This window comes from Cytophagales bacterium (genome assembly GCA_033344775.1).
In the GTDB taxonomy this organism is placed as follows: Bacteria; Bacteroidota; Bacteroidia; order Cytophagales; family Cyclobacteriaceae; genus JAWPMT01.
Map to the genome: position 1 here is coordinate 576714 of JAWPMT010000005.1, position 57671 is coordinate 634384.

51 protein-coding genes (1 of these 51 only partly in view) are annotated in these 57671 nt (G+C 43.8%); 19 read left to right on the top strand and 32 right to left on the bottom strand.

Going from position 1 to position 57671, the window contains the following annotated elements:
• Positions 1 to 161: 161 nt before the first annotated feature.
• Positions 162 to 617 (top strand): hypothetical protein, encoded by a 456-nt coding sequence (locus R8G66_20065; protein ID MDW3194685.1) that lies wholly within the window; start codon positions 162 to 164, stop codon positions 615 to 617.
• Between the two features lie 161 nt (positions 618 to 778).
• Positions 779 to 1165, top strand: coding sequence for a hypothetical protein (locus R8G66_20070; protein MDW3194686.1), 387 nt, complete (start codon positions 779 to 781; stop codon positions 1163 to 1165).
• A gap of 40 nt (positions 1166 to 1205) precedes the next feature.
• Here the strand turns inward: R8G66_20070 and R8G66_20075 are convergent, their stop codons facing one another.
• Positions 1206 to 2120, bottom strand: coding sequence for a hypothetical protein (locus tag R8G66_20075; GenBank protein MDW3194687.1), 915 nt, complete (start codon positions 2118 to 2120; stop codon positions 1206 to 1208).
• A gap of 119 nt (positions 2121 to 2239) precedes the next feature.
• Here R8G66_20075 and R8G66_20080 point away from each other — a divergent pair, with 119 nt between their 5' ends.
• A complete protein-coding gene (locus tag R8G66_20080; GenBank protein ID MDW3194688.1) occupies positions 2240 to 2563 on the top strand; it encodes an MmcQ/YjbR family DNA-binding protein in 324 nt (107 codons plus the stop codon).
• Positions 2564 to 2572: 9 nt separating this feature from the next.
• Positions 2573 to 3412 carry a VOC family protein gene (locus tag R8G66_20085; protein ID MDW3194689.1) on the top strand — a complete coding sequence of 280 codons (840 nt, stop codon included), beginning with the start codon at positions 2573 to 2575 and terminating at the stop codon, positions 3410 to 3412.
• An 8-nt stretch (positions 3413 to 3420) separates the two neighbouring features.
• Here the strand turns inward: R8G66_20085 and R8G66_20090 are convergent, their stop codons facing one another.
• Both R8G66_20090 and R8G66_20095 read right to left on the bottom strand, forming a co-directional pair.
• Positions 3421 to 3813, bottom strand: coding sequence for a hypothetical protein (locus R8G66_20090; protein MDW3194690.1), 393 nt, complete (start codon positions 3811 to 3813; stop codon positions 3421 to 3423).
• Positions 3814 to 3882: 69 nt separating this feature from the next.
• Positions 3883 to 7551: a T9SS type A sorting domain-containing protein gene (locus R8G66_20095; GenBank protein ID MDW3194691.1), complete on the bottom strand. Its 3669-nt coding sequence runs from the start codon at positions 7549 to 7551 to the stop codon at positions 3883 to 3885.
• A 1513-nt stretch (positions 7552 to 9064) separates the two neighbouring features.
• On the opposite strand from R8G66_20095, the gene R8G66_20100 reads away from it, so the two are divergent.
• The 4 genes from R8G66_20100 to R8G66_20115 all read left to right on the top strand — a co-directional run bounded on the left by R8G66_20100 (position 9065) and on the right by R8G66_20115 (position 14331).
• Positions 9065 to 10198, top strand: coding sequence for a 50S ribosomal protein L11 methyltransferase (locus R8G66_20100; GenBank protein ID MDW3194692.1), 1134 nt, complete (start codon positions 9065 to 9067; stop codon positions 10196 to 10198).
• A 58-nt stretch (positions 10199 to 10256) separates the two neighbouring features.
• Positions 10257 to 10484 carry a hypothetical protein gene (locus R8G66_20105; protein MDW3194693.1) on the top strand — a complete coding sequence of 76 codons (228 nt, stop codon included), beginning with the start codon at positions 10257 to 10259 and terminating at the stop codon, positions 10482 to 10484.
• Between the two features lie 320 nt (positions 10485 to 10804).
• Entirely contained in the window at positions 10805 to 12010 is a 1206-nt protein-coding gene (locus R8G66_20110; protein ID MDW3194694.1) for a DUF2441 domain-containing protein, read from the top strand.
• 215 nt (positions 12011 to 12225) lie between these two features.
• On the top strand, positions 12226 to 14331 hold the full coding sequence (locus R8G66_20115) for a PrsW family glutamic-type intramembrane protease (protein MDW3194695.1): 2106 nt from the start codon (positions 12226 to 12228) through the stop codon (positions 14329 to 14331).
• Here R8G66_20115 and R8G66_20120 read toward each other — a convergent pair.
• Positions 14300 to 16702: an FtsX-like permease family protein gene (locus R8G66_20120; protein MDW3194696.1), complete on the bottom strand. Its 2403-nt coding sequence runs from the start codon at positions 16700 to 16702 to the stop codon at positions 14300 to 14302. The genes R8G66_20115 and R8G66_20120 overlap by 32 nt on opposite strands.
• A 137-nt stretch (positions 16703 to 16839) precedes the next feature.
• On the opposite strand from R8G66_20120, the gene R8G66_20125 reads away from it, so the two are divergent.
• A complete protein-coding gene (locus R8G66_20125) occupies positions 16840 to 18714 on the top strand; it encodes a histidine kinase (GenBank protein MDW3194697.1) in 1875 nt (624 codons plus the stop codon).
• A gap of 59 nt (positions 18715 to 18773) precedes the next feature.
• Here the strand turns inward: R8G66_20125 and R8G66_20130 are convergent, their stop codons facing one another.
• Together R8G66_20130 and R8G66_20135 are read right to left on the bottom strand one after the other, a co-directional pair.
• Positions 18774 to 20099 (bottom strand): LamG domain-containing protein, encoded by a 1326-nt coding sequence (locus tag R8G66_20130; GenBank protein MDW3194698.1) that lies wholly within the window; start codon positions 20097 to 20099, stop codon positions 18774 to 18776.
• Positions 20100 to 20210: 111 nt separating this feature from the next.
• Positions 20211 to 20936 carry a LytTR family DNA-binding domain-containing protein gene (locus tag R8G66_20135; GenBank protein ID MDW3194699.1) on the bottom strand — a complete coding sequence of 242 codons (726 nt, stop codon included), beginning with the start codon at positions 20934 to 20936 and terminating at the stop codon, positions 20211 to 20213.
• Positions 20937 to 21045: 109 nt separating this feature from the next.
• Here R8G66_20135 and R8G66_20140 point away from each other — a divergent pair, with 109 nt between their 5' ends.
• Complete coding sequence (locus tag R8G66_20140) at positions 21046 to 22743, top strand: serine hydrolase (protein MDW3194700.1); 1698 nt, start codon at positions 21046 to 21048, stop codon at positions 22741 to 22743.
• Between the two features lie 3 nt (positions 22744 to 22746).
• Here the strand turns inward: R8G66_20140 and R8G66_20145 are convergent, their stop codons facing one another.
• From R8G66_20145 to R8G66_20165, 5 genes are all read right to left on the bottom strand, one after another.
• Positions 22747 to 23634, bottom strand: coding sequence for a polysaccharide deacetylase family protein (locus R8G66_20145; protein MDW3194701.1), 888 nt, complete (start codon positions 23632 to 23634; stop codon positions 22747 to 22749).
• A gap of 38 nt (positions 23635 to 23672) precedes the next feature.
• Positions 23673 to 24476 (bottom strand): DnaJ domain-containing protein, encoded by an 804-nt coding sequence (locus R8G66_20150; GenBank protein MDW3194702.1) that lies wholly within the window; start codon positions 24474 to 24476, stop codon positions 23673 to 23675.
• A 43-nt stretch (positions 24477 to 24519) separates the two neighbouring features.
• Positions 24520 to 24693 (bottom strand): hypothetical protein, encoded by a 174-nt coding sequence (locus R8G66_20155; GenBank protein ID MDW3194703.1) that lies wholly within the window; start codon positions 24691 to 24693, stop codon positions 24520 to 24522.
• A gap of 212 nt (positions 24694 to 24905) precedes the next feature.
• Entirely contained in the window at positions 24906 to 27941 is a 3036-nt protein-coding gene (locus R8G66_20160) for a glycoside hydrolase (protein ID MDW3194704.1), read from the bottom strand.
• Between the two features lie 169 nt (positions 27942 to 28110).
• Positions 28111 to 28449, bottom strand: coding sequence for a hypothetical protein (locus tag R8G66_20165; GenBank protein MDW3194705.1), 339 nt, complete (start codon positions 28447 to 28449; stop codon positions 28111 to 28113).
• Positions 28450 to 28648: 199 nt separating this feature from the next.
• Between R8G66_20165 and R8G66_20170 the strand changes: the two genes are divergently transcribed.
• Positions 28649 to 30790: a DUF5916 domain-containing protein gene (locus R8G66_20170; protein ID MDW3194706.1), complete on the top strand. Its 2142-nt coding sequence runs from the start codon at positions 28649 to 28651 to the stop codon at positions 30788 to 30790.
• 65 nt (positions 30791 to 30855) lie between these two features.
• Here R8G66_20170 and R8G66_20175 read toward each other — a convergent pair whose 3' ends face one another.
• The 16 genes from R8G66_20175 to R8G66_20250 form a co-directional block, all read right to left on the bottom strand.
• On the bottom strand, positions 30856 to 31263 hold the full coding sequence (locus tag R8G66_20175; protein ID MDW3194707.1) for a hypothetical protein: 408 nt from the start codon (positions 31261 to 31263) through the stop codon (positions 30856 to 30858).
• Positions 31245 to 31724, bottom strand: a complete 480-nt coding sequence (locus R8G66_20180; protein ID MDW3194708.1) for a hypothetical protein — start codon at positions 31722 to 31724, stop codon at positions 31245 to 31247. Before R8G66_20180 ends, R8G66_20175 begins: the two co-directional genes overlap by 19 nt.
• Positions 31725 to 31735: 11 nt before the next feature.
• Positions 31736 to 32701: a hypothetical protein gene (locus R8G66_20185; protein MDW3194709.1), complete on the bottom strand. Its 966-nt coding sequence runs from the start codon at positions 32699 to 32701 to the stop codon at positions 31736 to 31738.
• Positions 32698 to 33204, bottom strand: a complete 507-nt coding sequence (locus R8G66_20190) for a hypothetical protein (GenBank protein MDW3194710.1) — start codon at positions 33202 to 33204, stop codon at positions 32698 to 32700. Before R8G66_20190 ends, R8G66_20185 begins: the two co-directional genes overlap by 4 nt.
• Positions 33197 to 34360, bottom strand: coding sequence for a hypothetical protein (locus R8G66_20195; GenBank protein ID MDW3194711.1), 1164 nt, complete (start codon positions 34358 to 34360; stop codon positions 33197 to 33199). The genes R8G66_20190 and R8G66_20195 overlap by 8 nt, the downstream gene beginning before the upstream one ends.
• A 63-nt stretch (positions 34361 to 34423) precedes the next feature.
• The gene (locus R8G66_20200; protein ID MDW3194712.1) at positions 34424 to 36346 is read right to left on the bottom strand and encodes a type II and III secretion system protein; all 1923 of its coding nucleotides are present in this window, start codon (positions 36344 to 36346) and stop codon (positions 34424 to 34426) included.
• Positions 36346 to 37740: a GspE/PulE family protein gene (locus R8G66_20205; protein ID MDW3194713.1), complete on the bottom strand. Its 1395-nt coding sequence runs from the start codon at positions 37738 to 37740 to the stop codon at positions 36346 to 36348. Before R8G66_20205 ends, R8G66_20200 begins: the two co-directional genes overlap by 1 nt.
• Positions 37737 to 38186 (bottom strand): hypothetical protein, encoded by a 450-nt coding sequence (locus R8G66_20210; GenBank protein ID MDW3194714.1) that lies wholly within the window; start codon positions 38184 to 38186, stop codon positions 37737 to 37739. Before R8G66_20210 ends, R8G66_20205 begins: the two co-directional genes overlap by 4 nt.
• A gap of 4 nt (positions 38187 to 38190) precedes the next feature.
• Positions 38191 to 38601 carry a prepilin-type N-terminal cleavage/methylation domain-containing protein gene (locus R8G66_20215; protein ID MDW3194715.1) on the bottom strand — a complete coding sequence of 137 codons (411 nt, stop codon included), beginning with the start codon at positions 38599 to 38601 and terminating at the stop codon, positions 38191 to 38193.
• Between the two features lie 186 nt (positions 38602 to 38787).
• The gene (locus tag R8G66_20220; GenBank protein ID MDW3194716.1) at positions 38788 to 39918 is read right to left on the bottom strand and encodes a type II secretion system F family protein; all 1131 of its coding nucleotides are present in this window, start codon (positions 39916 to 39918) and stop codon (positions 38788 to 38790) included.
• On the bottom strand, positions 39915 to 40409 hold the full coding sequence (locus R8G66_20225; GenBank protein MDW3194717.1) for a type II secretion system protein: 495 nt from the start codon (positions 40407 to 40409) through the stop codon (positions 39915 to 39917). Before R8G66_20225 ends, R8G66_20220 begins: the two co-directional genes overlap by 4 nt.
• Entirely contained in the window at positions 40390 to 40764 is a 375-nt protein-coding gene (locus tag R8G66_20230) for a hypothetical protein (GenBank protein MDW3194718.1), read from the bottom strand. Before R8G66_20230 ends, R8G66_20225 begins: the two co-directional genes overlap by 20 nt.
• Complete coding sequence (locus tag R8G66_20235) at positions 40761 to 41987, bottom strand: hypothetical protein (protein MDW3194719.1); 1227 nt, start codon at positions 41985 to 41987, stop codon at positions 40761 to 40763. The genes R8G66_20230 and R8G66_20235 overlap by 4 nt, the downstream gene beginning before the upstream one ends.
• The gene (locus R8G66_20240; GenBank protein ID MDW3194720.1) at positions 41984 to 42538 is read right to left on the bottom strand and encodes a hypothetical protein; all 555 of its coding nucleotides are present in this window, start codon (positions 42536 to 42538) and stop codon (positions 41984 to 41986) included. The genes R8G66_20235 and R8G66_20240 overlap by 4 nt, the downstream gene beginning before the upstream one ends.
• Before the next feature lie 239 nt (positions 42539 to 42777).
• Positions 42778 to 44211 carry a pyruvate kinase gene (gene pyk / locus R8G66_20245; protein MDW3194721.1) on the bottom strand — a complete coding sequence of 478 codons (1434 nt, stop codon included), beginning with the start codon at positions 44209 to 44211 and terminating at the stop codon, positions 42778 to 42780.
• A gap of 2 nt (positions 44212 to 44213) precedes the next feature.
• A complete protein-coding gene (locus R8G66_20250; protein MDW3194722.1) occupies positions 44214 to 44645 on the bottom strand; it encodes an IPExxxVDY family protein in 432 nt (143 codons plus the stop codon).
• Between the two features lie 339 nt (positions 44646 to 44984).
• Here R8G66_20250 and R8G66_20255 point away from each other — a divergent pair, with 339 nt between their 5' ends.
• The 4 genes from R8G66_20255 (at position 44985) to nadE (ending at position 49177) form a co-directional block, all read left to right on the top strand.
• The gene (locus tag R8G66_20255; protein ID MDW3194723.1) at positions 44985 to 45221 is read left to right on the top strand and encodes an acyl carrier protein; all 237 of its coding nucleotides are present in this window, start codon (positions 44985 to 44987) and stop codon (positions 45219 to 45221) included.
• Between the two features lie 42 nt (positions 45222 to 45263).
• On the top strand, positions 45264 to 46517 hold the full coding sequence (gene fabF / locus R8G66_20260) for a beta-ketoacyl-ACP synthase II (protein ID MDW3194724.1): 1254 nt from the start codon (positions 45264 to 45266) through the stop codon (positions 46515 to 46517).
• Between the two features lie 8 nt (positions 46518 to 46525).
• Positions 46526 to 47278: a ribonuclease III gene (gene rnc, locus R8G66_20265; protein MDW3194725.1), complete on the top strand. Its 753-nt coding sequence runs from the start codon at positions 46526 to 46528 to the stop codon at positions 47276 to 47278.
• Between the two features lie 66 nt (positions 47279 to 47344).
• Positions 47345 to 49177: an NAD(+) synthase gene (nadE, locus tag R8G66_20270; protein ID MDW3194726.1), complete on the top strand. Its 1833-nt coding sequence runs from the start codon at positions 47345 to 47347 to the stop codon at positions 49175 to 49177.
• Here nadE and R8G66_20275 read toward each other — a convergent pair.
• The gene (locus tag R8G66_20275; protein MDW3194727.1) at positions 49174 to 49929 is read right to left on the bottom strand and encodes a hypothetical protein; all 756 of its coding nucleotides are present in this window, start codon (positions 49927 to 49929) and stop codon (positions 49174 to 49176) included. The two genes, nadE and R8G66_20275, sit on opposite strands and share 4 nt — an antisense overlap.
• Before the next feature lie 253 nt (positions 49930 to 50182).
• Positions 50183 to 50398: a membrane protein insertion efficiency factor YidD gene (gene yidD, locus R8G66_20280; protein MDW3194728.1), complete on the bottom strand. Its 216-nt coding sequence runs from the start codon at positions 50396 to 50398 to the stop codon at positions 50183 to 50185.
• An 85-nt stretch (positions 50399 to 50483) separates the two neighbouring features.
• Between yidD and R8G66_20285 the strand changes: the two genes are divergently transcribed.
• Positions 50484 to 51902, top strand: coding sequence for a BamA/TamA family outer membrane protein (locus R8G66_20285; GenBank protein ID MDW3194729.1), 1419 nt, complete (start codon positions 50484 to 50486; stop codon positions 51900 to 51902).
• Position 51903: 1 nt separating this feature from the next.
• Here the strand turns inward: R8G66_20285 and R8G66_20290 are convergent, their stop codons facing one another.
• The gene (locus R8G66_20290) at positions 51904 to 53382 is read right to left on the bottom strand and encodes an SDR family oxidoreductase (GenBank protein ID MDW3194730.1); all 1479 of its coding nucleotides are present in this window, start codon (positions 53380 to 53382) and stop codon (positions 51904 to 51906) included.
• Between the two features lie 218 nt (positions 53383 to 53600).
• Between R8G66_20290 and R8G66_20295 the strand changes: the two genes are divergently transcribed.
• From R8G66_20295 to ispE, 3 genes are all read left to right on the top strand, one after another.
• Positions 53601 to 54413: an SDR family oxidoreductase gene (locus tag R8G66_20295; protein ID MDW3194731.1), complete on the top strand. Its 813-nt coding sequence runs from the start codon at positions 53601 to 53603 to the stop codon at positions 54411 to 54413.
• Between the two features lie 84 nt (positions 54414 to 54497).
• The gene (locus tag R8G66_20300) at positions 54498 to 54854 is read left to right on the top strand and encodes a four helix bundle protein (GenBank protein ID MDW3194732.1); all 357 of its coding nucleotides are present in this window, start codon (positions 54498 to 54500) and stop codon (positions 54852 to 54854) included.
• Positions 54855 to 54889: 35 nt separating this feature from the next.
• Positions 54890 to 55690: a 4-(cytidine 5'-diphospho)-2-C-methyl-D-erythritol kinase gene (ispE, locus tag R8G66_20305; GenBank protein MDW3194733.1), complete on the top strand. Its 801-nt coding sequence runs from the start codon at positions 54890 to 54892 to the stop codon at positions 55688 to 55690.
• Here the strand turns inward: ispE and R8G66_20310 are convergent.
• On the bottom strand, positions 55685 to 56392 hold the full coding sequence (locus R8G66_20310) for a Crp/Fnr family transcriptional regulator (protein ID MDW3194734.1): 708 nt from the start codon (positions 56390 to 56392) through the stop codon (positions 55685 to 55687). The genes ispE and R8G66_20310 overlap by 6 nt on opposite strands.
• A 65-nt stretch (positions 56393 to 56457) precedes the next feature.
• Positions 56458 to 57671 carry the 3' portion of a PhnD/SsuA/transferrin family substrate-binding protein gene (locus tag R8G66_20315; protein ID MDW3194735.1) on the bottom strand. The gene runs 622 nt beyond the window's last position, so 1214 of the gene's 1836 nt are visible here — the last part of the coding sequence; its start codon lies off the right edge, out of view; its stop codon occupies positions 56458 to 56460.

Below are 57671 nucleotides of genomic sequence, written 5' to 3' on the forward strand. Positions count from 1 at the left end.
TCAGCCAAAAATAGAGGACCAATCCGGGCATCACGGGAACTACACCGGAATTTTCCTCCCCTGTTTACGGAAAATTCCGCTTTTATCTGCCGTATGTCTTTTCGGCTTTTACAGCAATCAAATTACTATTTAATTTAGCTAAAAACCAAAATAATTAGCATATGACAGAAATGCCCACCATCGGAAGATTGATGGAATACCGTATCCCTATCCGACTGAAAGGCAAATTGCTATACAAGCGCAATCAGAAACACCCAATTGCGATCTACCTGGGACAAACCGGCGATTTTCACTACACAGATCCCCCTAACCTGTTCAAGCCTTACTCTTTGTATATGCATCCCTATTTCCCTAAAGAACCAGTCGTCCGGGTGGAGGTTGTGCAGGCGATCCCATTTGCTAGCAGAGGCGCATTCTATAACCTGAATAATATGGAGTCCTCCCCTATTGCCATCATCGAGCGCAAGCGGTTGGCGGTCTCGATCAACGATATCTACCGTTATCCTCAGTACTTCAAGCCCGTTTATGCCTTTCAATTGGAATCAGACTTCAGGGAGATCATGCCTTTCAAGCTGGATCGGATCGATCATCGCAAAGCATTGAGAAAGACAGATTAGACAGAAATCTACATCAATCGGAAATAATTCAGATGAATAGGTATCAAATGGCATAACCCAGCATATTTCGCCACCGAAGCCTACATATTCCGTTAGGGATGGCTATTTTCAGAAGATTACTGTGATTATCTTCCCGTACCGCCACAAAAACGGACTTGACCATGTACAAGATCGAACGCCAAAATTATGGAGTCAAATTAACCTTTGACGGATTCATCGAACCCGAAGAAATGCAGGCCTATAAAGATGAGTTTAGAGCAATGCTGGATTTGCTGCCATCAAAATTCGGCCTGCTAGGAGATGTAAGAAACATGAAACCCCTACCCCCTGAAAGTCAAGCGATCCTAAGTGCGCATCCTGAGTGGACTGCTGACCGCATTGTTCGTTCAGCCACGGTCATTGATAGTGCGCTCGTAAAAATGCAAACACGAAGGTTGACTAAGGAATGGAAACAAGATGAAGCAAAAAGGTACATTGATGCTTCGAAGCATCTCGACTGGGAAGTGGTAGCCGAAAAATGGCTATTAGAGGGTATTGAACCTCAGTAGTTGCTTGACTACTGAGGCTTTTATTTTTTTATCTCATAAGCTACTGAATACTCAGTAAAAACCCAATAGAAAAGTTACCATCCCAATCAAAAACGTAATCATTACAGTTTTCAAGATTGTCATAAAGCGCTTTGTAGATATTCAATCCAGCCAACACTTTAGGATCTTCGATTCCCTGATAATCGTTTGGATTATCCAAAGGTGTATACCTATCGCTGTAATCATCATTCAATTTTGCAAGGTTATATGCTGCACCACCAATCATGAAACAGTGATAGGTCTTATCAGCTGGAATTTCAAGAATTCGAGCTTTGATGGCTGCATAAACACCTTCATCACTTAAGCCTTTCTGGTAATATTTCGATCCTTCAAAACTGATACTTTTGATCTCTCCACCTTCCATCCAGGATACCTTCGTATTTCCTGAGCCGATATCCACCACAAAAGAATTCTCGATAAAAGGAGCAGGCATGATAGCCTTAAAGGCAAAAATTCCTTCTTTCTCCACATCCACATTATTGATCGCATAACCCAATTCCTTCAAGGCGACATTGATCTGCTGTACTTTCTCACTTGAACTTGCGGTACTACTTTGAATAAAATGGATCTTATCACCTGTTACTCCCTGTTCCAACATACCTGCGATGTAGGCTTCTAACCCTGATCGGACGGCTTCCAGTGTCGCATCTCCTTCATACACATTACTTTCACCGAAGTTAGCCTTTTCCAATTTCCAGTTACCTACGGTATCCAAATTGACAATGAAGGAATTAAAACCTGTTCCCCCCATTTCCACGATTCCAAATAAAGAGCCGTTTTCAGGCAATGGAGGAGCATATTTAAACTCTTCCGTAGTTGTCTCCACCTCGGATGTTTGCTCAGCCTGCTGTGGAGTGGAGCAACTAAAGGCCACCAAGGCAATAAGTAGTGATAAAAATGATTGACTGCTTTTCATTTGGCTAGATTTTGCTCAAAACTATACTAAAAGTCAGGAACATCAAGAACCACAAAATCAATTCTGATTTTACAAACCATTGCATTAATTTTCATGAAGTCACTGATCAGGCAAAAAAAATGCAAATCCCATCAAAACACTTGGTTTTTAAAGAGTTAGCACTGTCCTTTCCGAACACGGAACAAGCACCTCATTTTGACCGAACAGCTTTCAAAGTGATCGGGAAACGGATATTCGCGACACTTCACCACGCAACCGATTCCGCTAACCTTAAATTATCCCCTGAAGATCAAAAAGCTTTTTGTGAGCTCGGAGACCACATCTATGCGGTTCCTAACAAATGGGGCACGCAAGGCTGGACCACTTTTGAATTGGGTAATTGCGCAGAAGAAGTTGTCAAAAGTGCACTAGAAAGTGCCTATCTTCAGGTCGGGAAGAAATAACCTATTTAAATGAAATCGCCCATTACGTCTTGCCTTTGGTTCAATGGAAAAGCAGCCGAAGCAGCAGCTTTCCACTGTAAAACATTCAAGAACAGTGAAATCATTCATAGTGATGAAGTGGTCACACATTACAACCTGAACGGCTATCGATTCACTGCATTAAATGGTGGTCCGCGATATCAAATGACCCCTGCGGTATCGTATTTTGTTTATTGCGGCAATGACGCGGAAATTGAACGCATCTATAAGGCCCTTTCGAAAGGAGGAAAGGTATTGATGCCATTGAACAAGTATCCATGGACCAGTAAATATGCCTGGGTACAGGACAAATTTGGTGTCAGCTGGCAGCTAGATATTGATGACATCAAGGTGCCACAAAAGATTGTCCCAAGCCTGTTGTTCACCGATAAGAAATACGCCCTGATCCAGGAAGCTTTTGATCATTATGAATCAATCTTCGACACCCTATTCTTAACCAGCCTTCCTTACCCGATCAGCGCGGGAGCACCTTTAGGCACGCATCAATTCGCTCAATTCAAGCTGAACAACACCATATTCAATGCGATGAGTAATAATGCCCGACACGATTTCGATTTTACTCCAGGCAACTCTTTTGTGCTCGAGTGCGAAAATCAGGAAGAGATCGATCAATGCTGGGACCAATTAACGAAAGGTGGTGAAGCCAGTAAATGTGGTTGGTTGGTAGACAAGTTTGGCATTTCATGGCAGGTAATTCCTAGTCAATTAGGGGAATTGATGAGCAATCCGGATACTTCAGAAGCGGTCATGAACAGCATGCTTGAAATGAAAAAGATAGTGATTGCGGAGCTGGAAGAGGTAGCTAAGTAATCAGCCCCCTACTCCTTCCTGATCAGATTGAAATAGGTCTGCTCGAAAGTACAGAGTTGTTCTTTCAGCAGCAGGGTGTCTTTGTCTGCGAGGCTGTCTTCAGAAAAAGTCATTCCCTTCAATAGGCGAACGTTAAGCGAATCTCCCTGATTAAGTACGTGGATCAATCCGCTGCCTCTCGCTATCACCTGCAGTACCTTCACGCCTACTTGCCGCATTTCCTGTCGGCAGGATGTATCCTCCCAATTGGTTCGCAAAGGGCTTACCATGATTTTAATGGTTCCAGGCGGTAATTCTTCAACCCCATGAACCTGACTAATCGTTGGTTTTGACGGACTGGCCTGCGCCAAAACCTGTAAGGCTAAAAGGAATAGCGTCAGAAACAGGAAAATCGACTTCATAAGTAAAAAGAAATGCACCGATAAAATTACCAGTGCATTTCTATTAAACGTTGATCTTTAAATAATTATCTATCGCTTCAGTACAGTAAATACTTTTGAAGAACCATTTCCGGCAGCGACTTTGATCAAATAAAGTCCTGTTGGTCGGGAAGAGGCATCCCAAACAAAGTCCTGAGTTCTCTCGTCAAGCACTTGCTGCAACAAAACATTTCCCTGAAGGTCATAGATCGCAATTTGCTTCTCACCTTCCGTTTCATCGCCAAACTGCAAGCTAAACGAAGAAGCAGATGGATTAGGCCAGATCTTCAGCTCCACTGGAAGGTTGGTCTGTCCCAACAAATCAGGGGCAGACTCAGTGTCAACTCCACCAAATGCATCGTTAACAGAACCATACAGCTGGAATACTTGATCTGTTACTCCTCCGAAAATTGAAGCTGGCGTCCAGTCCGTCGCTCCTGCACCGAACAGGTTAGCCTGATCTCTGAAGAAGCCCTGCTCTCCAACCACAGAGGCCTGAGTAGACCAAAACCACTGGGTCGCATTAGGGAAGAAATTCAAGTTTACATAAACACTGATCCAGTAAGTACCTTCACCCAAGGTAGCAGCCGTAGGCAATTCCAGATCCAGATTCGTGCTTGCTGGATTTGAAATTGGTGCGAAAGCGCCACTGTTATACACTTCCGTTCCTGGTACGCCACCGGCATCATCGTAAATCACGACTGTAGCACTGGTCAACAATGGTGCATTATTAGCTCCACCTGCAGCAAAAACGCGCTCTATGGTCCAGTTTTGACCTGCAGGTACCGTCACGTCTGCGGCCGTTTGAGCAATCGCTCCGAAATCAAGGAAATTTTGTGAAGGTCGGCTACCTACAGCCGGCTCAAATTGCTCGTAAATCGGAAATTCCGCAATGTTGATGGTAAACCCTTCCGCTACGGTTTCATTCTCAGTAGATGCAACTAACCCTATAGTTACACTACCGAGGGTATCGGCGGCAAAGCTGATCTGGATTTCATCTTCCACAAGTACAGCTGTTACCAAGTTGGGGTCGCTATTGGTCAATGTGATTGTAATTTCATCATCACCTTCGTTTTGCTCCCACCATTTTCTTCTGCGTCCTTCGTCTTCTTCGAAGGTGAAAAGTCCGGCAATAGAGATGGTCGTGTCCGGAGCATTTACAGGAACGGTGAAATCATTCAACAAGAAGTTGGCCATCAATTCAGGCTGATCTCTTCTTCTCACAAAGTCGAAGGCAGAATACAAGCCATTACCATGAACAGCAGCTGCTACAAATCCATCCTTACGGGTTTTGACCTGAGCAACGACCGTCTCTCCGATTCTGGTGCTCCATCTTCTCCACCATCTCTGGTTATTAGGACGGATGGTTCTGGCATAGTAAAGACCAACGCTTGTACCTACATAATATCCCTCAGAATTTCCTTCAACAGCTAACCACCTTACAGAAGGTCCGCTTCCAGTTCCATCAGGGTTTTCCTCCAGGTTACCACTGATATCTGTCCAAGTATCTCCGGCATCTTCACTGTAGAAAATACTAGGAATACTGTAGTTCGAGAAGACAGCAAACACACGATCAGAATTGGTAGGATCTACCGTCATACAAACCACGTTGCCTGGAGGTAAACCTTTGCCCGTTGACAGGTCTACCAACGTAGAACCGTCAATGTTCGCATTGTCAATGCGATAAATTCCACCAGCATTGGTACCGAAATAAAGTTTGTTGGCTTCTGGGAAAGTAGATACATCCAAAGATGTAATGGTTCCCGGAACGATTGAATTGGTCATTTCTGTCCAATTCACAGAAGTAGTTGCGTTGGAGAACAATGGAATACCATCCAGGTCATTATTCCTCCACATGCGGTTGCCAGCGGGCATGTACATGATGTTGTCATTGCGAGGATCAAGAATGAATGGCGCAATGAAGCCAAATCCTGATGCTCCTGAAGGCTGTACTCTCGCGAAAGACTCAAAGTTTCCTAGCGAGTCGAAGTTAAGTCGAAAAACCACACCTCGCTGAGCAGAAACGTAGCGCGTACGTCCACCGTCAGCAATAGCTGCATACGCACCGTCACCACCGAAATCTTCAATCCAGGTAGCATCAGACTCAGTTGAATCTGTGAACCAGGTTCCATTGTCCTGGAATCCCGAGAGTAAGTCTTCATTCTCCGACTCAGGATCGAATGCCACTACATAAGGTTGTGTGGTGATGTATCCCCGGTTCAGATCCGTCCAGGTTACCGGCTCAACGCCGCCGCTGATTTCTGTGATGTCTTCCGCACGGAAAACTCCTCCGTCATTACCAGAAAGTGCTCTGTTCGGATCAGACGGATAGAATACTAATTCGTGCTGATCAGGGTGCTGATTGGTGTAAAGGCTTACATTATTCAATGGAGAATAACCACCGATCCAGCTGTCCTGTCCTGCAGGAGTTCTGAACCCCGTGAATGAACGATAGATGTTCGTCCCGCCAACAAATACCAGGTTTGGGTTTGTTGGGTGAACCCGTACGATCAGGTTGTAGCTTGTTTGAGAATTGAAGCTACCTACTGAACCACCCAGTGCCGGCAGATTCACACTCAAATCTGTCCATGCCGTGCTGTCAGGCTCGTCCGCGTTGTACTCCCAAAGGAATCCTAATGTACCTGCTTCATTCTCTGCCAAAGCAAATACGATGTTTTCGCTGGAAGGTGCAAAACCAAGCACAGTTCTACCTGTCAATGGTGACCATCCTACAGGTGTGATGTTCGTCCAGGTATCTCCGTCGGTTGAAGTGAATACACCAGCGTTTGGTGTCCCTGTTGCTTCTATCGCGGCATACAAGGTACCACTATTGGTAACGATCACTTCTGTCCAGTTAGGAAATCCTCCCTCCAATACTTGTGTAAAGTTTCTGGCAAAATCTGTAGACTTATGAACCCCATCTCTGGTAGATACATATACATCGCCAGTTACTGGATGCACTGCAATATTGGAAACCAGATCAAAGGGAGAGAATTCTACAGGATCATCGTCCTGCGTATTTCTGGAAACATGGAAAGAACGACCGCCATTGAATGAACGATAGATACCATTTCCCTGATAAAATGCACCGGCAGCACTGGCTGAGTTTCCTACCCCCTCACCAGTTCCATAATACCAGATGTGCCCTTTACCAGGCCTTGGATCCTGCACGATACAAGTGATACTCGGATGCTGAAATTGTTTCGTGATCTTTCTCCATGACTCTCCACCATCTTCGGATCGCCACAAACCACCTGAAACACCACCGGCGAGGATCACATTCTCATTGGTTCGGTCAATTGCCAATGCGCGGGTTCTACCCCCAACATTGAAAGGACCTCTGTTTCTCCATCTTCTATTCTGGAAGAATCGGGCTTCTTCCGGAGATTTCGCTTCTTCTACAAAAGGCTGAATACCTTGTGCAAATTCCACTTCTTTCATCCAGATTTCTACCGGAAATTCACCCGTATATGGGTTGACCAACATTTGTCGCTCAGCTTCCGCACGATCGATGGCATTATCACCAATACGCTTGGGGGTGTTGGAATACTCAGCAATGTTGTTGTCAAAGATCTTGGTCATCTTGTACAATTGATGACCATCATAAGTAGATGCCTCGGTTTTGAGTCGAGGGTCTACCTGAGCATAAGAAATAACGGTAAACGCCAATAGGAATAATAAGGTAGCGCCAACCTTTCTTGCTAGTAATTTGATTTTCATGGTTTTTATGAAATTTTAGGTTTACACAACCCCAATATTTGGCATGAAGGCGGTGAGGCAATAGAATATTCTGCCCCAACAATGGGTAGGTATGCGGTTCATAATGATATTAAGGTTGATTGGGTTTAAAGGTAAAATAGGCTACCTGAAATACAATGCTTCTAATCCAATAAATGCAGCTAAGTGTCGTTTTTTGTCAATCACAATTCAATGCTCCTATTTACCGGCCATGATTAGTATTTGCTCAATTAATTTTTTAACTTGAAAACAACTAAAGTATCTATCTATGAAAAAATTGACAATTCAACAGCAAAAGACCCTCCAAGGCGGTGATCTCAGAATACCCAAAGGCACCGGAAGAAGAAACGGGTGATGAGAAAATTAACGAAGCAGGCGCTACTGATTGTAAAAGGTGGAGCGCAAGACGTAGGTGATATAGACAGAACTCAGCCGAATAAATTACATAAATAATAAGCGTGCTAACATGATTAAGGTACCTAAAAAACGTATGCAAACTATTAAAGCCGGATACTTCAAGGGAGTAGATGGACTTAAGTAACTCTTTCTCAATCACGATCAATTAATCCATACATATCATGAAACCAATTCCTAAAAGTTCTCAAAAATCCATTCAAGGTGGTTGGCCAAAAGCTTGGAAAGTCTGATTCGAGATCAACTTTATTATTCCCCTTTAAACCATTTTAAACAATGAAACGAATTACAATAAAATCACAGCAATCTGTTCGTGGCGGATGCTGGCCAAAAGAGTGGAAATAACGACTCTTCCGTTTAGCAAAAATCTTTTTACTTCCATTCATTAAATCACTGAACCATGAAAAAAATCACCAGAACCCAATTACAAACCATCAAAGGAGGCAGGAAACGTCCCGGGCGTGCTTGAACAGATTTATGAAAAAACTTAGCAATAAACAATTGAAAGCTGTGAAAGCTGGATCGGATCTACAAGATTGGTGGAGATGAGCATGAAGAAACTCACCAACATACAAATGCAAACCATTATTGCAGGCACTGACGCCACCAGTGAAGACCCGGGGGCTGATATTGATTTTGTGGGCCTTTCCAGGAAATAACATCTTCTGCGACTTTACCCATAGAAACTAATGATCACAATTATGAAACGTTCCATTAAACCCTTGAATTTAAGTCAAGTTAAAATCACGAAAGTCCAGATGAAAACAATTTATGGCGGTCCTACCCGTCGCGCAGAATTGGATCATGTAGGGGCTTATAACTTCTATAAATAATCATGAAAAGAACCAATAAATTAAGCGCTGTAAAAATCACTAAAGTGCAATTGCATACCATCTATGGCGGGCCCACTCGTCGTGCTGATTAATCCAGCTCTCTCAATAAGTCATGAAAAAACTTAGCCAAAAAGCACTCAAGTCCATCAAGGGTGGGCAGGATGGAGATGATCTGTTTTAAGCAGCCATCTATTAATTAAACTGACAATCAATGACCGAAAGAGCATTCTCTTTCGGTTTTTTCATGCATGGAAAACAACCAACCCTACAAAAAACTAGCAGATCTAGTGATCACGTTTGAAGGATCACAAATATTCATTCGGTCCAATGCCGGTGGCGTCGGCATCGTTACCGACCCGGTGATCGTTGAAGTACTGGCCTATTTTGATGCACCCAGAACCTCCAGGGACTTTGAAGGAGAATTCGGAAAGGAAACCCTTCACCTCATGGAAAGTCTGGTCGAAGCAAACCTGTTGGTAGCGGCCAACAAAGAGCGTGACTCTCCTGTTTTTTTCGGGTTCTTCAGTGGATTCGATGTGCACAGAAAAATGCTTGCCGATCAGGAGCGATTGTCGAAATACCGTGAAGCCATCTTTGCCACCGTCTCCGAGGGTGATGTGGTCATTGATGCCGGCGCAGGAACAGGAATTTTATCCGTCTATGCGGCCCAGGCCGGAGCGGCCAAAGTTTATGCCATAGACAATAGCGAAATGGCTTTGATGATCCCTAAGCTGGCCAAAGAAAATGGTTTTGACCAGATCATCGAAGTGGTTCAGGCCGACTTTGCCGAGGTACAGCTACCCGAAAAAGCAGATGTGATGGTCAGTGAAACATTTGGATTTTGGGCACTGGATGAAGGCGCTATACCTGATTTGCAGCAATGCGCGAAACGGCACTTAAAAATCGGAGGTCGTATGATCCCTGAAGCTTTTAGTCTTTATCTGGCCCCGATCAAAACTGCTCCCGATAATCTATATTCCGTCTTCGATGATCGATTCGATGAAGTGCGTATGGAATGTCTGGCAAACGAATCCAGCCTTCAATCATCGGTCTCCAAGCTCGACCCTGAAGCAGTTGGGAATTCCATTTTCGTCGGTCGATACTTAACGCTAGAGGTAACGGAAATCATTGAAGAAGCAACTCAAATCCCTGGCCCTTGTGAAGCTTTGTGTGCTTACTTCACATTGCATCTTTCACCCGAAATTGACCTCACCAATGCCCCACATGGCGCCACCACCAGTTGGATCCAGGCAACACTACCTATCCTACTACCTCACTCTGAAAATCAACTCAACCTTCGAATAGAACCCGCCCCTGAAAACAGAAGGGCCATTTCGCTCACCCTAACTGGTGATGTTGAAAAAACGATCAGAATATCCTGATCCATCAAGCATTCTTATTCATTAAAATTTTGACACGAAATACCAAATTCACTAAATCATGAAAATAAAACGAATACAAACTTTTCTGATACTTATTATCGGTTTGGTCCTCTTTTCCTGTGAAGATGACCTGTTGAGCATAGAACTAAACACGGATCAGTTAACAGAAACCACATTATCTGACGCCAGTGCGTCCCAGGATGAAAACAGCCCGCTTAGTAGTGCTTCTGGAGGGGCATTGGACAATGCCGGAGGCCTTGATGGGGATTCAAGTACATTTTATTGAGTACAGTAGCTAGATTGGTCTTAGTGAGCCACTAAGACCAGAGCTACGGTAATTATTGAACAATACGTTTCTCAAAATTCATGCAATAAACTCCTGTAACTAAAGAATTTCTTATCTTCATAGCCATAAAACATTGCCTGGCTGGCAAAACATAAACCCTTAATCATTGAAATCATGTTGAAGCTCGATTCATCTAAATCATCACCAAAATCTGTTAAGATTTCCGAAACATCCTCTCAAAGACTGCTCAATGCAGATGAGCTTCAAAGCATCAAAGGAAGTCTGCATCGGCCGCCTTCTGTTACTGTTGGAGGATAAAAATGTCTGACCGCCAGGTCCTCTATCACGTATCGAATCAGGATTTTGCCATCGATTACTTCAACGAAAATGAAGTCATTGACTGGTCAGGAGATCAATTCAATCAGAATACGATCAATCTTAGAGGCTATCGGCCTCAACTAGCCGTAGCTGATCATTCCATTGACTTGATCCGAGCGCTATCTTCCTTCGGTCCTGAACTATTAGATCTTGGTGAGAGAAAGGAGCTGATCACGCATGTTACTGATGCGTTGACATTTACAAATCGCCGATTGGTAGAAAATGTATTTGAAAGCATACGTGTCAAACATTTCAGCCATTTACCTTCCAGGGCGCATAGTATCTACCTGACTAACCGCCAGCATATAAGGTATTGGTTTCAGGAATTGAACCGTGTCAATCCATCGGTGATCTATGAATTTGAATGTGAAGGCACTTTTCACGCAGCCGATGCTTCATGGATTCCAGAGCAGATCGTTCCTAGCGATGATTACACAGCACAAGCGTTTAATTACTGGAATGGGAAAAGTCATCCTGGTTATCCTAACCCAAGCACTGAAATTTTATTTGTTGGAAAACTCAGAAAACTCAACTCTTACAGCCATCCTAAAGAGCTAATTGCCGATAGGCCAAATTATAGTCAGGTGCTTGAATTTTTCGCGAATTGTCTATCAACTAAGTATTTTCCCAAAGCCAATAGAGGGCATGATATGGACCATACGTCCCGGGTCATGCTCAATTCACTGAAACTATGTTCTACACTTAACCTGGAATATTCCGAGGTGATAAAGGCACTTTGCGCTGCATTCTTACATGACCTTTCTCGCCTTCATGATAGCCCCTGTGAGATCCATGGTCAACTGGCAGTGATTCAGAAACTACCACAATTTTATCCAACATGGCTCAACCTGGGTTTGGATGATGACGCCATAGAGGAAATTAAGGCAGTCGTAACCCTTCATTGTAAAAAAGACAACTTCCATAGCGACATCCCAAACATTCAATTGTTGAAGACGCTAAAAGATGCCGATGCGCTGGATCGGATTCGCTTTGGTGAAGAAAGTTTGGACAAAAATTACCTCAGACTATCTGCTTCACGCAATCAAATTCAATGGGCAAAAGCATTGTTTTTACGATCTATAAAAACCGACAATCCTTCCCAGTTCTTTCTGAAAGAAGCCAATAAAATCATCAAAACATCAGGATAAATCAAGGTAATTCTGATCAGTCATCAAAGGAAAAAGAAGTAATTGCTCAAGCATTGGACAATACGAGAGACCTTGACTGAAGTTTAAGCCCCTGTCTTAATCAGGAACATCATTTGGAATTTGTTAGCAGTTAAGACCAGATAGGAAAGTAAGCAAGCACTGATTTGGTATTTTTCTTATTTTCGTACGGACTTTTACCAAAATAACTTACCCTAATGTTTTTCATCCTCCTATTCCTTGCACCCTATTTGATCATGCACCGCAAAAGGTATCGGGAAGCAAGAGATCGAGAACTCTATCTGAAAACGAATCTCCTATCATCCAATCTATGGATCATCTTTCTCGTGTCTGTTGGCCTGATTTTCGTCAATTCCTCCTTTCAGACGAGCCCTACTCACGAAGCTGAAGAATTAATTGAAATAACCTCTCCTAAAAAAAATGCCTACCTGGATAGCATAAATTTTCATCGGTATTCACACATGAACATCCCCGAATATCAGAGAGATCTTATCCTTACACATCTGTCCGTAAATGACGAACACCAGAGTCTTTTTTCCTATTATGACTCCATCACCTCCCTGGGGCATCAGGACATAGCCTATTGGGGAAAAGCTTACATACTTCTGGAACTAGCGGAATATGATAGTGCTCTTACTTTTCTTGACATGACCAGTCAAGGTTATGAGGGACGTTATTTTTTCTACACGAAAGCCATGGCTTATGCCGGATTGGATCAAGAAGATTTGGCCATCGATCTGCTCTTCCGGGAACTGGAACTGAAAGAAGGCGCTCACGAACATGCCGCAAATTGGCTGATCAATTATCACTTTCAAAGAGACAATTACGAAGCACTTTCCGAATTATTATCAAAAGAGAACGCATTCGATTATTTCCCACTGGACATAAGGAGAGAAGTACAATTGCTTGATTTCAATATTTCCGGTTATTACGGAACGATTTTTACCTTTTTCGTTCAGGACATCAATCCCATTGGCATACTTGCAGCCTTTCTTATCTTAATGGTTTGGTTTCGGTTTGTAACCCAACTTGCTTTTTTCCAGCAATTAAGATCCAAGGAACTGATCGCTTGCCTGGTGCTGGGTATGGGATTCGCATTCCTTACTTTTTTATTGAGCGACTTGCTGCGTCAGTGGTCCGGAGATAGTGAGTTCTGGAATACGTTTACCTGGAGTGTAATCGGCATTGGAGCCATCGAAGAATTGGTGAAAATCATACCGCTTCTCATCATCATGGTAGTCATCAAACGTAAGTTGGAAGCCTACGAATACATCCTATTTGCAAGCATCTCGGCACTTGGGTTTGGGTTCTCTGAAAACCTCCTCTACTTTGACGGCACCTACGGAAACATCATCACAGGCAGGGCACTCACAGCTGCAGTAGGTCACATGATCGATTCATCCATTTTTGCCTATGGATTTGTTCTTGCTAATTTCAAATACAAAAACCTAAACAACATAGTCGCCTTCTTTATCTTTTGGGGGCTAGCAGCTTTGGTCCACGGTCTGTATGATTATTGGATTTTCGCGGAACTGTACCTGTTTTTCTTCTTTTTCCTTCTGCTGATCATCCGCGTTTGGAACACAGTACTCAACAACTCCCTGAATAATAGCAAAGGGTTTACCTATAGCTCGAATTTCAATACGAAAAGATTACAATTTTACCTCGCGATTTCCCTCTCAGTGATCATCATGTTTGAATACATCGTCACCGGAGCACAACTAGGCAGAGATGAAGCAAATAGCTTTTTGATCTCCGCGTTCTTTTCCGGAGCGTTTTTAATTGCTTTTCTGGGGTCCAAGCTCAGTTCGTTGAACCTGATCAAAGACTACTGGGGCAAGATCAATTACTCCATCAATCCATTTACCGACGATATTGTCACACAAAACTTCGTGCATCAGAAAGTGCAATTAGGCACCTACTATTCGGATCAGGGGTTGGTGGAATACTTTCCTGCCGGCGTATTGGGAAAAATCACCAGCCGGGTAGTCTTGCAAAATCGTGCCCCTACTTTTTTCATGTCCAATGATGATTCAGGATGGTTCCTTGTAAAATTGGCTAAACCACTCGACGAACCCGGATTCAGGAAAGATCGCGTATTGATACAATTCAAAGATCATTATTCATCACTGAATGATCAGAGGAAATTCATTGTTAAACTTCTGCTTATCCCTGAAAAGATCACCAAAATCGCAGGATATCCCGCCAGAAAAGATTTTGAATCTCTTGGCTGGGTATTTCTCGAATCTGCCAATCCACATACACTGGATGCTACTCGTCCTTCAACACATCCACAGGATTGAGTCGTGCTGCTCCGAAGGAACGGGTACCCATGGTAATCGCCGATACGATAATGGTAATGACAAAGGCACTGAGAATAATTTCCCAACCCAGCGATATGCGGTATTCAAACCCTTCCAACCACTGACTCATGAGGAAATAAGTCACCGAACCGGAGACTATAAATGCGATGATCAAAAGCCAGGTCACTTCTTTGGCGAAAATGGACAGGATTTGCTGTAGGGTTGCTCCTAATACCTTTCGAATGCCTACTTCCTTGCGTTTGGCATTGGCCATGTAATCCGTTAACCCATAAAGTCCCAAAATGCTGATCACCAGTGCAATCAGAACAAAGAACGAGATCCCTTTGGCCATCACCTCTTCAAATTGATAACGACTGGCGATTTCCTGATCGAAGAAATTGTACTCGATGAGCAATTCAGGATACACTTCGTCCCAAATGGTCTCGATACTCGCTAACGCAGCTGACGATTCTGCGCTAGAGGAAAGCTTTAGCGCCATCTCATAAAAACCATCCTCTTCATATCGCATCATAACCGGGATGAGCTCATTTTGTAATGAAAAAGAATTGAAATCCTTCAACACCCCAACGATACGATACTTACCATCCCAACCGCTGGCATGGAGTTCTTTGCCCAGGGCCTCTGTTGGACTACCCAATTCCAATTCCTTCAGGGCTTGCTCAGTGACTAGCACATTGTCGGAAGGGTCATTGGAACGAAGATTTCTGCCACTGACTAATTGCAATTCAAATAAGTCCAGATAGTTTTCATCAATACTCTTGACATTGAATTGCTGATCTTGATCTTTACCAAGTTCGGGGCTAAAATATCGATCAGTATTGTTGGTATTGGCCATAGGACTGCCGAGGTGCACAGATACCTGATCAACCTCAGGCAAACTTTCCAGGCGGACCTTTAAACGTTTTTGACGCTCCAGATCAGGTTCGGGAAACAACAACTGAATGATCCCGTCTGTCTGGTACCCCATGTCATAATCCCGCATGAATCGCATTTGGGAAAAGATCACAATTGCACCGATGATCAATGAAACTGAAAATCCGAACTGTAACCCAACCAGAATTTTCCTGATAGGCAACTTACTTTGCTGGTCGATGTTTGAAACACGGGTTTTGATTGCCACAACTGGCGAAAATTTAGACAGTATCAACGCCGGATAAAGTCCCGAAAGCAGCGTCATTGCGACCAATATTACCGCCGCAAAAGCAATCCACTCCACGGTAGGCATATCTGCCAGACTAAGTGTAGAGTTGATCAGTGAGCTGAATAACATCAGGAATTGTTCACCGAGAATGAATCCAAGTCCAAGAGCAATCAGTACGATCAAAAATGTTTCCATTAAAAACTGTGCGATCAGGTCAATTCGATACCCTCCCATCACCTTTCGAATGCCTACTTCTTTGGCGCGGTGTATGGCCCTGGCAGTGGTCAGGTTGATAAAATTGATACTTCCAATCAGAGCAAGCAAGATGGCCAGGGTGTAAGAAATGATCTTGTAAACCGGTTCAAATGTGACACCACTATAATTACCTACTTTACCGGAATGGATGTCGGACAATGCCTGCACTTCCAGCCAAAAACCCTCAACTTGATTATGTTTCTCAAATGCAATGTTTACATCACGCTGCGTCACTCGAGCATCACTCCCACTGTTTATTTTTAACACACATTGCGTACCGCCATTGAGGCGTCCCCACAACTTGCCTTCTCCATAGTAGGCGTTGACTCCCTCCTGCTTCTCATAGCCCGCAACCATTTCAAAAGGGAAATCTGTGCTTTTAGGAAAGTCCAGGTAAATACCCTTGACAATCAGGGTATGTTTATTGGCTAGATTGATATCGCGCCCAAGTAAAGAGGAATAATCATTCGTTTCAAAAAACTTAAATGCCGTTGACGCAGAAAGATAAACCGCATCAGGATCCGTAATATCCGGAGAGCCTGCCAACCAGTCAAAAGTCAGAATATCATACATGTCTGGTTGTACAAAAGCAATGCGACGCTGCTTGATCTTCTTCAGCCGACCATCATTGGTAGGAATATTGACCTGATCATTGAGCATGTAGACATTGGAAATGGCTTCTACATTGGTCAAATCTTCGCGCAGACCATCGGCCAAAGGGTGAGGCACCGTGGCAGTCATTCCCGACTGATCCCCGATCTGGTAGGAACCTACCAGCCGATAAATCTGATCATAATTGGCCTGATGTGTATCAAAGCGATCCTGGAATCGAATGATAGAATACAAGGTGACAACACAAGCAATCCCTAATGAAAGTCCAATTACGCCCAGAAAAAAATAGGCTTTATTACGAAGCAGGGACCGGTAAGAAGTGACGAAAAAGTTTTTGAGCATGACCTAAAAATAATTTAACCTGATTGCAATATAGTTAATACCATACAAAAACCAGTACCTTTTAATGCAAAGTACCTCCCTACATGAAATTGCTTTTCGCGAATTGTTTTAAATTCGTTATCGCCTAACGCCAATCAATGAGAAAGCTGCCTATTCTACTTTTTCTATGCTTCTGTTCTCTGGTCAACGCTGCACAAGCCCCAACAGATAGCCTGCTCCAACTAACCGCTGCCGAATATCCTGCGACCAAAAGAATTCAGGCTTTCAATGAGTTGTATCAGCTATATGCATTGGATTCTCCAAATTATGCATTTCATCTAATGAAAGAGGCCACCGCACTCATTGAGCAAGAAAATGCAGCTGCCGCATCAGCGTTGGTCAACTTAGGCAAGGCATATTATGACCGTTCTTCGTTGGATTCAGCCATTTTTTATACCAAAAGTGGTCTTGGCATATTTCGCAAATTGAAGGATCAGTTTGGCATTGCAAAGTCGCTCAATAACCTGGGACTTTATTATGGCGACATCAACGCCCTGGAACAGAGCCAGGAATTCTATAAGGAGGCCCTCCAAATAGCGGAAGAGCAAAAATTCAACACGTTGGTAACAGACCTTTACAATCGTATCGGTTTTGTTTTTATTCGTCAGGAAAGACTCGAATTGGGACTTCAGTACATCATGAAGCCTTTCGAAGCCACTAAAGGTGAGGAAACCACCGATCGAGTCAAAGCAATATTCAATGTTGCCAATGTGCTGCAAAGGATGGGGAGGCTCGAGGAGTCCCTGAGTTATCTTGATACGATGGAGTTTGTCTCCAGAAAAATTGATTTCCAATTTGGGGTGGCCAAATCCCTTGGAATGCGAGGATATACGCTCATGGATATGGGTCGATTTGCCAAAGCCATAACTGCCGTCGAAGAAGCAATCAGGCTGTTTGATCAATTTGGAATTCAAAATGAATTATTACAGGCAAAGTTGGCAAAAGCAAGGATTTTGCAGGAACAGAAGAAGTATCAGGAGATGGAAGGAGTGCTCAACGAAATTGAAAAAGATATTTCAACTATAGAAAACTTCCAGGTGCTGACAGAGATCTACGATGCCAGGTACGTATGCATGAAAAACCTGGGTAAATATGACCTTGCACTACAAGCCTTAGAAAAACGATCACATGCCAGAGATAGCTTATACCTGACCAATGCAACGGCACAGATTGAAGAAATAACCACCAAGTATGAGGTGGATCGCAAAGATCAGGAAATTCAAAACCTGACACAGCAAGGCAAAATTCAACAACTGGAAATCCGCCAAAGAACCATTCTTCTGATCGGTATCGCCTTGTTGTTGATTGCCCTGACCATTGCAGGAATTCTTTGGAACCGTCAGAAAACCATCAATCACCGACAAGCAGTCTCCGCGATGGAACAAAAGCTGCTAAGGCTACAAATGAATCCCCATTTCATTTTCAATGCATTAGGCTCAATTCAGCAATTTATGCACAACAATGATCCTCAAAAAGCGGGTTTGTATTTGGCTAAATTCTCGAAACTCATGCGATCAACGCTGGAATATTCCAGGAAAGAATGGATCACTTTAGACGAGGAAATCACGTTATTAGATGCGTATATAGAGATCCAGCGGTTGTGCACACAGCAATCTTTCGAGGCACATATCATTGTGAATGAGGAGCTGGATCAGGAGATGATCAAAGTTCCACCCATGTTTGCACAACCTTTTGTAGAAAATGTATTTGAACATGCCAATCTGGATGAATCCGGGAAACTAGAAATCCGTTTTGAAATAGCTGCAGGTAAAATTCACCTGTCTATTTGTGACAATGGAAAAGGTATTAGTCACTCCTCCGAACAGCAACATGAATCTTTGGCCACCACCATTACACAGGAACGTTTGGCCTTATTGAGTAAGAAATTCAGTGAAAAGTTCGAGATCTCCATTGGACAGTGGATGGACCGTGAGTCAGGCACAAGAGTTGACTTATCCCTGCCCTATCATTAAAAAAGCGACCTGAAATAGATCGCTTTTCACCCAACAGTCTCAATCAAGAATCACTGCACTCATTCGGCGGCGGGATTTTCTGCATGATAGAGCACTTCAACTTCGGAAGGATTGAGTACTCGTTCAAATAAGGTGACATCATCGATGCTTCCTTCAAAAGGGAAGGTACCATTTGGTGAGGAAGTCCATGATCCATTGGTGTGTGCATTTCCTATTTGGTTGAAGACCATCGCAGAAAGCACTCTCATCGCCCGACCTGTCCCTGTCAATACATTATCGATGTAAATTTTCTGTTCTGTCCCATCTGCTGTAATTACCACATGGTGCCACTGATTGTCGTTCATTTGTAATTCACTTTCATTCATATTCACCACAGATCCCGTCCAGAAAGTAGCAGCCAGGGTTTCATCTTGTCGCACATAGAGCACGGGTACCCACTGACTTGCACTGCCTCCCAGCACTTCACTTTGATGTCCGATCAACGCACCGCCTGTGCTTGTCTTAAACCACAAGGAAACAGTAATTGCCTCCTTGAGCAGCAATCCGTTTGGCAGATCAACTCGACTGGCAGTTCCATCGAATGAAAGGGCCTGATCGTCATTACCAAATCGATCTGTTGCCGCGCTGGTTTCCACTAATGTTCCGTGACTTTCATTATCACTTCCATCATTAGCAGTCATATCATTAAATAAGTAATTAGCAATCATGTTGGAAGTCATGTCCACCGTGTGTGCATAGGCGATGACAGTAATTGTGAATTCAGTTTGGTCGCTGGCAGAGCCAAAAGTTCGGGTAGCCGTTAATGTAACCGACTGATCTCCTGTGTCTACTGAAGGGCGAGTCACGTCGCCATCATCGGCCAAAACATTGGCATTCGAGGTGGTCCAGGAAACTTGCACATCATTTGAAAGTGCAGTAGGCAGGCCCAGATCCCGCTTGACAGTGGCCGCATCTTCCCCATTGAAGAAGGTGATCACGAGCTCCTTGGCGGTTGCATCTAATATATCCTGATCAGATGGACTTTCTTCCAGCACAGTGACGGTAAATGTTTTCGTATCGGATGCTTCCTCCCTGGTAAGCGTAGCAGTCAGCGTTACTGTCGCATTACCTTCACCAAAGGCCGGTTGGGTCACCGTCCCGGCAGCAGAAATGATGGCAGTATTGTTACTTTCCCAGGTCACGGTTACTCCATCAACTGAAGAGGTTAAGCTCAGGTTAGTAGTCACTCCGGAAGCCGTTTCTCCAGATGCAAATCCAATCTCCAGGTTTGATTTGGCGGCAGCAACAATTTCGGCAGCCGATGGTCCCGCAGGCAAATCTTCTTCAGAACAGGCAATCATGACACCTAGTATCATGAGAGATAATAATAATCGAAATGTTTTCATGGCGTTGTGATTCAATGCACCAAACCTACAGCCCTGGTTAAGGCCGTATAACCCTCAATTATTATTCGCCAGTATTCATTGATTATTCGCAAATAGGCTTCGGTATTCACCTTACAAATTACGAAGCAGAGCTATCAGTTCATCCTTTCGTCGTAGAGAAACAGGAACCCGGCTTCCGTTTTTCATCAGAATACTTCCCCCTTCCGATTTCTCATACCTGTCAAAATGGTCCAGGTTCACCAAATGCGATTGGTGGCATCGGAAGAAGTGGAATTCTTCTAATATTTCATGATAATACTTCAGCGTTCTGGAAACCAGAATAGATCGGCCATCAGCTAATATGAATTGTGTATAATTCACATCGGATTCACACCGAACAATCTCCGAAACCTTGATGAGATAAGTATTTTGTGCATCGGTGAGCACTAGTTTCTTTTCATTGCTTGCTGCATTGTGTGTATAGGCGCCGATTTTGATGTCCTGATCCAATCTTTCTCTGGCTTTTCCGATCGATTTTATCAAGTCATCGGGATCAATGGGCTTCAGTACATAATCCAGCGCAGAGAATTTAAATGCCTTGATGGCATAGGCATCGTGTGCGGTCACAAAAATGGTGGGTGGCTTTTCTAGTAATTGGGCCAATAGATCAAACCCGGTACCATCTTGCATTTCTACGTCCAGAAACAGCAGATCGGGCCTGGTTTCACTCAGCAGCGCTAACCCCTCTTTCACACCTCCGCCTTCACCTATCACCACAAGATCAGTGGCATAGATCTTCAACAATGATTTCAGGTTGTCCCTCATGGAGGGGTTATCATCAATAATTATGACGTTCACGGGCGCGCAGATATCTAATTATCAAAGTTAATTGATGTAACTTCCTGTGGGACTCTCTATTTCTGAAAGATCAGAATACGAAGAGATCAAGATTACTAACATAACTGCTATGAGAAAGTACTTGCAATTAGGATTGATCATCATCGGCTTTAGCTGTGGCCAACAACCTGTTCAGGAATATACGACTCCTGATGCGATCGATGAACTGATGTCCTACTGTCACGAAACAGGATTGTTCAACGGGACGATCCTGGTTGCAAAAGGAGAAGAAATAATCTATCGAAATGCTTTTGGTATCGCCAATTACGAAAAAAATGAATTGCTGACTCCTGAAACAGCTTTCTATCTGGCTTCAGTATCCAAGCAATTCACCACCACCGGAATCATGATCTTAAAAGAAAGGGGATTACTTTCCTACGATGATCCGCTTTCAAGATTTTTCCCGGATTTCCCAGACTATGGCAAAGCCGTCACCATCCGCCAAATGATGAATCATACTTCAGGTATTCCCGATCACTATGGGCTTGGCGCGTATAAGAAAGACCTAAAAAATCAGGATGTCTATACGCTTCTGACGCAACAGGAAAGTCTGAATTTTCCTTCCGGAGACAAGTATTCCTACAGCAATGGTGGTTATGTACTGCTGGCAATGATCATTGAGCAAGTTTCTGGTCAGCCCCTGCATGTATTCATGAAGGAGAACATCTTTGACCCACTGGAGATGAACAACACACTGGTGTATGATGAATCAAAGCCGGAAATCTCTCCCAGGGCCATTGGCTATTTTCCTTCGGGCGACTTGAATGACTATGAGATCCTTACCACCGGAGCCGGGGGAATGTACTCCAATGTAGATGACCTTCACCAATGGCATTTAGGGCTGTTCACGGAAAAAATAGTCTCTCAAAGCGCATTGATGGATGCATATGCTCCCACCGCCCTCAATGATGGTGAAATATCCAATTATGGATTAGGTTGGGGCGTGGATGTAGAAGAGAATTCCGTACAGCATTCGGGTGGGCTTAATGGTTTCCGGACGTTTATCAAGCGATTTCTGGATACCCAGGAAGTTTACATTATGCTCACCAATCATGGGGACGCCTTCCGACTTGATGAAATTTCAACGGCACTGGACAACATTTTAAAGGGAAAACCCTACACGCTGCCCAAAGGACCACTGTCCTATCACCTCAAAAAGCTATTCGCAACCTTCACGGTTGACGAGGCCATTTCAAATGCGAGGGCCATGAAAGATAATGATGATGTTGAAGCAGACGAAAATGGCATCAATGCTTTGGGCTTGCAATATTTGCGAAGCAAAGAATTCCCAAAAGCGATCGCGGTATTGGAATTGAATACAGAATTATTCCCTTATTCTTTCAATACGTTTGATAGTTATGGGGAAGCCTTACTCAAAAGCGGGGATACTGTTCGGGGCATTGAGAACTACCGCCGATCCATCGAACTGAATCCTAACAATGAAATTGGGATCAAAGTATTAATTGGACTTGGACTTTCGCGTGAGGAATTGGTACCTGAAGTTCTGATTGACCCAAAAGTTCTTGAAAGCTACACAGGAGATTACGAATTGCGCCAGGATTTCTTTTTGACCGTAATTCATACAAATGAACAAATGTTCATTCAAGCCACAGACCAGGATCCTATTGAGGTTTTTGCCTACAGTGAAAACCGGTTCTATGCCAAGGTCATCAATGCGCAGGTCGAGTTTAATCAGGATGATAGTGGAAAAATCACCAGCCTGACCCTCTTTCAGCGCGGTGAATATGAAGCGCCGAAGGTCAATTAGTATCTACTCCCCATATTGTGCTTCCTGAATATCCCTCCAGGATACCAGATGGATATTGCGTTCTTTGATCAGGTCTTTGAATGCCTGGTTTTGTAAAGCTTCCAGGTCTCTTTGCCGCCAAGCCGAGCCAAAGTCAGGGTGATTGACTGCTACAGCTTGCATTTCTGCATTGTCATAGGCAAAGTGCACGATGATCTCATTCAGTCCGGGCTTCATGTTCCTCAGAATATCCATGTAATACTCGTTCCAATCTCTTTCGCCGATAGCCGGACTGATCGAGAATAAACGATCCACAAGAATCTGATCCTTCATGATACTGTTCACCAATTGAGGGGCGGCAGATATGTGGCCATAAGGAATAAAAACCGGAATCTTATAGCGCTTCCCTACTCGCTGATAAGCTTCGAAAAAAGCGGGTGTTTGGAACAAGGTACCCATATGACTATCCAGATGTGTTGGTTTGATCCCAAAAGCCAGGGCGCGTTCCACCTGTGCAATGAGTTCCTTTTCTAATTCTTTCACGGTCGCACTTTGAACCACCTCCGCAACAGACGGAGGAAAATGTGCTTCCTCGTTGAGCAAGCTGGAGATCTCCGAGGCACTGGATACACCATCCCATTTATATTCATCCCACTCCGCCGTTAAAGTCAAGTGAAGCCCAAGGTCCATTTCCGGATTTTCTTTAGCGTATGCTGCTGCCTGCGGAAACCAGGGACAAGGCACCATGATACTCGCTGAATTGATGGTCCCTTCTTCTAATGCAGCAATGGTGGCTGCATTCACCGAATTGGCCACACCTAGATCATCAGCATGTAAGATCAGAAGGATCGCGTCTTTATCATAGCCAAGCTTCTCAGCTGTGGTTTGTGTAAACCCAACTTGTATTGACAATATGCAAATGACGATTAAAAAAAGTGTAGAGAGAGGTTTCATTGGCTGATGAAAAAAATCAGTTGGACAAAAGTAAGGGGAACCATTAGGATCGCAACGTTCAATCGATAGGGCGGCTTTTTGAAATAGAAGAACAACCCACACATTATCAACATAATAGGAATCAGGTAACCAAAGATGATGTAGACATTGTAGACCTGTTGGTATCGGTTTGTATTGCCATCCTGGGTAATGTAAACTGCCATAGGCTTTCTAAAAATGGTAGTAGCCTCCACTATCGTACTATCTATTTTTTGAAGGTCTCTCTTGCGAGGCAATTCACCTTTTTCAAACTTCATTTCGAACTCCTCAAAAATGATGCGATCATAGCGAGGGTTATTGCCCCCACGTTTGTACTCGACTCCCTGTAGTACAGTCATGGTGTTCTGATCATGCTGTTCGTACGGTAACAGATAATCAACAGTCAGCAGTACATTCCAAGTCAGGATCAACCATGCTACCGGCCTGAAATATCGTATCAACCTCATGATCAACAACGCTTGCTGCCTTTCTCGTTCTTGTTCCTTCTCCTTGTTTTTTCGTCGCTGCTCCGCCCGCCAAATCTCTTCTTCAGATGGCTGTTGCGTCTGACTCGACTGAAAATAGTCATCAAGCTGTGGATCAGGTCGCTCATCAGTCAAGTATTCATAGGCCGCCTTGATCTCCAGGAATTTCTCATGCGCCCCGGCTTCTGAATTCACATCTGGGTGATATCGCTTGGATAGCTCTCGATACGCAGACTTGATCTCCTCTTTGGAGGCATTTTCGGTGAGTCTTAGAACCTGAAGATGATGTGAACGCAATATTGTCTTATTGAATGAATGGGAAAGTTAGTAAAATGAGAAATCACACTTCTCCTGTTCGTTTTGTTAGCAGGATCGGCAAACTGGTGATGGTAAGGTATAGCGAGATAATGGCAATGAAGAAAAACGTTTCACGTTGATAGAAGTAGGTCTCCCAATAGGAAAACACCACGAAGACCATATAAATCAACATAAACAACAGCACTAATTGACTCATCAAAGACTTGGTTTGTTTTTTCAGCAGCCACACAACAAGTGAAATCAACGAAAAAATCACCTGTTGTGAAGGGAGGAAAAAAAGAGAAACATATACAAAATACATCGGCCCCAAATCCATAAACTCCTTCATTTCAGGAACAAAAGTCCTGGCAATCATTAACAACAAAATGATTAATAACGAAGAGAGTATAACAGATCTAAATATTGCTGTCACTTAACTACCTTCTTCCACCTTTCTTTCAATACCTCCACCGACTTTTCCAGTTGCTTCACTCCTTCCATGGTTTGAGACGTAGGCTTTACGTCAGCACCTTGCAACAAGTTCATTAGATAAATGAATTTTCCTTGTAGTCCGACGATGGTTTCTTCCTGGGGATCGCGATGATAAATACTACCGTAAAGCAAATCCTGCTCTCCGGGGTTACCTCTACCTCTTAAAGCCTGGAGTGCTGAAGTTCTACCTCCTGCGGCAATACGTTCTTCCAAATCTTCCCGCATCTCCTGCAAAGCATTATAACCATCATAGCATCTTTTGGAGTACAATCCCTGTAATTTGATGTCTGCCTCCGAAGCAGCCACCCTCGGGTCCAGTTTTACAGCGAGATCCTGCGTATAAGCATTGCCATCTACAGTTAATCGAACTTTATAGGTTCCAGGCACAACGAATGGTCCATGGGGTCCGCTTGGGGTTTTCTTCCATACTGCTGCAATAGCGAATTGCCGATTCGTTCCATTAGGAGGTTCATGCCTTAAATCCCAAACAAATCGATGATGTCCCTTTGAGGTATGAAGAGGTTCAAACGGACGAATCCAATAAGTGGGGTGTGGCAACTTCGTGGTATCAATCGATTCTGCCTGATCCGTGCTCGCATAAGAGCGGATGACTTGATTTGAGGCATCCAGTATGTCCAGTCTTACCTTGATGGCTGCTTTGGACAGGTAAAAGTCAATGATGGCTCCATCTGGCGGATTCTCCCCCGTCGGTTCCTCAGGTGGAAGTGGCGTATCGCTGAACATGTTCCAACGTACCCGATAGGCTTCAGCAACCGGATACAAAGTAGCTTGTTCTCCTGCCGCACTCAGCCCCCTCAATGGCGAAATATTGTCCAGGATCCAAATGGAACGACCGTGTGTTCCTACTACAAGATCATTGTCTTTGATGACCAGGTCCCGAATAGAAGAAGCGGGCATATTTTGACGTAGAGATTGCCAGTTCTCACCTGCATCCACTGAAAAGTAGACTTGTCGTTCCGTTCCGGCAAACAATAAACCATCTTGTTTAGGGTCTTCTTTTACCACATTAACGGGTCCATTATCAGGAAGACCATTCACGATCCTCTTCCAGGTTTTACCTCCATCTGTAGTCCGATAAATGTGAGGTCGCATATCATCTTTTCGAATGGCATTTACCGCGATGCAGGCTGTATTTTCATCAAAATGCCCCGCGTCAATGATGGAGATCTTGTCCCATGATTTCACCGCTTTCGGCGTAACTTCTTTCCAGGTTTTACCTCCATCTACGGTCAGGTGAACCCTACCATCATCAGTACCCGCCCAAATGATATTGACATCCAAAGGAGATGCTGCTACCGCATAGATCACCCCTCTTCTTTTCATGGTTTTCATTTGGGGTGTGGCAAAACCTCCAATACTTGCTGGGACTTCAGGTTGCTCGTAGGTGAGATCAGGACTGATGATTTCCCAACTGTCTCCACCATTCAGAGATTTCCAAAGCACATTGGTGGCGAAGAGTAACATGTTAGGATCGGACGGATGAAAGAGCAAAGGCATGGTTCTTAAAATACGATACTTACCCGATCGAACTGCCTCAGGAGCGACATTCTGCGACTGCCCGGTCCGCTTATCAAACTTCATCACACGGCCTCCATAAATGATATTCGGATCTTTTGGGTCTGGTGCAACATAGCCATATTCATCTGCTCCTACCCCAATGAATTCCCTGAAAGATATTTGACCTCCATTTCCACGACTCGCAATCCCAATGGCACCGCTTTCCTGCTGGCCGCCATACACCCAATAGGGAAATTGATTATCAGTGGTGACATGATAAAGCTGAGAGGTGGGTTGGTTGTACCAGGAACTCCAGGTCTTACCGGCATTCACCGTCACAGTAGCTCCCTGATCTGTCACAAAAAGCATGATATCGGGTTGTTCCGGATTGATCCAAATGCGATGGTAATCATCTCCTCCCGGTGCCCCTTTGATGGACATCCAGGATTTACCACCATCATCCGAGGTATACGAAGCAATATTTCCTACATACAGTTTATTAGGGTCTTTTGGATGCACTTTGATTTCTGCAAAATCACCTCCACGGCCCCAGAGGCGATAATCTTCGTGAATTAAAGACCAGCTTTCTCCGGCATCCTTACTTCTATAGATACCTCCATTTCGACTTGCGTCGACGGTCGCATACATGATCTTTGAGTTCGATGGTGCAATTCCCACACCAATCCTTCCCAAACCATCATCGGCAGTAGGTAATCCTTCTGTCAGTTGCTTCCAGGTACTTCCTCCATCCACTGACTTATATAGCCCACTATTATCGCCTGAAAAGCGAGCGTTTTCCCATGGCCCTTCCCGATGCTCCCACATATCCGCAAATAGGATATTGGGATCATTAGGATCGAATTCTACCTGAATGGCTCCAGTATTTTGATCGATGTAGAGCACTTTTTCCCAACTTTGACCTCCATTGGTGGTTCGGAAAACGCCTCGTTCCTTATTGGCACCATAGGGATGGCCCAATCCCGCCACAAAAACAATATCCGGATTGGTAGGATGAATGATCAAGCGCCCTACCTGCTGTACATCGGACAACCCAATGTGATTCCAGGTTTTTCCGCCATTGGTACTCTTAAATATACCATCTCCAACACCCAGGTCTGGCCGGTGTAAGCCTTCTCCCGTTCCCACGTAAATGATGTCAGGATTTACCGGAGAGACCGCCAGGTCGCCTACAGAGCCCGTGGGCGCATCATCAAAAATGGGGTTCCAGGTCCGACCAAAGTCATCTGTTTTCCAAACCCCGCCATTATTGACTCCTACAAAAAACACATTTGGCTGTGAAGGTATCCCTTCGCCTCCCACGGTTCTACTTGCCCGAAAAGGACCAATCATGCGGTACTTTAGTTCCTGGTAGTTGGACTGATCAATGGATTGCGCTGGTAATTGAGTGAATCCAAACAATGGGACCAATACCAGTATTACTTTGAGAAATCTCATCTTGAAATCAAGGTTTGGGTTGCTAAAGGACAAGTTACAGCGAGGCCGGCAAATGACATTAGCCGTCTGTGGATTTCATTGATCCTTCCTACACTTTTCTACGAAGGCTTAATCCTTCTTTCACGAACGATATTGGGTTAACTATTTTTCAGATGTCTGCATGGGGTGACTATTTCTTCAAAATTTTGTGAATTGTCACGATATAATGAGAATTCGCTACTTCGTTTACGCCTGAAAACAGGATGTACTTTCCACCATTCTTTCCCTCAATAAGGTACAAATTCACAAATCCGCCACAAGGTGATCTTGAGTACATTCCTAACTTTAGAAAAGTTTTTAGCTCCTCGAAATCCTGGCCAATATTACCTCCTGAAAATTGAGTATCAATGATTGAATCAAAATCTATTGTGATTTCTTCATCGTTGATTACTACGTTTTTCCTCAAGGATTTTGATATGGCATTATCAAAAACCAACTCGTTGCGGTCATACTCTTTCACAATCTTCATTTCTAAATGGATATAAGGCCCAGCTCCTGCAGTCCGGTATCTTCAATGAACAGCTAGTGCTTAATGTAAATAATTATTAATCCTCTCAATTGAAATCGGTAGATCTAAACACACCGATACCTCGCATTCTTCCATTCGTGTAATAGATTCACTTGCATCTACCGGGTTACATAAATTTGCATTTTGTATTGGATTAACCATGTCTTTCAGACTTTTTTACTACAGTTTACTACTTTTTTGTGGGGCAATCGTATTCGCTAATCCTGGCGAACGACGAAACTCTTTTTACGCAGAAAATCCACCCGTCATCGATGGAATCTTGAATGATGACGTTTGGCAGCAAGCCGGACAAGTCACCGGGTTCCAAACTTTTGTTCCGGATTTTTCTCAAAAAATGGAACACAAGACCATTGCCTACTGGTCCCACGACGAAGAAAACCTCTACTTCGCCTTTAAGTGCTTCGATGAACCGAACATGATCAAAACTTCTGTGGCGGCCCGCGATAAAATTCAGGATGATGATTGGGTATGCATCAATTTGGACTCTTTCAACGACAGACAAACACTTTACGGGTTTTACATCAATCCTAATGGAATCCAGATGGATACTCGCTTTGCTGGAGGTCGGGATGATGCTGGGATCGATATGATCTGGTACAGCGCAGGACAAATTGATGATGAAGGGTATACCGTAGAAATTAAAATTCCTTTTAAAAGCATTCGATATGCCGTCAAAGACGGCCAGGTGGACATGGGTGTAATCTTCGAACGAAGAATCAGCCGACTCTCAACGCAAGGCACTTTCCCTGCCCTGGATCCGGGACAAGGACTTAATTTTCTTACACAAACCATGCCGCTGCACTTCGATCGAGTGAAGAAAACGACCTTGCTTGAATTATTGCCTGCCGTGACTTACGGGAATTCTAAAATTCGGGAAGAAGGTGAAACTATCGCCGATGACCAGGCAGATCTTAGTCTTACCGCAAAATATGGCATTACTTCTGACCTCATTCTTGATGCCACGTACAATCCAGATTTTAGTCAAGTGGAAGCGGATGCCTTGCAAGTAGAAGTGAACCAACGATTTCCGGTGTTTTTCCCAGAAAGGAGACCCTTTTTTCAGGAAGGGAGTGAACACTTTACGCATGCCGGAGGTTCCGGGAGAGCTGAAATCCGAAACATTGTCAATACCCGGTCCATCGTCAATCCCATTACGGCAGGAAAGCTCACTGGAAAAATTGGCAACTCCAATATCATTTCAGTGATTGGTGCGGTGGATGAGTTGGATACAGCTTATAATGCCAATGTAGGGGTAGTTCGTTACAAGAGAGCATTTACCCGAGACAGTTATCTAGGCGGGTTCTGGACCGGGAGAAATGAGGACGATTTCTTCAATTTGGTCTATGGTCTGGATGGGCAATATCGAATCAACGACGCAAGCCTTGTCAGTGGCTATTTATTTAATTCTGGGACCCGGGAAGACATCAATGCTTCAGTAACTAATGTACACGCCGCGGCAGCCAATTTTTCAGTAAGGAACCGAACCGTGAATTACGGAGGTGGATACACCAACATCGGACAAGACTTTCAATCAGCTGTTGGCTTTGTTACTCGCACAGGCATTGTCAAATACAATGTATTCTACAGCCCCAAATTCTATCCCAAAGAAAGCCTCATCAAGCGTATCGATCCGCTGGTCTATGTATCCTACACCCTGGATAAGCCCAGCGGCCTGTATGAATACAGTTACTTCACTCGCACGAACATTACCCTACCTCGCAACACCAGATTAAATGTGTCGGCCAATTCTTCTAATGAAATATTTGAAGGTCAGAAGTTTGACCGGAGCAGCATTTCATTGGATGCACGTTCACAACTCACCAAACGGATCTTTATTTCCGGGAATTACCGTTGGCAACGCCGGCCCAATTATGGTGAATCTGAACAAGGGCGTGGAAAATCTATTCGTGGCAGTCTTATCTTCCAATTTTCAGATAACCTGAATTCCGAATGGCGGTACAATTACACCAATCTTTTCAATTCAGAAACAGGTGAGAAATACTTTGACATTCACATTCTCTCTTCGCGCAATACCTATCAGATTAACAAATACATGTTTTTCAGAGCGATTGTACAATACAATTCATTGACTCAGGTGTTGTCTCCTAACTTCCTGGCCTCATTTACATACATTCCAGGAACAGTAGTTCATTTCGGGTATGGCGCTGTACTGGACCGTAGGGAATGGGATCCTGAAACGCGGGAGTATTTTGAAGGCAGTCGACACACCGCCAAAGCACAGGGATTATTTTTCAAGGCTTCCTACTTGTGGCGGCATTGATTTGAGCAGTGAATTATAGGTTAATCTCTAATGGTCTCAGCGAGAAGCGAAGACCAGGCATCAACTTAAAACGCTGGCCTGCTTTTCCATCCTCCTACTGGAGCTACAATACTTTCGGGGACATGAACATCAAATAAAACAAGATTCCATTCTGGCTTGTCTACAACGTATTCCACAACAAACCTCTGTCCAACTTCGGAATCAATACATTCATTCGATGTACAAATACTTTCATACCTCACATGATCGATGAAGTACTCGTACTTTTTACCGACATCTTTACCAGTGATATATATTTCTGTAATCACACCAATGGTGTAATACTTTTCTGAGGACCGCTCAATCATAAATCGGTTAAAAAGTGCAATAAATACCACAAGGGCAAATACGATCCAAAACCCTATTGACAACCTATACTTTAAGTCTTTCACGATCGCTGTGGGTATCTTGGCTTCTACTCCTTCCTCACCCACCTTTTCTTGCCCTCCACAATCACCGCCAGGCTATCTGACACGATGGTGTCGATGACATAGCTCTGGTATCGCTCGCCAGACTTCAGGAAGACTTCTGTCCCTTCGATCACCATTAAAGCGATCCTGGTATCGGTGCCACTTTTGGCAATGAAACCCCGGTATTTGATATCCAATGGTTGTTCAGGAACGGGTGTTTCTTGCAACTGTGTTTGTTTTTCAGAATCGTCTTCCTCAAAATTGTCCTTTTCGGCACTAGCCAATTGTTTTAAAAAAGGATCAGGATACCTCGACTTCAATTGATAGGTCTCCGCTTCCTGACTTTCTCGCAGTGGTGTAACATAAGTTCTAGGGGCAAAATCAGTCTCACCATCGGAGGTAAAATCCACAATCCGATAGATGATGAATCCCCAGATGAAAAGTACCGCAGGTACCAGAAAATATAGATTCTTCTTGTTCTTCAAACCTATTGTACTTACTCCACCGTCAATGATCGGACGATCCGTTCGGTTTTCTTATTTCCATTCACGGCCCTTATACTCCATTGATAACTCCCTGGATTTAGGTTGACTGAAACCCGATCCTCAGTCACTTCCTGGTCACTAATGATCGAACTGATCGCATCAAATGTAGGCGTCACCAACTGAAATTCATAAGCATCCGCATCACGGAGGGGCTCCCAAATAAAAACTACCGATCCAGAATCCAAAGTGGCATTTTCCGAAGGTGATAAAATCTCTAAAGCCCGGTTTTCAAAGGCCACATCTATTGTAAGAGACCGAATCGAACGCATCGATAAAGAACTGGTATTGATGGCCTGAACACCCCACTCATAAACACCGGAATCCAATTGAACACTGGCGTTGGACAAAGCGGTTATGGTATCGGCGATAACCGTTCTAATATTTTCAAAGGAGGGGCTTACGATTCGCAGATTATAATTATTCGCATCACGAATGGTGTCCCACAAAAACACAAAAGTCCCCGCGTCGGCTTCCAGGTCTGCCGCAGGAGAGATCAAATTAGGCGCTCTGTCTGAGATATCCGGGTCGGTTATTTCAACAATGGTGAAAGAATTAGTAAAAAAGGCAGTGGTGTAGACCGAATTGGCCGCATTAACTCCCCAGGTATAGGTGCCAGGCCCTAATGATGTAGTAAAATTGGTAGCTGTGGTAATGGTATCGGCCCAAACCTGCGCAGGATTCTCAAAATCGGGAGAAACCAGCAACAACCGGTAATCTAATGCATCTTCCAGCGCTTCCCATACAAAAGTGACGCTCCCGGAATCCAACTGTACTCCCTCTGAAGGAGCAAACAACACTACTTCATCATTGGAAATATCATCCTCAATAATATCATCACAGCCCATGAAGGTCATCATAATCATGGCTACGAACAAGATCAGGGTCCATCCCAGTTTTTTTACGATTGCATGTTTCATTCTATGGGGAAATAAAGTGCCAAATAGAGTTTTGTCTCGCGTGTTCTACGATTGGTTTCTGTATCAAAGCGGATGGAGACCAGCCCCCCTCCCAATCGCCGTGTTTCAACTTCCTGAAGCAACTTCAATAATTCCCGGTAGGAACCACTGAACCTGAACAGGTTAAATTTTTCTTTGGTATCCCGTTTCTGTACTTCCGTGTATTCTACGAGTGGGGTGAGGTTAGGCTTGCTCAAACGCGTGAGCTGACGCAGCAGTAACTGTTCACCACCTTGTAAATCCAGATGTTGCAGCAGGGAATCCACTTTTTTCTTATCTCTTTTCAATACCGCCGATTTGCGATAAAGTTGATCTGCATTGACGATACTTCTTTGCAGAAGTTGATTATGATTTCTGATCTCAAGCGTCTTACTGATCGAGAAAAAATACCCCAACACCAGAATCAGGCCAGTTCCAATCAAAAAGGCCAGGTTCTTCCGCTTGTATGACCAATCCTTAAACATCCGATTTTATTGTGATCTTCAACTGGAACTTCCCTTGCCGGTAAGTATTCTCATTGATCCCATCCACCCAATCAAGGTCCTTGATCCGGTCAATCCAGTCTGCGTAGGCGACCGCATTTTCTGAAAGGCCCTCAATCCAGATCGATGCTTCTTTTTCAATGGCTTTTTTCTCATCCAGATACAGCGGACGAACAATAAGCTTATTCAACTGTATGGAGGAAGGTATAGAATGCCCTAACTCATCTGAAAACCTGGTGAAAACGGACTGATCTCCTGCATCCAACAAGTCCTGATAGGATGCCAAATAGTTTTCCATCTCCTCCACCTGTTTCTGAGTTGCCAACAAACTGGAGTTTTCCTGAACCAGCTGTTCATTTTCCTGACTTAACTGAAAAAAGAAAAATATGTTGATGAGGAAAATGAGGAAAATTGCACCTAGCACATAGGTGCCAAACTTAGACAAGAAGCGCTTGTGGGCGTATTCTTCTAACGCTAGCTTTCTATTGAAATCGGAAGGAACCGGTGCGTCTACCAGATAATTAAGGCCAGCTGCATAACTCAGCAAAATGTCCTGTTCCAAAGTTTCCTCTTCCGAAATGGCGACAGCCGTAGTTTGCTTACCAACATGATCGACTCGTGCCACTTCATCCCCTTCCATGCGGAACATGAAGCCACCTAATTCCGATGCTTCATGCTTCATCCCTTTGGCCAGCAACATCAACGGCAAAGGGGCCAGGAAAATGTTCACAACTTGATTCGTATCCGGAATGATTTTCAGGATCTGATTCAATCGCTTTTTTCGAATGATAGACACAAAAGTTCCATGCTTGTTGTCTACCTGCTGCATGAAAAATTCTTCCGGTCGCGCTTGAGGAATGATCAACTTAAGCAGCTCTTCTTTCGGAAGGGTCTTCGCCTCCACCTTACGTGTCAGTATCTCATCGCTAGCAATGCCTATTACCAAAGGCAGGTCCTTTACGGAGGAAAGCCAGGTTTCCACCCTACTTTGAGCAACAAAATGATCTTGTGATCTCAGGTTGATCTGATCCTTATCAAGATCCATCACACAGCCATAGGTTTCCCAGTCTTCACCTTCTTGTGAAAAGCTGATCGCCGCGACCTCACGCCCTCTAAGTTTGGATAATATAGGATCCAATAAACTCATTGTTTCTGTAATGGCGATGAATATATGATCAGATCGTTACTCATTTCTAATAAATTAGTAAACGATGGTTGGCTTAATAAAGATGACCAGTCTGTTGTTCCGTTCACTCTTGCTTCTGGAGCTAAACAACCACTTCAAAACAGGAATCCGGGATAAAAACGGCACTCCGCTTCCTGATTCCGATTTAGACACTTCTTCCAGGCCTCCCAGAACAATCATTTCCTCATTTCTTATCCTTATTTTACTGATGAATTTTCGGGTTGCATTACCAGGAGGCGCTCCTTCCACTGTAGGATCAATGAAATCAGAAAATTCAGCTTCTATAGAAAGCGTGATATCTTCATTGGCTGATACAAATGGCAGAATGCTGATCTCCAGATTCGCTTCTACTTTTTCATATCGTGGTGAACGTGTTACAATAGGATTGATCCCTCCAGTGACGTTTTGTGTCTCAATCAAAAAATAGACTGACTGCCCAATGGTCAATTCGGCTTCATTACCATTCATCGTCGACAACTTTGGAGTAGACCTTACATTCAGGTCGTTGTTGTTTTCCATTGCCTGAATGGTGGCATAGAATTTTGGTGTGACTCTTCCCAGATTCACCACTCCTTTTGTGTCTAGGTTAGCGATAATAGAATTGAGAGAGTTTGAACTTAAAGTCAGATCTACCCCACCAAATACCTGACCACTGGTACTCGGGACTGAATCTGCCAAAAACGCCTGAACGCCTGTATTTAGCGTAGATCCTTTATTGACCTCTGTAACAATTACTTCAATCAACACGTTTAGTACTGGCTCGTCAATCTGCTCCAAAAAACTTACCAGCATATTCGCATCACGCTCTCCGCCTGTGACCAGCAAGGCATTTAATTCAGGCAACAATCCGATATCCAAACCTGCCGATAATGAAGCCGGGATCATCTGATCCACGCCTTCCACACTTCGATTTTTAAACCGATAGACCGTAGCCTCTGCCAGGCCTGTCTTCTGATTGGAACCAATGAGGTAGACGTCCCCTTTTTTACCGTAGGTAAAGCCAGCCGTTTCTGTTGCAAAAGAAAGAAACTGGTCAAAAGTAATTTTAGCAAAATAACCTTCCAGTGTTCCCTGGATCGGCTCAAGCACTGCATAATTCACCTTCAATTCCTGGGCAACCGCAGACAATACTTCGGAAACATCAGCCGATTGTGCTTCCAGTGACAGATAAGTATCCGTTCCTTCTTTGATCGTTTTCAATGTGAAAGGTCCATTTCCCCGCGTCCTACGATTGGCAGTACCTTGATTTCTTCTTATGCGGCTATTATTGGGTTGCTGCGCTTGTTGATTCCCTGGGTTGTTATTCGGAATCACTACCTCGGCCTGTCGGAATACCACAACCCCCGAATCTGACCTGTCCATCTCCAGATTATTGGTTACGGCAAATTGCTCCATGGCTGTATTGAAGTCCAATGATGCTACAAAACCAGACACCAGTGAATTGCGCACCTCCGGAGTGGTTAGCACATTATTTCCGGTACTTACGGTAATTGCTTTTACCACAGAAGCCAATGTGTCCATTTGCAGATCGAAACTGATCTGGTCCCTACTTTTATCGTATTCAATCACGATCGGCTTCGGCTTGCGGAAACTGTATGGACGAACCGTCAGGATGTTATTGACAAACTGAATTTCCAGATCATATTCGCGACAGATAAATACCAGCACATCCTTGACAGTCGCATAATTGAAATTATTGGTGATGTTGAGGTTAGGGAGCTGATGTACATTGATGTTGAGCAAGTGTTGCTCGGCCATTGTCCGTAACAACTCATGGATCGGTGCATTGTTCAAGGTGAAGTCTACCTGCTCGTTTAAACCACCTACTACCGTAGAAAGACTGGTCAGGGTAGAATCCAATTTCGCGATACGGTCCTGTTTCTGTCCATACGCGACTGATCCTGCCAAAAATATCAGTATGATTAAATAATATCTCATCAGACGAGGTAGGGTAAAATTTCTTCTAAACTTGTTTCGCCGTTGCTGAATAGCTGAATAGCACTTTCCTTCAACGTCCCGATTCGCCCCTGGATCGCTTCTTCATTGGGAGCTTCATCCATGTTCTTGATGAACTTTTGCATTTGGTGATCCACTGGTATCATTTCATAAATAGCTTTTCTTCCTCGATAACCGGTACCATAACAGTGATCACAGCCGACTGGCTCATGAAAATGCTGCTCCACTCCCGGCAATGGTTCAAAAGGCAATTCACCCAGTTCCACACTTCTCTTGCAATCCGGACAAAGCACTCGCAGCAATCGTTGCGCAATGGCAATGTTGATGGTGTCGGCCAGGATAAAGGGTGAAATCCCCATTTCCAGCATACGTGTAATGATTCCCCAGGCTGAATTGGTGTGGACTGTGGAAAGCACGAGGTGCCCTGTCAATGCAGCTCGAATGGCCATTTTTGCTGTCGGCAGGTCCCTGATCTCTCCTACCATGATGATGTCAGGATCCTGGCGCAGGAACGTACGCAAGGCAGCCACATAATCCAGGCCTATCTTTTCTTTTAGCTGAACCTGATTGATCCCTTCCAGGGTATACTCTACCGGATCTTCGATCGTAAGAATGTTTCGCATGTTGTCATTGAGTTCCTTTAGTGTTGCGTAGAGTGTGGTTGTTTTTCCCGATCCCGTAGGGCCACTGATCAGTATGATGCCATGTGGTTTGGCAATGCTGTTGAGGTAAACCTCTTTCTGTTTTCCGGACAAGCCAAGCTTTTCGATCGAAAGGGCCGAACTTTCATCGGATAATAGTCTGAGTACAACTTTCTCTCCATAAAGCGTAGGCAATACAGAAACCCGTAGATCAAATTGCTTTCCTCCTTCCTTGATCATGATCCGCCCATCTTGTGGCAACCGTTTTTCAGCAATATCCAGGTTACTCATGATCTTGAGCTTGTTGACAAACTCCGGATAATCATGCTTCGGAATGATGAACCGTTCTACCAGTTTTCCGTCCAGTCGCATACGAATCCTGCATTTGTCCTCGTAAGACTCCAGATGGATATCACTACACTTTAGGGTTTCAGCTTCCTGGATCAACTCGTTGAGGAAATTGGAGGAAGAAAGCGACAGCTCACTTTTATGTTGTTCTGTTTTCTTGAGATAAAATTTATTGAGTGCCCGATCCAGCTCTGACTTGGAGACTTGCTCAATACGGATGGTTTTTCCAAAAACAACCTCTAATTCTTTGATGGTGCCATTGAGAGACAAAGAATCATCCCGATAAAATACCATTTCATCTGCCGATGCTGATTTAGGCACGATACGATAGTAATGTGCCTGATCAGTAGTCAGTAATTGTTTGAGGTCCGTGGAAATATCAATCATTTGAAGACGGTAAAGATCATTAACACCAAAGCAAAATAGCCTGCAAATGGTACGCCTTCTTCTGCTCGATAAGCGGTTATCCTGCGCAATAGAAAATGGGCAATCATCGCAACAACAACCGAAGCATTGAAATAGATCACGAAGGTCATGGTATCAAACCAAAAACAGATCATGAACAAAAACAGCAAATCACCAATACCCATTACCTGATGCCATTGAATCGCTTTTTTTCGTGCGACTACCCCAATACTTACCAGCAGAATCAAAGCGATAAAGATCAAATTCAGCACATAGTATTCCCACAAGTACCAGGTATCATTCCAAACCAATCGAGCCACCGTCACTGCTAGCAAAGCAACTACCGTCAGAATATGAACATACCTTGCTTTGAAGTCGGTGAACGCGACATGACACAGGGTCAAAAGGCTTGCGGTTTGGAGCCACATCTTATTAGTCTTTTTGGGTCTCTACCAAATTTCCATTCTGGTCGATTTCCCAGGTATTGTAAATGCCATCTCCATCGAAATCTACAACGGCAGTAGCCCTGCCTAAAAACCCGGAAGCATTTACATCTGCGATCTCAATCAAGTAGTTAGCCGTTCCGGGAGGTTCATCCGTAACCAATGCCCGTTGTTCGAACCCGAGTGCAATAAAATCGTCGCTGTACCGTGAATACTCGAAGAAATAAGTTTTCTCTAAGGATTGCAGGTACTTAAGCTGCTGTTTGGCTTCTACGGACCTGGTTTTGGAGATCAATGGCATGAGTGAGGGCAATGCCAACAATACCAGGATTCCTATAATCACCAATACTACGAGAAGCTCAGACAAGGTGAAAGCCTTTAATTTACTGGTCTTTTTCATGGTCTATATATTCATTAATGCCGTTTCGCGCGTCAAAATTAGTGAACGATTATGCAAATCCACATGTCACATGGAAACTGAAAATACGTTGTTTTGATTGACGTTTTGTAAAAGCAACTTTACCGAAAAGATTCGGAATTTGCAAAATATGCAAAAAGAGAATCCAGGTATCGATGAAAATTGTCATTAATTGATCTCCATACTCGTTGATAACTGAAACATAGGTAAGTACATCGCGATCAGAATGATACCTACCATTAACCCTAGGAACACGATCATCACAGGCTCCAAAACCGTGTTCAATTGCTTGGTTCGATAACTGGCATTGTTCGCATATTCCACAGAAAGTTTGTCAAAAAATTCACCCAGCTTATTGACCTCTTCCCCTACTCTGATGAGTGAAACAAAGCTTTTATCGAAAATTGTTTCTTGTGCAAGGGCTTCATGCAACTGTCGTCCACGTACGATCTGTTTGCCCACCCTTTCCAAAGCGTCCTGTAGATGTTGCATGGTCATCATCTGACTGACAAAATCCAGGGCCCGGGTCAGGGGTACGCTTGCATTCGTCAGCAACGCCAATGAAGCTGAGCAACGGGACAGTTGAATGTCCATGTACAATTGACCGATGTAAGGAAATTTCATCATGATGGCCTCCATCGCGAAATTGAAACGGGCGTTTTTGCGTAAAACCACGATAGCAACGATGAATAAGACTATTGCAAACAAGATCAACCAGATGTTGGTATTGATGAATCCCGAAAAACCGATGATTGTCTTTGTCAGTGCGGGTAACTCACTACCAAATCGCTTGAAGACTTCTTCGAACATCGGAATTATAGTCAGCATCATGAACGAAATGGCACCAACTGCACTCAAGATGATCAGCACCGGATAGGATAGCGCATTGACCAACTGGCGCGACTGTTCCAATTTTTGATCGTAATAGCCTGCGAGCGTATCAAGTACTTCTACCAATCGCCCTGATTCTTCTCCTATTCGGAGACTGAAAATTTCGTAATTCGTGAACTTCCCGGAGGAATCAAAAGAACCGGAAAGCGATTTTCCACGGATCAGTTCATCGATAATCTGCTGAATAATGGCGATAGATTTCTTGGATTTGAACTGATCCCGTACCAACTCCAATGAAGATCGGATATCAACCCCTGAACTTACCAGGGTCCTGAGTTGATGATAAAATGTGGCCTTGTGCTTATCGGTGAGCTTATTTCCACCAAATGAAATATCTCGGTTCCAAATGGATTCCTTCTCGGGTTTTTCGGCAGCTTCTACCGGAATGGAAAAATCTTCTAGCTTCATTCTGTTATTTCTTCTTTAGTACCGGAGGCATCTGTAGTTTCTAACGAAGTTGATTTGTAGGACAACACCCCCGAGCTTACAGATGGTAGTCTGATCTGGGTCGTTCTTTCTCCTAATAGTAATCGAATGGAAGTGATTGAATCATTGAAGAAAAGTGTGCCCTCCACCGGTATACTGTCCACCCTGACGCTTTGCTGTCGGACAATATTCTCTCCAAAGGAGTAAAAAACCGAATCGATCCCATTGGTAAAAATCAACTTTTGATCTGTGACCTCATAATACTTCATTCGGTTGAAATCGCGATTGATCGCATACTTAAACGCTTTGAAACTGCCTACTGTATCCACCCGATCTTTTAGTCGCTTGTGGAAACCATTGACATTGTACAATGCCGATCCTAGGATTGTTACGATGATGCTGATCAGGATCATGACCAGCATCAACTCAAAAAGCGTGAATGCCGATAATTTACTAATCCTCTTCCTCATCATCAATCTCTCTTTTATACAACAATTTACGACTGATGACCTCATTCTGCAACGAGTCAGTCAACAGGCATTGGGTTAGCCAAACATGGTCGTACTGCTCGTAGGGTTCTTTCTCAAAATGAATTTCCAGACCATTGAAAGCCACATAATCCAACTCTTCCGGGACTTCATACAAAGAAGTCAACGAGTCAAGGTGATAATTCACTTCATTCTGAAGGAAGACGCGATATTCCTGATCGAGGGAAGTGGCTACGTTCAGATAGGTCAAAAACCCCAGAGAAAATACGATGCTGGCGATCGTCATGCTCACCACCGTTTCGATGATCGTATGCCCCGCTAACTTTCCGCTATTCTTCATTTTAACCATCGCAGTACTTTTCGATCGTCTTCATAAAACCACAATGGCGGAACAAGGAAATGTTCATTTTGCTTTGTTCCATCGATCTTCGCATTCAGGAAGTAGTTTTCGTAGATGGCTGATGTAGCATTTACCAGCGACTTACGGACGGTGGCATGTCCTTCGATATCACCATAAGTTTCCAAAAAACCATGTGAATAGATGGCTCCTGAAATTTTCCCTCCCTGATGCAGATGTATATGTCTTTGGTAGTAATTGTTGACATCTCCGTCAACACCGACTATACCCTGAACTTCTGCCTTACTTTCGATCTGGATACTTCCATTAGATAAACCACTCGAAACAAATAGCACACTGGGATAATCAACTTTAGCGCCTGATCTTACATAGATGGTGTCCTCAGCAAAAAACTGCCCACTCCCCTCAAATCCATTTTTAAACTCAATAACATCTGCGGTCACCAGCACATTATCCAATCGACAAAGGCTATCCAACACCACTTTACGGGCATCAATCCAAATGAATCCATTCAATGTATCATTTACATTCATCCGAGAAGAACGGAATCGGATCAAGGTATCTGAGCTGAATTTTTGCTCCAGATTAAATGGTTCGCGATAGCTGACCCTATGGGGGTACTTCCTCACTTCCTCTATGGCATCCATAACCTTATCATTCAATTCAGGCATGTCGCCATCACTTGTAAGCCGCGTCCCATAAAAAAGGCTGTCATTTTGATAGCCTACGCGCTCTACATAAGCACTTTGGATACCAGATTGCGGAAGATAGACTGTACCGGTCAATCGTGTACTTCCAACGACTGAAAGGGGCCTTCGCTCATCTACCAGAAACAAGGCACTTCGCGCTTTTTCAGAAGGCACATGAGCGATAGAAAAATAGGAAGTGCGCTCGAATCGACCGTGCCTGGCCGTGATCTTGAAATAATCGAATACCCCCCATGGCCTGCGTTCAAGCATTACGGTATCCTCTCCTTCACCAAATAAATCCAGACGTTTTTGCTGAAAATAATCGAATGATTCAGGATTGCTTAAGGCTAGTTGTTCGGCAGACTGCAGGTTCGAATCTACTTTAAGGTTAATGTCATATTGCAGGCTTTCCAATCGGGTGTAATAACCCAGTAGAATGAGGGAACTGAGAATGATCGAAACAACCAAACTCACCGCCATTGTATAAGCCAGCACACCTGCTTTTAACCTGATCACTGGGTACGTTGAAATACCGTGTCTGTAACTACCCCTTGTTTGTAAACCAGCGCTTCGATGGCAGGATCTGTATGTAAATTAAGCTTGCCGTTGTATTCGTTATTCTGATAAGTACCTGACTTGACCAGCTGTCCCGCTTGGAATTCCCGGAACGGGCCGTCTTTTCTACCTTTGTTATACTGATATTCCGAAATCAGCGACTGATTAACATCCCAGGTTTTCCAGACATCTTGTTTCAGCCCATATCGGAATACCCCCTTTTCTTTTAACGACCCATCGGCATAAAAACGCTTGAAGGAACCATGCAGTAAGTGTCCGCCAAAATCACCACGTGTGGACTGAACCATGCGTTGCTTGATCCAGAAATAAGTCAAATCCGAATCCACATTTCCGGGCTTTTTATCGGTGATCTCACATTCTATCCATTCCTCACCTTGATCTACACGAATGGTCTGATAGACATTCACCTCCTCCTTCTTCCAAAACAGTAACTCGGAGCAACTTGTGAGACAAAATGCTACAATAATGGGTATCCCTAGTTTTCTCATCATTTCCTGGCTTTTCCTTTAGTTCGCTTCTACTTATACGATCTACAAAGATAGCATGTTCACGAGGCAAAACCATCTAACCCTCAATTGGACATTTTATCTTAAGAGATGTTCGATCTTCTTGCTTTGATAGTTGTTTAAAAAAAGAAGTTTGATGCAAGGTAATGACAATTGAATCAATCACAAAAAACAAAAAAGCCCTCCGAAGAGGGCTCAATAGCTCAAAATGGCCTTGTTAAATGCTATTCTACAACATTAATCTTCATCATATTGGTATGTCCCTGCCAGTGTGCTGGCATTGAAGCGGTAGTGATGAATGTATCTCCCTGTTGCAAGTGTCCTTCTTTCACTAGTCGTTTTTCAATAGCATCTAGTGTTTGATCGATATTTTCCTGTTGATCAAAGTAAAAACCATTCACACCCCAGATCAGGCTGATCTGGCGAAGCAAATGTTTGTTATTTGTAAACAAGTAGATTTTAGATTTGGGACGGTGCATGGCAATGCGATAACCAGTGTATCCGGACTTGGTCATTCCCACAATGGCTTTAGCTTTGGTAGACTCTCCTAATCGACAGGCTGCTCTAACTAATAAATCATTTTGACGGGTAGAACTTGGCTCTTTTTCCTTGTCCTGATACTTGTTATAAATATTGGACATTGATTTCTCTACTTCCTGAATAATCTTGGACATGCTTTGAACTGCTTCTACTGGGAATGCACCGGAAGCAGACTCGGCAGACAGCATTACCGCATCGGCACCATCCATAATGGCATTGGCCACATCGTTGGTCTCTGCACGGGTTGGTCTTGGATTGGTGATCATACTTTCCATCATCTGGGTGGCAATGATCACGGGTTTTCCTAATCGGTTACATTTCTTCACCATGCGCTTTTGCTCCAGTGGTACGCGTTCCATAGGGATCTCTACGCCCAGGTCTCCTCGGGCCACCATGATGGCATCCGTTGCAGCGATGATCGCATCCATGTTTTCAATGGCCTCAGGCTTCTCGATCTTTGCAACGATCTTAGATTGAACACCTTTCTCATTGAGTCGTCTTCGCAATTCCTTGATATCATCCGCCGTACGCACAAATGACAGGGCCACCCATTCAATGTCATGGGTCATTCCAAATTCCAGGTCTTCGATATCCTTCTCAGTAAGTGAGGGTGCCGAGACTTTTGAATCGGGAAGGTTGATCCCTTTTCTGGACTTCAATATTCCCCCGTGAATGATCGTGGTATGCACTTCGGTTTCTTTTACCTCATTAACCTCCAACTCCAGATTACCATCATCGATCAAAATCTTATCTCCTGCCATCACATCATTCACGATGGCCTTGTAGATCGTACTGACCTTATCACTGGTGCCAACCATTTCTTCAGTTGTAATGATCAGTGGATCACCAGATTTAATTTCAACGCCATTATTTTCCACCTGACCACAACGAATTTTAGGACCTTGCAGGTCTTGTAGCAAGCATACATTGGTTCCCAACTCATCATTCACTTCATTGAGCATACCAATCACAAGCTCATGATCCTCGTGTGAACCGTGAGAAAAGTTCATGCGAAGTACATTAGCACCTGCCTGCACCAATTTCTTCAACGTTTCCTTGTTTCGACTGGCCGGACCAATGGTAGCGACAATCTTTGATCTCTTTTGAGTAATCTCCATCTCTAGAAAAGTAAGTTTTCTTTATTTTTAATTTTATCGGTATCCAGCTTCATCACATATTGGATCAGTGGAATATTACGGGCTTTTTCAATGACCTGATTTATGTTCGGCTCCTCGGTTTCCGTCTTCATCTGAATCAAATAATCGAAGCGTTGCAGCTCCGGTATAAAATACTGATTCATCTTGGTATTACTGGTCAACAATTTGTTGCGTAGCAAAAGAACACGCACAAATTCAGATTCAAAAACAAAATTGGAAATTATTATTCGGGACTGGTTTTTGAATTCGATTTCAATATCATCCCCTTTAATAAAGTGTAAAAATGAGTCCTGATTAAAATGCCAGGCCAAGGTATATTCCTTTGCTGAAGAGACGATCCCGATCAGGTCAAAATCAAAATCGTATTGAGGTTCAAGTTTGGTCTTCAGCTTCATGCTATCACGCTTCCTGAAGCGAATTTAGTGTGTTGGAACTGAACGAATATTGCAAGCGTTTTCACTACATATTTTCGCCACATATCGCGATGGTTCAAAGTAGCAAGCATAAAGCACCCAAATGAAACGGCACTTTATATTAGGTCACAGCATGGAAGGTCAGTTATATGCCTCCTAAGAACAGCATACGGTTTGTTAGGAAGCTTTTAAGCGAAAGAATATTTTGTTCGAAGGAATCAAATTTGAGCCTTTGCGATTTTTCACAATTCGAGAATGATTTGATTTTAGAATTGAATGTTATTTCTTTGCACAAAATTTTTAAACCAAATCTTTAAAGAAATGTCTGAAATTGCAAGTAAGGTAACACAGATTATAGTTGACAAGCTGGGTGTTGAAGAGACGGAAATCAACAACGAGGCGAGCTTCACCAATGATCTGGGTGCAGATTCTTTGGACACTGTGGAATTGATCATGGAATTTGAAAAGGAGTTCAACATCTCTATTCCAGACGATCAGGCGGAGAACATCGCAACTGTAGGTGACGCAATTACTTACCTGGAGGAAAACGTCAAATAAGAAAAAATTTCATCTTACACTGATTAAGTATATCATACTTTGATGCAACTGAAACGAGCAGTTATTACAGGCCTCGGAGCGCTTACTCCCATTGGTAATACTAAAGACGATTATATGGATGCGCTGGCCCAAGGTGTCAGTGGAGCAGCCACAATCACTCGTTTCGATCCTGAAAAGTTCAGAACAAAGTTCGCCTGTGAGGTAAAGAACTTTGACCCTAAAGATCATATAGACCGAAAGGAAGCCCGAAAAATGGATCCTGGCACCCAATTCGCAATGGTTGCCAGCGAAGAGGCCATCGGCGACTCAGGTCTTGATCTTGAGGAAGTCAATAAAGAAAGAGTTGGAGTCATTTGGGGATCAGGGATCGGAGGTCTGCAAACCTTCCACGATGAGGTCAGTTCTTTTGCCGTTGGTGACGGTACTCCCAGGTTCAATCCTTTCTTTATCCCTAAAATGATCGCTGATATCACTCCTGGTATGTTGTCGATCAAATATGGCTTTCGTGGCCCTAACTACGCTACGGTTTCGGCCTGTGCTTCTTCTAACCACGCCCTCAACGATGCGCTGACCTATATCAGACTAGGCAAGTCTGAAGTGATCCTTACCGGAGGATCGGAAGCAGCTGTTGTTCCTTCGGGAGTAGGTGGTTTCAATTCTATGAAAGCCTTATCTGAGAGAAATGATGCTCCTGAAACGGCATCACGCCCTTATGACGCTGAAAGAGACGGTTTTGTACTCGGTGAAGGAGCTGGAGCACTCGTACTTGAAGAGTTGGAACACGCCAAGGCCAGAGGCGCGAAAATTTATGCTGAGGTCATCGGAGGCGGCATGTCTGCTGATGCTTACCACATTACGGCACCTCATCCTGAAGGATTGGGAATCATGGCAGTAATGAAAGAAGCACTCCGTGATGCGGACATCACACCAGATCAGATTGATTATGTAAATACACACGGAACTTCCACACCTCTGGGGGATTCTGGTGAGATTAAAGCGATACAAACGGTATTTGGGGAGCATGCATACAACCTGAACATCAGTTCTACCAAATCCATGACTGGTCACTTATTAGGTGCTGCCGGTGCAATTGAGTCCATTGCTTGTATCATGGCGCTTGAAAAAGGGGTTATCCCTCCTACCATCAATCATTTTAACGATGATGAGACGATCGACCCTAAATTGAATCTGACATTCAATAAGGCGCAGCAAAGAGAAGTAAATGTGGCCATGAGCAACACCTTTGGTTTCGGAGGTCACAATACCTCTATTGTTTTCAAAAAATATAACGGATAAAGCTTATCGTGCTGTCCTGGTTTAATCGAGTCGTTTTTGCATTCAAATTACCGAACGATTCCCAGGATAAAGAATTATACGTAGCGATCAAGTCCATCACCGGACGTGCGCCGTACAATTTGTCCTTGTATAAGCTGGCGATGCGGCACAGCAGCATTGCTTTGGTCAATGACCATGGCCTGCGGGAATCCAACGAACGGTTGGAATACCTGGGTGATGCCATTCTTGGTATGATTGTCGCCGAATTTCTGTTCATGCGGTTTCCCTTCAAAGAAGAAGGATTCCTGACAGAAATGCGATCCAAAATTGTCAACCGCGAAACGCTCAATGACCTGAGCAGGAAACTCGGCATCAAAAACCTGATCCAATTTCACCAAAATAAGTCTGCCTTGTCTCCGAAATCCATCTACGGCGACTCACTTGAAGCGTTGATCGGCGCCATTTACCTGGATCGTGGATTCAACTTCTGCAAGCGATTCATCATCAAACGTTTGATCATTCCTCATTTCGATCTGGATGAATTGGTCAACACCATCACCAACCACAAGAGCAAGATCATCGAGTGGTCCCAAAAACAAAATCGGAAGCTGTCTTTCGAGATCGTGGATCAAAATCAAAAGAACCGAAACGGCCAATTTGTAGCTCAGATCGTCATCGATGGAGAAGGGTTTGAAAAAGGCTATGGGTTCAGCAAAAAGAAAGCTGAGCAAGATGCAGCAAGAAAAACCCTCGAGCGCCTTGAAAAAGATGAACAATCTTAGCGTTTCATCAGTATATCCATTTCATAGGTTTCATAGAATTTCGGACCAAACACATCTCAGGAGGCAATGAGTAAAAAATTGGTAATCGGTGGTGCTTGTCTGAATCAAATCCCGATGGATTGGGCGCACAACCTGCGCAACATCAAGGCAGCCGTTGTTGAGGCAAAAAATAAAGGTGTGCAGTTGTTGTGCCTGCCTGAATTGTGTCTGACTGGTTATGGTTGTGAAGATCTTTTCCTAAGTCATTGGCTACCTAAAAAAGCCCTATCAAAACTAACCGAACTCATTCCGCTCAGTGAAGGAATAGCTTTTACCGTAGGACTTCCAGTACGCATCGAAGATCAGGTCTATAATACCTGTTGCCTTTTACACGATGGCAAGATTGTCGGCTTTTATGCCAAGCACCACCTGGCCAATGATGGCGTACATTATGAAAAAAGGTGGTTTTCGAGTTGGCCCTATCAGCAACTCATTGACTTTGAAATTGATGATCAGACTGTCCCTTTTGGAGCATTTCAAACAACCTTACATGGTGTAAAAATCGCTTTTGAAATCTGTGAAGATGCATGGTTAGAAGATCGTCCTGCATGCCACTTTCTCGAGCCAGAAGTTGATCTGATCCTGAATCCAAGTGCCAGTCACTTTGCCTTCAGAAAAGGAGCTTTTCGAGAAAACCTGGTCGCTAAGTCATCAAAAAGATTCAACTGTGCTTACCTCTACACCAATTTGCTTGGTAATGAGGCGGGCCGAATGATCTATGATGGTGACATACTCGTTGCGCAGCAAGGCAAGCTCATCGGTCGAAACAAGCGACTTTCATTTGCGGACCACAACTTACTCTCACTCACCCTCGATCTTGATGGAGCTTCTGAAACGCAGGTCCAGGATGACTGGGAAAACAGATTGGAAGAACTCTCAAGGGTCATTCCCCTGGCATTGTTCGATTATTTGCGGAAAAGCAGAAGCCAGGGATTTGTTTTATCCCTTTCCGGAGGCGCCGACAGCAGTTCAATTGCAACGATGGTCGCTCATATGGTACATGAAGGATTAGCAGACCTGGGCCATGCAGCATTTGAACGGAAGCTAGGCTTTAAGATCCCTGAAGATCCGAAAGCTATTATCAATCAACTGCTGGTCACTGCTTATCAAGGCACTAAAAATTCTTCGGAAGATACACTCAATTCGGCCAAAGGACTGGCGGACAGTCTTGGTGCGAAATTTCATCACTGGCTGATCGATGAGGAAGTGGCGCAGTACCGACAAACCATTGAAAATGCAGTGGGCCGTGACCTGAAATGGGAAACGGATGATATCGCTTTGCAAAATATTCAGGCCCGGGCACGGTCACCCATCATTTGGATGTTGGCCAATCTGGACCGGTTTCTATTACTGTCTACCAGTAATCGTAGCGAAGGTGATGTGGGCTACGCCACCATGGATGGAGATACTAGTGGTAGTATCTCACCTATTGCCGCCATTGACAAAGATCTGGTACTTGAATGGCTCCGATATGCTGAAAAGGAATTGGGTTACGAGGGGCTCAAGTTCGTCAATGCCTTACAGCCTACCGCAGAGCTGAGGCCTCCGGATCAAAAACAGACGGATGAAGACGATCTCATGCCTTACTCCGTATTGGTGAAGATTGAAGAATGGGCGATCCGAGAAAGGCATTCACCAGTAGAGGTATTCCGGGCCATGCAACAAGACTATTCTAAGGCCGCATTGAAACAATGGATCACGAAATTTTTCCGGTTATGGTCTATCAATCAGTGGAAACGTGAACGAATCGCTCCTAGCTTTCATGTCGATGATTTCAACATTGATCCAAAGACGTGGTGCCGGTTCCCAATTTTATCAAGTGGGTTTAAGGAGGAGTTGGAGGAACTAAATCAACTTTAAAGCTTTTTTGACAGGATCAGTGGGTTGTTTTGTTGAGTCCAGCATCGACACACAACCTCCAAACCTGAAGTATTCTTTTCTCCGCCAATCTTTTTAAGGTCAAGGATTCCAGCCCCATTTGTTGTCTGCAGTGGCACGAGGGCATTCTTATTGAGGAAACGACCATCCACCAGGCTACCTAAATAAAAATTTGCCTTCCGACAAGGCTCTTCAGTCCGCAATAGCCACAAACTTCCTTCCTTTTGCACCTCGATTCCCAGCTTCAATTTTCTCTCTTTTCCACTGGAAAGATATTCTTTCAGGCCTGTTCCCGGCCAGCTGTTGTGGTAAGGAACCGAAGCCAATAATTTACCGGATTCGTAAAATGTCTTTCGCTCTCCCTCAATCACATTATTCTTAAATGGTGTTGTAGCATAAAGCTCCCCGGTAACATAGTACTTTTTGGAAGTTCCTACCCGCAAATTGGACGCATAGGTCATTTCTAACTGAACTTTTCCGTCCGGATAGTATAGATAAGATACTCCTTCTTTCTTGCCATTTACATAATTGACAGAAGACTTTACGTTCCCGTTGGAATCTTTGGAATCGATCCGGCCGTGTTTCAGTCGGTAATCTCTATTCTCCGCTTCCGCCTCCTTCATCATTCTTTCCTGCTCTGCCTCCTCTGCACTACCAGGCAATAGCGCAAATGAAGCGGCGCACATGAAGAGAAATACCCAAAGTAAATTATGATAGTTAGAAGACCAGTTCATTGGTTTGTTGTTTTAATCCTGAGGTAATCCTATTAATTTTCAATTTCAATAAAAAAGTGCACTTGAAGCATGTCAGGGCAGATTTTTCTGGCATCTCAAATAGCGGACCGTCCCTACCCTAAAGGGCGTAAACGAAATCACCCTTTAGGGAATTGAAGGGTTATTTTTTCAAGCTGTCTACCATTTCGAAAAATCTCCCGGTCACCAGTATTCTCTTACTATTTAAAACTAAGCAAAAATCGATCCATAGATATCATGGCACGGGATCGTAGCCACTTCCACCCCAAGGATGACATCTGGCAATGCGCTTCATACCCATCCAAAGACCCTTCAACCCATGATTAAGAATAGCCTCCTTCATGTAGCTGGAACATGTCGGACTGTACCGACAGGAACTAGGGAAAAGAGGGCTGATGCTGTATTGATAAAACAACACAGGCAAAATCAAAATTTTACGAAATAATCGCACAGGTCAAATCTATCGTCTAATTTGGTGGATATTATCATTTTGAATCAGAATTGTAAGGGCAGAAACGGCGAGGAGCAATAAAAGTGTGAAAAGGAAAGGATGTTGGGTCATATTGCTGATGTTCGGGTTGCTACCCGGTTGGTCCTTTGGTCAAAGCGTCCGGGATTCCAGTAGTGCCAAATCAGTTCTGGTCAAAGAAGTGTTCATCATTGGCAATCAAAAAACGAAAGCCAACATCATCCTAAGGGAAATGCAGCTCACCAAGGGCTACATGGTGTCGGACAGCCTCATTGATAAAACGGTCACCGAAGATCAACAGCGCATCTATAACACCAACCTGTTCGATGAAGTAAAGGTCCAGCCCCTTTACGCATCGGACAATGAATTGATGGTCCTGGTCACCGTCTCGGAACGATGGTACATCTATCCTTCCTTCATTTTCAAGCTGGCCGACCGAAATCTCAACGATTGGTGGGTCAATCAAAATCGCGATCTGAGTCGCGTTAATCTGGGGCTACGCTACCAACAGTACAATTTCCGGGGCCGACGTGAGTTATTAAACCTCATCTTTCAGGTGGGATTCGAACGGGATTTCTTAGCAAGTTGGCGTATTCCTTATATTGAAAAATCTCAGAAGCACGGACTTTCACTCGGTTTCAGCTATTCTGAAAGCAGAAATGCGGGATACAGAACGGAGGACCATGTTCGGCGATTCGTGAGTGAAGAACGATTGCTACGAAAAACCACCCGGGCACGTGTTACCTACCGATTCCGAAAATCGTACTATAACACACATCGTTTTCAGTTAAAATTTGATCATCGGGTTATTGATGACACGGTAGCCATGCTGAACCCTAATTATTTTGGCAATGGTGCCACTTTGCAACGACATTTTGACTTGTCTTACCAGTTTACCAGGGACTTGCGAAACAACAATAACTACCCAACTAAGGGTCACTTGCTACGATTCAAGTTAGAAAAGACCGGACTTGGAATCTACAATCAGGTAGATATTTTCGACATCAACCTGATTTATCGTCAGTATTTTGATCTGGGCAATAAATTTTCTGCAAGCACGGGTGTAGAAGTATTTTCTTCCTGGCCCAAGAACCAGCCTTACATCAATTATTCTGGTGTAGGATTTGAACAAACTTTGGTACGGGGGTACGAGCAAGACCTGATTGAGGGGTATCAGTATGCACTCTACAAAAGCACTTTGCGTAGAAACTTATTCAAACACACTCAGGATTTGGGGAAAATGATGCCATTTAGGCAATTCCGAAAAGTTCCGGTAGCACTCTATGCAAAAATCTTCTTCGACGGGGGCTGGGTCAATAATTATCCAGAATATGAACTGAGCCAAAGATTAACCAATAAGCACTTATTCGGAGCTGGTGCCGGATTTGACCTGGTCACTATCTACGATTTAGTAAGTCGATTCGAATGGTCTGTCAATGCAGAAGGGAATTTTCGTTTTGCGATCAGTGCAAAAGCAGATTTGTAAGCTACTCCGCGGATTCGAGCGCTACCTCTTTCTGTTTCTCCGCAACTGCAGCGCGCTCACAATCAGAAATATCTGTTAGTTTCTTGAGCATACCCGGAAAGACGAATTCATGCAATGGAAGTACTGCATACCAATAAAACCGGCCCATGAGCCCTCTTGGACGGAAAGTAGCGGTCATCACCAGTTCCTCGCCTTCCATACGGAATTCCAACCAGGCCTCTCCTGGTAATCGCATTTCAGCAAATAACAACAGACGTCCCTCTTCCTTATTGGCATAAAGAACCCGCCAAAAATCCAACGCATCTCCAACATGTAAAGAATGCTCACTGCTACGGCCTCTTCTCAGGCCTACGCCTCCAAGCACCTTGTCCATGAACCCTCTTAGTCTCCAAAGTAAATTGGCATGGTACCATCCGGTTTTTCCTCCTAGATGCCAGACTTTCTCAATCGTGGTTTCTTTATCGATGTAAGTCCTTCTCCTTTGATCCTTGAAACAACCGTAAGTCGGAACCTGAATAAAATCTGAAATATCGAAATTCAATCGTCCGCTAACCTGTGAATCCTTCCATGAAGAAAGGTCTTCTTGAGAAAGTTGATCAAATGTCTGGCGAATGGCTTCTTCGTAACCGATGGGTTTGATCCCTAAAATGTTGCAAAGCTCATTATCACGGCAAATCACTTCTACGTTCATACTATTGACTAAGGCCACGGCCAGATTGTAGGATGTAGAAGTAACGAAATAAAGCCAATATGAAGACAATCTCGGCGTGATCACTGGAAGTGTAATGATCGATCGGTTGAGTCCTCTGATCTTCGCAAAAGTGAGTAACATCTCTTTGTACGAGAGGACATCAGGCCCACCTATATCAAAATTGCGTCCGTAAGTTTCTTCGTGAAGGAAGGTCTCAGAAAGCAGGGTAATGACGTCATTAATACCAATAGGCTGAGATTTGGTACGCAGCCATTTCGGAGTTACCATCACCGGAAGTTTCTCTACCAGGTCTCTGATGATCTCGAAACTTGCACTACCGGAACCAATAATAATCCCTGCTCGAAGTGTCGTAAAATGGTATTTCCCCTGACTAAGTACTTCTTCTACTTTTTTCCGGGACGCTAAATGTCGGGACAGGTCCTCTTCATTGGCAATCCCACTGAGATAGATCACATGTCTTACCTCTGTTGCATCCATCGCCCGACGAAAGTTCTTTGCCGACTGTTCTTCCAGGCTGATATAATTACGAGAGGCGGACATGGAGTGTACCAGATAGTACGCTCCATCAATGTCTTTGGGGATGTTTTCTAGCGTTGCAGCATCCAAAAGGTCCAGTTTGATTACTTCTACCCGGTCTTTCACCAGATCAGGAATCACCAATCTTGCAGGGTCCCGAACGGCACAAATAACCGTGTGTCCTTTACTCGCAAGGACGGTCATTAATCTTTTACCGATGTAACCTGTGGCTCCTGTAAGGAGAATTCTCATCTTGGACGTTTCCAAGTTCCAACTAATTGGTAGCATCATTGTTCAGGAAGGAAGAAAAAATATCAAAAAAATGGATAAAAAAAGTACCTGAATTTAACACTTATTTTGGTTTGTGACGGTAGTCTTACTATCACTGAAGAACGGAATGCTTCATTATTAGCACCAAGTCAAGGGACATTCCCTATTTTTGCGGCCTTATTAATGAGCAATTTTTCACGATGACCTATAACCTACTGAAAGGAAAAAGAGGGATCATATTTGGCGCCCTCGACGAGAATTCAATTGCCTGGAAAGTAGCCGAAAGAGCCTACGAAGAAGGAGCAAAATTCACACTAACCAATGCACCTATCGCCATGCGAATGGGTGAGATCCAAAAGCTCGCTGAAAAATGCGAAACAGAAGTCATTCCAGCAGATGCGACTTCCGTAGAAGATCTGGAAAACCTGTACGCAAAATCGAAAGAGCTTCTAGGTGGAAACTTCGACTTCATTCTTCATGCCATTGGCATGAGCCCAAATGTGCGAAAGAAAAAGGAATATGGTAATCTGAACTACGATTGGTTCATGAAAACCCTCGATGTATCTGCTGTTTCTTTCCACAAGACCATGCAGGTGGCGGAAAAAATGGACATCATGAACGAATGGGGATCCATCCTTGGACTCTCCTACATCGCTGCGCAGCGTACCTTCCCTGATTATTCGGATATGGCACAGGCCAAGGCCATGCTGGAATCTATTGCCAGAAGCTATGGCTACCGATTTGGAAAATCGAAAAAAGTACGCGTCAATACCATCAGCCAGTCGCCTACCATGACTACTGCAGGTTCTGGTGTCCCAGGATTCGATGTATTCTTCAACTACGCAGATAAAATGTCACCACTGGGCAACGCAGATGCAGTAAGTTGTGCGGATTACTGTTTGATGATGTTCTCTGATTTCACCAGAATGGTGACTATGCAGAACCTCATGCATGATGGAGGATTCTCTACCTCAGGAATTACCGAAAATATTGTTGAGGAACTTTCGAAGTAGACTATCGTCGATAGACTTTTAGTCGATGGTTAATTAGTCGACAGTTAGCAGATATTACATCCTTTTTTAGTCGATAGTTTAAATATGGGATTCAAATTTGAGGAACTGAAAGTTTGGCAAAAGGCTATTGATTTGACAGCCGATGTTAACACAGCAATCAAAAAATTCCCTGTGGATGAAAGATATGTCCTTTCTCCCCAGATGCAAAGGGTGACAGATTCGATCGCGCTGAACATTGCTGAAGGATCAACTGGACAATCAAACAAGGAGTTTGCGAGATTTCTTGGGATCGCCTTAAGATCAGGAATTGTAGTTGTAAGTTATTTGCACATCGCGCAACGCAGGACTATCATTGATCAACAAGATTTCAATCGATTTTACAATGCGTGGACAGAAATAAGCAAAATGATTCAGTCCCTACGTAGGACCTTAAGGCCTTAGAGCTATCGACTGAGAGACTAAATGACCATCGACTAATGATCTCTTTCCCCAACGCCAAGATCAATCTTGGATTGAACGTAACAAATAAACGGCAGGACGGATACCACGAAATCCAGTCCTGCTTGTTTCCTATCCCTCTCCGGGACATCCTGGAAATCATTCCAGCAGATACATTTTCATTCAAACAAACCGGGCTTGAAATTCCTGACAATGGAGCCAATAACCTCTGTGTCCAGGCCTATGAATTACTTAAATCAGCGCATGACCTGCCACCAGTGGCCATACATCTTCACAAAGTCATCCCAATGGGTGCGGGATTGGGTGGTGGGTCAGCCGATTGTGCATTCACTCTGAAACTACTGAATGATATTTTTACTTTAGGCCTTAATTCTGGTGAATTAGAAGGCTATGCCGCACAACTAGGAAGTGATTGTCCTTTCTTTATCAAGAATATCCCGGCCCTGGCTACGGGTACTGGCACGACCTTAGCACCTTTTCATGTGGACCTATCAGCCTTTCACATCGCACTGATTTTCCCTGGTGTACACATTGGCACCAAAGAAGCTTACGCAGGTCTTACACCAAAACAACCCGACAATATATTGGAAGCGACCATAGGCGGGAATATTAAACATTGGCAGCAACAACTGGTGAATGATTTTCAACCAGCAGCGGCTAATAACCACGAAAACATCAGGAAGGCGCTTGAAACCATGGGGCAAGCTGACGCGATATATTACGCCATGACAGGATCAGGATCGACTGTTTATGGCCTTTTTGATCACCTGCCAGATTCAGCAACTTTTGATTTTACAGGATCGCTCGACGATCTATGATTCAGACTGTTGCTCACTCAATTCACGGAGCTTATCCATGTCCCTGATCAAGATTCGCCGCCGATCAAAATTGATGAAATTCTGATCTCGCAACTCATTAAAAACAGTCGTTACCGTTTGTCTTGAGGTTCCGGTGAGCCTGGAAATGTCTTTGTGGGTGTAGTGGTTCTTGATCATGGTCTCGAATCCAACTTTCTTTCCGCGTTCGTCTCCCATTTCTAAAAGGAATTCGATCACACGGGTCTTGGAATCTTTAAAAACCATCGATTCGACTTTGCGTTCCACTTTTCTGAATTTTAAGCCAATGACCTTGATGATCGCAAAATTCAGCTCTTCATTTTCCTTCATCAACAACTTCAGGTCATCGATGGTCAATGGACAAATGGTGGTCGTATGGTCCAGGGCTTTGGCAAACTCCTTGGTTTTGGTTTCACCCGCTATGGCCAATTCTCCGAAGATTTCCCCACGGCTTAGGATCGCTTTGACGACCTCTTCACCATCTGGCGTGTACGACCCTAATTTCACTCGTCCATCAGAAATCAGAAATACATGCTTGTTGGGCTCATCTGGCATATAGATGTAGTCACCCTTTTTGTAGCGTCGAAACTCATGCTTCTCCGCCATCTCCTTTACCCGGTGTGGGCAAAAAATGTTGTATAAATCTACCTCCTCGAAAAACCAAAAATTCGACTCCTGACTCACTTGAGTTACTTTAAATTCTACTCAACTAAAATAACTGATTTTTTAAAAATGACCGTAGGCGACAATTAAGACTTTCGAAGGATGTTCATAATCCTGCCGAATTCTTTCTCCGTGATTTTGCCGTCCACGATGATATCCTCGATCTCTTCTTTTTGTGCATCGGTCAATCTCACCTCCTGTGGAGTGATGCGATCCATCAACATACTTACCTCCTCAATGCGATTGTTAAGGATCATGAATTGGTTTTCGTTGATCGTACCATTTTCAAACAAGCGACTGATCTGCTCTTTTTGCGCAATCACTCTTGCTTCAAACTTGAGGTGATCATCTAAGAAGTCCTTTAGCAATTCATTGGTTTGATAAAGAATAGTTTTAAAGCGTCTTTGCCGCCTTTTTGAGAATAGTCTACCAATAAGGGCCGAAATAATCGCAAAAACTACCCCCAGGATCAAGCCTAGTTTATCCCAATAGTCTTGTCGCCAAAACTTGGCGCTAAAAATGTTGTGACTGGGCGTTATTAAAATTTCCGAGCCATCATCCTGGATTTCCGCAGGCAAGTAAATGATCTTTAGTTGATCTCCCTTGGCCGCAGCAAGCTCCTTGAAATGAAGGTTTTTCTCGCTAATGGAGACTTGATCCTTTGAGATCTTTTCAGATTGGCCATTTGCCTGTACCCATTCAAACTCATAATGTCCAATATTAATGCCATCATCGGTTCCATAAGTCACGAACCATTCATCTTCTTTCTGCAGTAGTTCGGTTAGAATCGGTTGAACTTCGAGAAAATGCTGCATCACAATCTTTGGTAAGGCCGACTTAACCGCTTGCAATGTGATATCTCCTTTTCCCGCCAATTGATCCTCTACTTCAACCTGGTAGTGAAATAGGTCTTCAACAGCAAATAAGCTCACCTCAATTTTCAACGTATGCAGTGGGTCATCTTTTTTGAGATCAAAACGCCCCGATTGTTTGATTTCCTGTTCGATATCCGTTCTTAAAAGAGAAAGTATATCACCAGACTGACTTAGAATATCCTTCGTTTGATCACCTACGGTCATTGTGAGGTTGACATGAGGTTTCACCCTTACCTCTCTCAGGTACCGCCGCAAAGAATTGTAATAAGCTTCATTCTTAGCTCTCCAGGAATTGATTTTCAGCGGATTTGACTGAAAGAGTGCTCTGACAGAAGGGTCTTTGTCTGCTTCGAGCATAATGTCCTTTAACTGGTCCCTGACCGATTTTGTCAGTTGGGGAGAAAAAACATAGGCGTGATAAGGTA

Excerpts from the sequence above, each read along its gene's own strand:
- R8G66_20105 (MDW3194693.1), top strand. The coding sequence starts at position 10,257 with ATGAAAATAAAACGAATACAAACTTTTCTGATACTTATTATCGGTTTG.
- R8G66_20070 (MDW3194686.1), top strand. The coding sequence starts at position 779 with ATGTACAAGATCGAACGCCAAAATTATGGAGTCAAATTAACCTTTGAC.
- R8G66_20295 (MDW3194731.1), top strand. The coding sequence starts at position 53,601 with ATGACCTATAACCTACTGAAAGGAAAAAGAGGGATCATATTTGGCGCC.
- R8G66_20290 (MDW3194730.1), bottom strand. The coding sequence starts at position 53,382 with ATGAGAATTCTCCTTACAGGAGCCACAGGTTACATCGGTAAAAGATTA.
- R8G66_20165 (MDW3194705.1), bottom strand. The coding sequence starts at position 28,449 with ATGAAGATTGTGAAAGAGTATGACCGCAACGAGTTGGTTTTTGATAAT.
- R8G66_20190 (MDW3194710.1), bottom strand. The coding sequence starts at position 33,204 with ATGTTTAAGGATTGGTCATACAAGCGGAAGAACCTGGCCTTTTTGATT.
- R8G66_20220 (MDW3194716.1), bottom strand. The coding sequence starts at position 39,918 with ATGAAGCTAGAAGATTTTTCCATTCCGGTAGAAGCTGCCGAAAAACCC.
- R8G66_20230 (MDW3194718.1), bottom strand. The coding sequence starts at position 40,764 with ATGAAGAATAGCGGAAAGTTAGCGGGGCATACGATCATCGAAACGGTG.
- R8G66_20115 (MDW3194695.1), top strand. The coding sequence starts at position 12,226 with ATGTTTTTCATCCTCCTATTCCTTGCACCCTATTTGATCATGCACCGC.
- R8G66_20100 (MDW3194692.1), top strand. The coding sequence starts at position 9,065 with ATGGAAAACAACCAACCCTACAAAAAACTAGCAGATCTAGTGATCACG.
- R8G66_20130 (MDW3194698.1), bottom strand. The coding sequence starts at position 20,099 with ATGAAAACATTTCGATTATTATTATCTCTCATGATACTAGGTGTCATG.
- R8G66_20090 (MDW3194690.1), bottom strand. The coding sequence starts at position 3,813 with ATGAAGTCGATTTTCCTGTTTCTGACGCTATTCCTTTTAGCCTTACAG.
- R8G66_20215 (MDW3194715.1), bottom strand. The coding sequence starts at position 38,601 with ATGAAAAAGACCAGTAAATTAAAGGCTTTCACCTTGTCTGAGCTTCTC.
- R8G66_20255 (MDW3194723.1), top strand. The coding sequence starts at position 44,985 with ATGTCTGAAATTGCAAGTAAGGTAACACAGATTATAGTTGACAAGCTG.
- R8G66_20065 (MDW3194685.1), top strand. The coding sequence starts at position 162 with ATGACAGAAATGCCCACCATCGGAAGATTGATGGAATACCGTATCCCT.
- R8G66_20095 (MDW3194691.1), bottom strand. The coding sequence starts at position 7,551 with ATGAAAATCAAATTACTAGCAAGAAAGGTTGGCGCTACCTTATTATTC.
- R8G66_20275 (MDW3194727.1), bottom strand. The coding sequence starts at position 49,929 with ATGAACTGGTCTTCTAACTATCATAATTTACTTTGGGTATTTCTCTTC.
- R8G66_20085 (MDW3194689.1), top strand. The coding sequence starts at position 2,573 with ATGAAATCGCCCATTACGTCTTGCCTTTGGTTCAATGGAAAAGCAGCC.
- R8G66_20140 (MDW3194700.1), top strand. The coding sequence starts at position 21,046 with ATGAGAAAGTACTTGCAATTAGGATTGATCATCATCGGCTTTAGCTGT.
- R8G66_20120 (MDW3194696.1), bottom strand. The coding sequence starts at position 16,702 with ATGCTCAAAAACTTTTTCGTCACTTCTTACCGGTCCCTGCTTCGTAAT.
- R8G66_20080 (MDW3194688.1), top strand. The coding sequence starts at position 2,240 with ATGCAAATCCCATCAAAACACTTGGTTTTTAAAGAGTTAGCACTGTCC.
- ispE (MDW3194733.1), top strand. The coding sequence starts at position 54,890 with ATGATCTCTTTCCCCAACGCCAAGATCAATCTTGGATTGAACGTAACA.
- R8G66_20300 (MDW3194732.1), top strand. The coding sequence starts at position 54,498 with ATGGGATTCAAATTTGAGGAACTGAAAGTTTGGCAAAAGGCTATTGAT.
- R8G66_20110 (MDW3194694.1), top strand. The coding sequence starts at position 10,805 with ATGTCTGACCGCCAGGTCCTCTATCACGTATCGAATCAGGATTTTGCC.
- R8G66_20160 (MDW3194704.1), bottom strand. The coding sequence starts at position 27,941 with ATGAGATTTCTCAAAGTAATACTGGTATTGGTCCCATTGTTTGGATTC.
- R8G66_20185 (MDW3194709.1), bottom strand. The coding sequence starts at position 32,701 with ATGAAACATGCAATCGTAAAAAAACTGGGATGGACCCTGATCTTGTTC.
- R8G66_20075 (MDW3194687.1), bottom strand. The coding sequence starts at position 2,120 with ATGAAAAGCAGTCAATCATTTTTATCACTACTTATTGCCTTGGTGGCC.
- R8G66_20170 (MDW3194706.1), top strand. The coding sequence starts at position 28,649 with ATGTCTTTCAGACTTTTTTACTACAGTTTACTACTTTTTTGTGGGGCA.
- R8G66_20225 (MDW3194717.1), bottom strand. The coding sequence starts at position 40,409 with ATGATGAGGAAGAGGATTAGTAAATTATCGGCATTCACGCTTTTTGAG.
- R8G66_20125 (MDW3194697.1), top strand. The coding sequence starts at position 16,840 with ATGAGAAAGCTGCCTATTCTACTTTTTCTATGCTTCTGTTCTCTGGTC.
- pyk (MDW3194721.1), bottom strand. The coding sequence starts at position 44,211 with ATGGAGATTACTCAAAAGAGATCAAAGATTGTCGCTACCATTGGTCCG.
- R8G66_20240 (MDW3194720.1), bottom strand. The coding sequence starts at position 42,538 with ATGATGAGAAAACTAGGGATACCCATTATTGTAGCATTTTGTCTCACA.
- R8G66_20250 (MDW3194722.1), bottom strand. The coding sequence starts at position 44,645 with ATGAAGCTGAAGACCAAACTTGAACCTCAATACGATTTTGATTTTGAC.
- R8G66_20205 (MDW3194713.1), bottom strand. The coding sequence starts at position 37,740 with ATGATTGATATTTCCACGGACCTCAAACAATTACTGACTACTGATCAG.
- fabF (MDW3194724.1), top strand. The coding sequence starts at position 45,264 with ATGCAACTGAAACGAGCAGTTATTACAGGCCTCGGAGCGCTTACTCCC.
- R8G66_20210 (MDW3194714.1), bottom strand. The coding sequence starts at position 38,186 with ATGTGGCTCCAAACCGCAAGCCTTTTGACCCTGTGTCATGTCGCGTTC.
- nadE (MDW3194726.1), top strand. The coding sequence starts at position 47,345 with ATGAGTAAAAAATTGGTAATCGGTGGTGCTTGTCTGAATCAAATCCCG.
- R8G66_20155 (MDW3194703.1), bottom strand. The coding sequence starts at position 24,693 with ATGAGTCAATTAGTGCTGTTGTTTATGTTGATTTATATGGTCTTCGTG.
- R8G66_20200 (MDW3194712.1), bottom strand. The coding sequence starts at position 36,346 with ATGAGATATTATTTAATCATACTGATATTTTTGGCAGGATCAGTCGCG.